General features: G+C 59.0%; 52 protein-coding genes, 1 tRNA gene, 1 other RNA gene and 2 pseudogenes (1 of these 56 only partly in view). 37 read left to right on the top strand and 19 right to left on the bottom strand.

Features of this window, described 5'->3' with window-relative positions:
• From CHU71_RS09630 to CHU71_RS09620, 3 genes are all read left to right on the top strand, one after another.
• On the top strand, window positions 1-213 hold the 3' portion of the coding sequence (locus CHU71_RS09630) for a hypothetical protein (RefSeq protein ID WP_141740914.1). The gene continues 138 nt to the left of window position 1, outside the view; only the last 213 of its 351 coding nucleotides appear in the window; its start codon lies beyond the left edge, outside the window; it ends in the stop codon at window positions 211-213.
• Between the two features lie 586 nt (window positions 214-799).
• Window positions 800-1,210: an HAD-IA family hydrolase gene (locus tag CHU71_RS09625; protein ID WP_005528174.1), complete on the top strand. Its 411-nt coding sequence runs from the start codon at window positions 800-802 to the stop codon at window positions 1,208-1,210.
• A gap of 39 nt (window positions 1,211-1,249) precedes the next feature.
• Window positions 1,250-1,726 carry a hypothetical protein gene (locus CHU71_RS09620; protein ID WP_187272079.1) on the top strand — a complete coding sequence of 159 codons (477 nt, stop codon included), beginning with the start codon at window positions 1,250-1,252 and terminating at the stop codon, window positions 1,724-1,726.
• Window positions 1,727-1,817: 91 nt separating this feature from the next.
• Here the strand turns inward: CHU71_RS09620 and rsgA are convergent, their stop codons facing one another.
• Together rsgA and aroA are read right to left on the bottom strand one after the other, a co-directional pair.
• The gene (gene rsgA / locus CHU71_RS09615) at window positions 1,818-2,837 is read right to left on the bottom strand and encodes a ribosome small subunit-dependent GTPase A (RefSeq protein ID WP_005528176.1); all 1,020 of its coding nucleotides are present in this window, start codon (window positions 2,835-2,837) and stop codon (window positions 1,818-1,820) included.
• The gene (gene aroA, locus CHU71_RS09610; protein WP_147760923.1) at window positions 2,830-4,119 is read right to left on the bottom strand and encodes a 3-phosphoshikimate 1-carboxyvinyltransferase; all 1,290 of its coding nucleotides are present in this window, start codon (window positions 4,117-4,119) and stop codon (window positions 2,830-2,832) included. Before aroA ends, rsgA begins: the two co-directional genes overlap by 8 nt.
• On the opposite strand from aroA, the gene CHU71_RS09605 reads away from it, so the two are divergent.
• The gene (locus CHU71_RS09605; RefSeq protein ID WP_147760922.1) at window positions 4,118-4,801 is read left to right on the top strand and encodes an SOS response-associated peptidase; all 684 of its coding nucleotides are present in this window, start codon (window positions 4,118-4,120) and stop codon (window positions 4,799-4,801) included. The two genes, aroA and CHU71_RS09605, sit on opposite strands and share 2 nt — an antisense overlap.
• Here the strand turns inward: CHU71_RS09605 and ybaK are convergent.
• Complete coding sequence (ybaK, locus tag CHU71_RS09600; RefSeq protein WP_187272066.1) at window positions 4,798-5,319, bottom strand: Cys-tRNA(Pro) deacylase; 522 nt, start codon at window positions 5,317-5,319, stop codon at window positions 4,798-4,800. The genes CHU71_RS09605 and ybaK overlap by 4 nt on opposite strands.
• Before the next feature lie 31 nt (window positions 5,320-5,350).
• On the opposite strand from ybaK, the gene CHU71_RS09595 reads away from it, so the two are divergent.
• Window positions 5,351-5,962: a sigma-70 family RNA polymerase sigma factor gene (locus CHU71_RS09595; RefSeq protein WP_147760920.1), complete on the top strand. Its 612-nt coding sequence runs from the start codon at window positions 5,351-5,353 to the stop codon at window positions 5,960-5,962.
• Window positions 5,962-6,234, top strand: a complete 273-nt coding sequence (gene rsrA, locus CHU71_RS09590; protein ID WP_147760919.1) for a mycothiol system anti-sigma-R factor — start codon at window positions 5,962-5,964, stop codon at window positions 6,232-6,234. Before CHU71_RS09595 ends, rsrA begins: the two co-directional genes overlap by 1 nt.
• 98 nt (window positions 6,235-6,332) lie before the next feature.
• Here rsrA and CHU71_RS13200 read toward each other — a convergent pair whose 3' ends face one another.
• Window positions 6,333-6,407, bottom strand: a complete 75-nt coding sequence (locus tag CHU71_RS13200; protein WP_096030696.1) for a 50S ribosomal protein bL37 — start codon at window positions 6,405-6,407, stop codon at window positions 6,333-6,335.
• 110 nt (window positions 6,408-6,517) lie between these two features.
• Window positions 6,518-6,778, bottom strand: coding sequence for a WhiB family transcriptional regulator (locus tag CHU71_RS09585; RefSeq protein WP_005528182.1), 261 nt, complete (start codon window positions 6,776-6,778; stop codon window positions 6,518-6,520).
• A gap of 572 nt (window positions 6,779-7,350) precedes the next feature.
• Between CHU71_RS09585 and CHU71_RS09580 the strand changes: the two genes are divergently transcribed.
• Complete coding sequence (locus CHU71_RS09580) at window positions 7,351-7,827, top strand: hypothetical protein (protein ID WP_005528183.1); 477 nt, start codon at window positions 7,351-7,353, stop codon at window positions 7,825-7,827.
• A 14-nt stretch (window positions 7,828-7,841) separates the two neighbouring features.
• Here the strand turns inward: CHU71_RS09580 and CHU71_RS09575 are convergent, their stop codons facing one another.
• A complete protein-coding gene (locus CHU71_RS09575) occupies window positions 7,842-9,080 on the bottom strand; it encodes a hypothetical protein (protein ID WP_147760918.1) in 1,239 nt (412 codons plus the stop codon).
• The gene (locus CHU71_RS09570; RefSeq protein ID WP_147760917.1) at window positions 9,077-10,405 is read right to left on the bottom strand and encodes a DEAD/DEAH box helicase; all 1,329 of its coding nucleotides are present in this window, start codon (window positions 10,403-10,405) and stop codon (window positions 9,077-9,079) included. The genes CHU71_RS09575 and CHU71_RS09570 overlap by 4 nt, the downstream gene beginning before the upstream one ends.
• Window positions 10,406-10,491: 86 nt before the next feature.
• On the opposite strand from CHU71_RS09570, the gene CHU71_RS09565 reads away from it, so the two are divergent.
• The 8 genes from CHU71_RS09565 to CHU71_RS09530 all read left to right on the top strand — a co-directional run bounded on the left by CHU71_RS09565 (window position 10,492) and on the right by CHU71_RS09530 (window position 23,026).
• Window positions 10,492-10,716, top strand: coding sequence for a DUF3107 domain-containing protein (locus tag CHU71_RS09565; RefSeq protein WP_049062983.1), 225 nt, complete (start codon window positions 10,492-10,494; stop codon window positions 10,714-10,716).
• Window positions 10,717-10,851: 135 nt separating this feature from the next.
• Window positions 10,852-11,829, top strand: a complete 978-nt coding sequence (locus tag CHU71_RS09560; protein WP_187272065.1) for a DUF3152 domain-containing protein — start codon at window positions 10,852-10,854, stop codon at window positions 11,827-11,829.
• Window positions 11,830-11,838: 9 nt separating this feature from the next.
• Window positions 11,839-12,618, top strand: a complete 780-nt coding sequence (locus CHU71_RS09555) for a hypothetical protein (RefSeq protein ID WP_005528190.1) — start codon at window positions 11,839-11,841, stop codon at window positions 12,616-12,618.
• Window positions 12,615-15,818 (top strand): ATP-dependent DNA helicase, encoded by a 3,204-nt coding sequence (locus CHU71_RS09550; RefSeq protein WP_255456431.1) that lies wholly within the window; start codon window positions 12,615-12,617, stop codon window positions 15,816-15,818. Before CHU71_RS09555 ends, CHU71_RS09550 begins: the two co-directional genes overlap by 4 nt.
• Entirely contained in the window at window positions 15,802-19,011 is a 3,210-nt protein-coding gene (locus tag CHU71_RS09545; protein WP_187272064.1) for an ATP-dependent helicase, read from the top strand. Before CHU71_RS09550 ends, CHU71_RS09545 begins: the two co-directional genes overlap by 17 nt.
• Window positions 19,012-19,198: 187 nt before the next feature.
• Window positions 19,199-20,260 carry a TrkA family potassium uptake protein gene (locus CHU71_RS09540; protein WP_086892461.1) on the top strand — a complete coding sequence of 354 codons (1,062 nt, stop codon included), beginning with the start codon at window positions 19,199-19,201 and terminating at the stop codon, window positions 20,258-20,260.
• The gene (locus tag CHU71_RS09535; protein WP_147760916.1) at window positions 20,260-20,979 is read left to right on the top strand and encodes an NAD(+) diphosphatase; all 720 of its coding nucleotides are present in this window, start codon (window positions 20,260-20,262) and stop codon (window positions 20,977-20,979) included. Before CHU71_RS09540 ends, CHU71_RS09535 begins: the two co-directional genes overlap by 1 nt.
• A complete protein-coding gene (locus CHU71_RS09530; RefSeq protein WP_147760915.1) occupies window positions 20,972-23,026 on the top strand; it encodes an ATP-dependent DNA helicase UvrD2 in 2,055 nt (684 codons plus the stop codon). The genes CHU71_RS09535 and CHU71_RS09530 overlap by 8 nt, the downstream gene beginning before the upstream one ends.
• Before the next feature lie 160 nt (window positions 23,027-23,186).
• Here CHU71_RS09530 and CHU71_RS09525 read toward each other — a convergent pair whose 3' ends face one another.
• The gene (locus CHU71_RS09525; protein WP_049158706.1) at window positions 23,187-24,053 is read right to left on the bottom strand and encodes a hypothetical protein; all 867 of its coding nucleotides are present in this window, start codon (window positions 24,051-24,053) and stop codon (window positions 23,187-23,189) included.
• A gap of 58 nt (window positions 24,054-24,111) precedes the next feature.
• On the opposite strand from CHU71_RS09525, the gene CHU71_RS09520 reads away from it, so the two are divergent.
• Complete coding sequence (locus tag CHU71_RS09520) at window positions 24,112-24,630, top strand: M48 family metallopeptidase (RefSeq protein ID WP_005528207.1); 519 nt, start codon at window positions 24,112-24,114, stop codon at window positions 24,628-24,630.
• Between the two features lie 32 nt (window positions 24,631-24,662).
• Here the strand turns inward: CHU71_RS09520 and CHU71_RS09515 are convergent, their stop codons facing one another.
• Entirely contained in the window at window positions 24,663-26,063 is a 1,401-nt protein-coding gene (locus CHU71_RS09515) for a zinc-dependent metalloprotease (protein ID WP_147760914.1), read from the bottom strand.
• A 67-nt stretch (window positions 26,064-26,130) separates the two neighbouring features.
• On the opposite strand from CHU71_RS09515, the gene CHU71_RS09510 reads away from it, so the two are divergent.
• Entirely contained in the window at window positions 26,131-27,234 is a 1,104-nt protein-coding gene (locus tag CHU71_RS09510; RefSeq protein WP_255456430.1) for a PDZ domain-containing protein, read from the top strand.
• Between the two features lie 18 nt (window positions 27,235-27,252).
• On the opposite strand, the gene CHU71_RS09505 is transcribed toward CHU71_RS09510, so the two are convergent.
• Window positions 27,253-27,933: a hypothetical protein gene (locus CHU71_RS09505; RefSeq protein WP_049158711.1), complete on the bottom strand. Its 681-nt coding sequence runs from the start codon at window positions 27,931-27,933 to the stop codon at window positions 27,253-27,255.
• A gap of 42 nt (window positions 27,934-27,975) precedes the next feature.
• Window positions 27,976-28,521, bottom strand: coding sequence for a PPA1309 family protein (locus tag CHU71_RS09500; RefSeq protein ID WP_005528215.1), 546 nt, complete (start codon window positions 28,519-28,521; stop codon window positions 27,976-27,978).
• Window positions 28,522-28,642: 121 nt separating this feature from the next.
• Here CHU71_RS09500 and CHU71_RS09495 point away from each other — a divergent pair, with 121 nt between their 5' ends.
• Both CHU71_RS09495 and CHU71_RS09490 read left to right on the top strand, forming a co-directional pair.
• On the top strand, window positions 28,643-31,609 hold the full coding sequence (locus tag CHU71_RS09495) for a UPF0182 family protein (RefSeq protein WP_147760912.1): 2,967 nt from the start codon (window positions 28,643-28,645) through the stop codon (window positions 31,607-31,609).
• A 155-nt stretch (window positions 31,610-31,764) separates the two neighbouring features.
• Window positions 31,765-31,841: transfer RNA gene (locus CHU71_RS09490), tRNA-Met, on the top strand.
• 93 nt (window positions 31,842-31,934) lie between these two features.
• Here CHU71_RS09490 and CHU71_RS09485 read toward each other — a convergent pair.
• The gene (locus CHU71_RS09485; RefSeq protein ID WP_255456440.1) at window positions 31,935-32,318 is read right to left on the bottom strand and encodes a tyrosine-type recombinase/integrase; all 384 of its coding nucleotides are present in this window, start codon (window positions 32,316-32,318) and stop codon (window positions 31,935-31,937) included.
• Here CHU71_RS09485 and CHU71_RS13195 point away from each other — a divergent pair.
• From CHU71_RS13195 to CHU71_RS09470, 3 genes and pseudogenes are all read left to right on the top strand, one after another.
• A pseudogene (locus tag CHU71_RS13195) lies at window positions 32,309-32,489 on the top strand (hypothetical protein); the annotation flags it as partial. The gene CHU71_RS09485 and the pseudogene CHU71_RS13195 overlap by 10 nt on opposite strands.
• 158 nt (window positions 32,490-32,647) lie before the next feature.
• Entirely contained in the window at window positions 32,648-33,055 is a 408-nt protein-coding gene (locus CHU71_RS09475) for an IS3 family transposase (protein ID WP_147760910.1), read from the top strand.
• 39 nt (window positions 33,056-33,094) lie between these two features.
• Window positions 33,095-33,568 (top strand): IS3 family transposase, encoded by a 474-nt coding sequence (locus tag CHU71_RS09470; RefSeq protein WP_187272063.1) that lies wholly within the window; start codon window positions 33,095-33,097, stop codon window positions 33,566-33,568.
• Between the two features lie 39 nt (window positions 33,569-33,607).
• Here the strand turns inward: CHU71_RS09470 and CHU71_RS09465 are convergent, their stop codons facing one another.
• The 3 genes from CHU71_RS09465 to CHU71_RS09450 form a co-directional block, all read right to left on the bottom strand.
• Window positions 33,608-34,408: a type IIL restriction-modification enzyme MmeI gene (locus CHU71_RS09465; RefSeq protein WP_187272062.1), complete on the bottom strand. Its 801-nt coding sequence runs from the start codon at window positions 34,406-34,408 to the stop codon at window positions 33,608-33,610.
• A 274-nt stretch (window positions 34,409-34,682) separates the two neighbouring features.
• Window positions 34,683-35,870, bottom strand: a complete 1,188-nt coding sequence (locus CHU71_RS09455) for an alpha-amylase family protein (RefSeq protein WP_147760907.1) — start codon at window positions 35,868-35,870, stop codon at window positions 34,683-34,685.
• Between the two features lie 76 nt (window positions 35,871-35,946).
• The gene (locus CHU71_RS09450; RefSeq protein ID WP_147760906.1) at window positions 35,947-37,551 is read right to left on the bottom strand and encodes an aspartate:alanine exchanger family transporter; all 1,605 of its coding nucleotides are present in this window, start codon (window positions 37,549-37,551) and stop codon (window positions 35,947-35,949) included.
• A 236-nt stretch (window positions 37,552-37,787) separates the two neighbouring features.
• On the opposite strand from CHU71_RS09450, the gene CHU71_RS09445 reads away from it, so the two are divergent.
• Entirely contained in the window at window positions 37,788-38,930 is a 1,143-nt protein-coding gene (locus CHU71_RS09445) for a S1 family peptidase (RefSeq protein ID WP_147760905.1), read from the top strand.
• A gap of 94 nt (window positions 38,931-39,024) precedes the next feature.
• Here CHU71_RS09445 and hisN read toward each other — a convergent pair whose 3' ends face one another.
• Window positions 39,025-39,804, bottom strand: coding sequence for a histidinol-phosphatase (gene hisN / locus CHU71_RS09440; protein ID WP_046645087.1), 780 nt, complete (start codon window positions 39,802-39,804; stop codon window positions 39,025-39,027).
• Complete coding sequence (locus tag CHU71_RS09435) at window positions 39,797-40,624, bottom strand: inositol monophosphatase family protein (RefSeq protein ID WP_147760904.1); 828 nt, start codon at window positions 40,622-40,624, stop codon at window positions 39,797-39,799. The genes hisN and CHU71_RS09435 overlap by 8 nt, the downstream gene beginning before the upstream one ends.
• 68 nt (window positions 40,625-40,692) lie before the next feature.
• On the opposite strand from CHU71_RS09435, the gene prfB reads away from it, so the two are divergent.
• Genes prfB through CHU71_RS09410 form a run of 5 tightly spaced genes read left to right on the top strand, consistent with a single transcriptional unit; the run spans window position 40,693 to window position 44,375 of the window.
• Complete coding sequence (gene prfB, locus CHU71_RS09430; protein ID WP_046645168.1) at window positions 40,693-41,805, top strand: peptide chain release factor 2; 1,113 nt, start codon at window positions 40,693-40,695, stop codon at window positions 41,803-41,805.
• A 45-nt stretch (window positions 41,806-41,850) separates the two neighbouring features.
• The gene (gene ftsE / locus CHU71_RS09425) at window positions 41,851-42,540 is read left to right on the top strand and encodes a cell division ATP-binding protein FtsE (RefSeq protein ID WP_005528255.1); all 690 of its coding nucleotides are present in this window, start codon (window positions 41,851-41,853) and stop codon (window positions 42,538-42,540) included.
• Window positions 42,541-43,443 carry a permease-like cell division protein FtsX gene (gene ftsX, locus CHU71_RS09420; RefSeq protein WP_147760903.1) on the top strand — a complete coding sequence of 301 codons (903 nt, stop codon included), beginning with the start codon at window positions 42,541-42,543 and terminating at the stop codon, window positions 43,441-43,443. It abuts the gene before it with no gap.
• A 24-nt stretch (window positions 43,444-43,467) separates the two neighbouring features.
• Entirely contained in the window at window positions 43,468-43,968 is a 501-nt protein-coding gene (smpB, locus tag CHU71_RS09415; RefSeq protein WP_005528259.1) for an SsrA-binding protein SmpB, read from the top strand.
• A gap of 35 nt (window positions 43,969-44,003) precedes the next feature.
• Complete coding sequence (locus CHU71_RS09410; protein WP_147760902.1) at window positions 44,004-44,375, top strand: DUF488 domain-containing protein; 372 nt, start codon at window positions 44,004-44,006, stop codon at window positions 44,373-44,375.
• Between the two features lie 51 nt (window positions 44,376-44,426).
• Here CHU71_RS09410 and CHU71_RS09405 read toward each other — a convergent pair whose 3' ends face one another.
• On the bottom strand, window positions 44,427-45,743 hold the full coding sequence (locus tag CHU71_RS09405; RefSeq protein WP_147760901.1) for a septum formation initiator: 1,317 nt from the start codon (window positions 45,741-45,743) through the stop codon (window positions 44,427-44,429).
• Between the two features lie 198 nt (window positions 45,744-45,941).
• Here CHU71_RS09405 and ssrA point away from each other — a divergent pair.
• The 3 genes and pseudogenes from ssrA to CHU71_RS09390 all read left to right on the top strand — a co-directional run.
• Window positions 45,942-46,320: a transfer-messenger RNA gene (gene ssrA, locus CHU71_RS09400) on the top strand.
• A gap of 184 nt (window positions 46,321-46,504) precedes the next feature.
• Entirely contained in the window at window positions 46,505-47,647 is a 1,143-nt protein-coding gene (locus CHU71_RS09395) for a YihY/virulence factor BrkB family protein (RefSeq protein WP_147760900.1), read from the top strand.
• 97 nt (window positions 47,648-47,744) lie between these two features.
• Window positions 47,745-47,828, top strand: a pseudogene (locus CHU71_RS09390) (organic hydroperoxide resistance protein); the annotation flags it as partial.
• Between the two features lie 26 nt (window positions 47,829-47,854).
• On the opposite strand, the gene CHU71_RS09385 reads toward CHU71_RS09390, so the two are convergent.
• Window positions 47,855-49,192: a M20/M25/M40 family metallo-hydrolase gene (locus CHU71_RS09385; protein ID WP_114976051.1), complete on the bottom strand. Its 1,338-nt coding sequence runs from the start codon at window positions 49,190-49,192 to the stop codon at window positions 47,855-47,857.
• A gap of 215 nt (window positions 49,193-49,407) precedes the next feature.
• On the opposite strand from CHU71_RS09385, the gene CHU71_RS09380 reads away from it, so the two are divergent.
• The 6 genes from CHU71_RS09380 to CHU71_RS09355 all read left to right on the top strand — a co-directional run bounded on the left by CHU71_RS09380 (window position 49,408) and on the right by CHU71_RS09355 (window position 56,500).
• Window positions 49,408-51,057 (top strand): AbgT family transporter, encoded by a 1,650-nt coding sequence (locus CHU71_RS09380; RefSeq protein WP_187272061.1) that lies wholly within the window; start codon window positions 49,408-49,410, stop codon window positions 51,055-51,057.
• A gap of 1 nt (window position 51,058) precedes the next feature.
• Window positions 51,059-52,444, top strand: coding sequence for a M20 family metallopeptidase (locus CHU71_RS09375; RefSeq protein WP_147760899.1), 1,386 nt, complete (start codon window positions 51,059-51,061; stop codon window positions 52,442-52,444).
• Between the two features lie 183 nt (window positions 52,445-52,627).
• Entirely contained in the window at window positions 52,628-53,641 is a 1,014-nt protein-coding gene (locus tag CHU71_RS09370) for a siderophore ABC transporter substrate-binding protein (RefSeq protein ID WP_147760898.1), read from the top strand.
• Window positions 53,642-53,710: 69 nt separating this feature from the next.
• Window positions 53,711-54,715, top strand: coding sequence for an ABC transporter permease (locus tag CHU71_RS09365; protein WP_129721046.1), 1,005 nt, complete (start codon window positions 53,711-53,713; stop codon window positions 54,713-54,715).
• Window positions 54,705-55,748, top strand: a complete 1,044-nt coding sequence (locus CHU71_RS09360; RefSeq protein WP_147760897.1) for an iron chelate uptake ABC transporter family permease subunit — start codon at window positions 54,705-54,707, stop codon at window positions 55,746-55,748. Before CHU71_RS09365 ends, CHU71_RS09360 begins: the two co-directional genes overlap by 11 nt.
• Complete coding sequence (locus CHU71_RS09355) at window positions 55,745-56,500, top strand: ABC transporter ATP-binding protein (protein WP_005528278.1); 756 nt, start codon at window positions 55,745-55,747, stop codon at window positions 56,498-56,500. Before CHU71_RS09360 ends, CHU71_RS09355 begins: the two co-directional genes overlap by 4 nt.
• Window positions 56,501-56,838 lie beyond the last annotated feature (338 nt).

The raw sequence follows: 56,838 nt of genomic DNA, 5'->3' as shown, positions 1-56,838 counted from the left end.
GAGCTCTTCCCCTCTGAGGAGCATGAAAAGCTCACTGTTGAAGATTGTCTGAAACGCATCGAAGAGGGACAGCCAGAAGAAGGGTCAAAAATTCCTTCGGTTGGTCGAATTGGCGTGCTTTTTAGTGGTATCGCTTCGATACTGACGGCGGGCATCGGCGTTTGGACCTCATTGGATTGGACCGACATCCTAATTCAGCTGGGGTCCTTGTAATTACCCTCGGAAATTGTGTCCGAGAGTAAGCATTCTGAAAGCCGTTAGCCGGTTGTGCTGGTATGAGCCAGTGAAACCATGGCGGTTTTCTCCAAAGTCGACGGACCCAAAGAATTCACCATTGGCTCGTGCATGCAGGCTGCGCATACGCACGGGTACAACTTGATCCTGTGGGCGATGGTTGAGCGCCCAAGCACGTAGGTGAACTTTGATGTCACGGTTGTACTTCGTACCCTCGAGCTGGTGCAAAGGGCGAAGGCCGCCTGTAGCTTCTAGGGCGATGGCTACAAGTTCCAGAATCTCTTCACGTTTGGAGAGAGCCTCCGCGCTTGGCTGATGTGCGTAGCGTATCCGGTCAGGCGCAGTGTAGAGCTTCAGGTAGCTGAAGCCGGGAATTGGGGCGTACATTCAAAAAGCCTTCCTGCAAGGGGGACAGGAGGCGAACGCACCATCATTGTGCCATGAGAAGCGGCCGAGCGCCTAGCTGTGAGTTTTCTGTGAGGGGTGGGCGCGATATTTTTGTGTTTTAGATATACTTTTGGGCGTTAAAAACTAACTCCTACTCAACAGCAAAAGGACTTTCTAGATGCGCGGTCTAATCGTAGATTTCGTTGGTGTGCTTGATGGCACCGAGGAAGACGTCAAAAGGTGGCGTTCTCTATTTGCGGCAGCGAAGGCCAACGGCGTAGCAACCGCAATTTTGTCTAATGATCCAGGCGGCCCAGGTGCAGAGCATATCCGCGAGTGGGAGTACCGCGGAATCGTCGATGCCGTGGTTCTTTCTGGTGAGGTCGGCGCTGAAAAGCCAGAGCTCGCAGCCTTCCAAGCGGCGGCGGATGCCATTGAGCTGCCGATCAATGACTGCGTCATGGTGGATGATTCCATTTTGAATGTTCGCGCAGCCGTCGATTTTGGGATGGTGGGCATGCTCTACACCGTTTTTGAGCGCACCAGCGTTGAGGTACAAGCCGTGTTCGATATTGAAGGTGAGTTCTAAGTGTCCAAAGTTCGCGTCTACTTGCCCGCAACTTTTGCGATGCTAAGTGAGCTGAAAGAGACCGGTCAGCTCGCTGCGCGATCTGGTTGGGGATTCACCGTTACTCCGGCTTTGCGTGAGTTCTACACGGAGGGCGACGAAGAAGAGATTGCATACTCCGCTTTTCTGGAAGCCTCTATGGCCTCGTTGCGTCTATTGGCCATCGGTGATGAGGAAAGCTTCCCGCATCGCCGTGTAGTTATTTCTGTCGATGTTGATGATTCCGTGGTCACCCCGCATCCAGACATGGGAGACCCAGTTGTGAAGCTCGACCCGGCAGTCATTACTGAATCCCATGTGCAGGCGATCCATGTGGACGTCGAGGAATCGGAAGAGGCCACCGCAAAGGCGATCGAGGTCATCGACAGCGCTGACTTGGGCTTCGAAGACGCGGAGCTAGCAGTAGGGGACGCGCTGGACAACTTCATGGCTTTCTATGATCCCTCAGAGCTTCCATTCCTTGTAGAGCTGCTCTAACAGAGGACTACATATTTTTCAGCTCGGTCGAAGGATCCCAGCGGAAAAGCCGGGCAAAAGGCTCTGGCTTAAAAGTTGGCTTAAAAGTTGGCTAGTTCTCCCACTCCACGTTGGTGCGCAGGGCCGCTAGGAGCTTGCGGACCGCGTCACGTCGACGAGCCGACGCTGAATCCTCGTTGATGTTGAGGTCCAAGCCGCACTCGGGGTCGGCTGGTGGGCCAACGTGTGTGCAGCCACGGGGGCAATCTTCAATTGCGGCTGCTAGGTCGTCGAAGACACCGAGGATGGTGTCGGCGTCGACGTGCGCTAAGCCGAAGGAACGAATGCCCGGTGTATCGATGATCCATCCGCCGTGCGGACACGTCTCCTTGGGTAACGGCAGGGCAACAGACTGCGTTGAGGTGTGACGGCCCTTGCCCACAGCTGAGACCTCACCGGTCTCGCGCTGGGCGTCTGGCACAAGACGGTTAACAAGGGTTGACTTGCCCACGCCGGAATGGCCGATCAGCGCGGTGACGTGTCCATCGATGACGTTGTGGACGGCATCCAGGCAGTCATTGACGCCGGCTTCCACCACCGTGACGTCTAGGTCCGCGAATTCAGCCGCAAACGGGGAAGGATCGGTGAGATCCGTTTTGGTCAGGCACAGGACCGGGTGCACGTTGCCGACGAAGGCGGCGATGAGTGCTCGTTCGACAAAGCCCGACCGCGGTGGGGGATCGGCAACTGCGGTAACGATGAGCATGCGGTCCGCATTGGCTACGACGATGCGCTCATAAGGGTCGGTGTCATCCGCGGTGCGGCGCAGCACCGACGTGCGATCTTCTAGCTTTACGATGCGGGCCAGCGTGTCCTTGCGGCCGGTGGTATCGCCGACGACGCCTACACGGTCACCCACCTCGACAGCGGTGCGGCCTAGCTCGCGGGCGCGCATAGCGGTGACTAGCGGGCCGTCGTCAAGCGCTACGCCCCACCGTCCGCGATCCTTGGTTACCACCATGCCGAACCTGGCGTCCTTGTGCTTGGGGCGGTCCTTCGTACGCGGGCGGGAGCCTTTGCCAGGACGGATTCGGACATCGGACTCGTCATAGGAGCGAGCGTTCCTAGCCACGGTTGCCCTCCAGCATCTGCTCCCACATGCCGCTAAAGCCTGGCAAGGTCTTGGACGTGGTCTCGATGTCCTCGACCTCCACGTCTGGCACGCGCAGACCGATGATGGCGCCAGCGGTAGCCATGCGGTGGTCGGCGTAGGAATGCCACTTTCCGCCGTGGAGGGGTGCGGGTTCGATAAGCAGGCCGTCGTTAAGCTCAGTGACGTTGCCGCCTAAGCCGTTGATTTCCGCAGCGAGTGCAGCAAGCCTATCGGTCTCATGCCCGCGCAGGTGTGCAATACCAGTAAGCCGGGAAGGAGTGTCCGCCAGAGCGCATAGGGCGGCGACAGTAGGCGTGAGTTCGCCGACGTTGCTCATGTTGAGCTCAACGCCATGGATCTGGCCATCAGATGCGCCAATCACCGTCACTGCGTCCGCGGTTTGCTCGATGTGCGCGCCCATGGCGGTGAGGATGTCGCGGATGGCATCGCCCGGTTGCGTGGTTTCCTCTGGCCATTGGGGGATGGTGATGCGGCCACCAGCGACTGCTGCCGCGGCCATAAATGGGGTGGCGTTAGATAGGTCAGGCTCGATGCGCCAGTCTCGCCCCGTGATTGGCCCTGGGTGGACCGTCCAGGTGTTCTGGCCTTCTTCGACTTGGACGCCGGCCTCGCGCAGCATCGCGCACGTCATCTCGATGTGCGGCAGGGACGGAAGGGGACCGCCCTCGTGCTTTACGGTGATGCCCTTTTCAAAGCGCGCACCGGAAAGTAGGAGTCCGGAGACGAACTGGGAGGAGCCGGAGGCGTCGACAGTAACTACGCCGCCTTCAGGGACGGCCAAGGACGTGATGGTAAATGGCAAGCTATCGCCCTCTACCTCGACGCCGAGATCGCGCAGCGCATCCAAAATGGTGGACATGGGGCGCTGGCGGGCCTGTGGGTCACCGTCGACATGAACGGGTCCGTTCGCAAGTGCCGCTACAGGCGGCAGGAAACGCATGACTGTGCCGGCTAGGCCGCAATCGATGCTTGCACCATGCAGTGGCCCAGGGGTGACGTGAACATCGTTGCCTACGTGTTCAAAGGCGACGCCCATGTTGGTCAATGCCGCCTCCATGAGGCGGGTATCGCGTGATTGCAGAGGATAGCGCAGGATGGATGGCCCGTCTGCCAACGCCGCCAGAATGTAGGCGCGGTTGGTAATTGACTTAGAACCCGGCACGGGCTGTTTCCAGTCCAGGGGAGCGGATGCGAGTGGGGCGGACCAATACAAAGACATGTAGTCCATAATAAAGGGCATGTGCGGAAGATTTGTTTTGTTTACCGAGTCTCTGCTCGATGAAGTAGGCAAGTGGGAGGGAATCGAGGAAGTTCACGCTCCCGAAGGGCTGCCCCCTGCGCGCTATAACATAGCGCCCACCCAGCCGGTAGCCATCGTGCGCGTCCAAGAGCGCGCCGCGCGTGTGGAGCCTGCACGCTGGGGCCTGCTTCCGCATTGGAAGAAGGACTTGGATGGCTCACCCCTGTTTAACGCGCGCGCTGAGACCGTGGCTACCAAGCCTTCCTTCCGCGAGGCTTTCAAGCGCAATCGCTGCATCATTCCTCTCGACGGTTATTACGAGTGGAAGGCTGAGAAGCCAAGCCCCAGCGGAGGGGTAAAGGCGAAGGGGAAGAAGACTCCGTACTACGTGACTGGGCCGGAAGGCATGTTGTTTGCCGCTGGGCTGTGGGCGACTGGCATGGAGCGGCTTTCGGCCACGATGATCACCACGGAAGCCACCGAAGAGATGGCGTGGCTGCATGGGCGCCTGCCTAAGTTCCTGACTGCGGAGGAGATCGGCGCGTGGCTGGTCGGTGAGCCGCTGCTAGAGCCATCCAACGTGACTGGATTTAAAGTGCGTCACGCAGACCCTGCGGTGGGTAACGTGCGCAACGATTGCGCGGAACTCATCGCTGAGCAGCCGCCGACGTCGTTGTTCTAGGAGTCGGCCACGAGGTCGGCAAAGGTGACGTCGAGGACTTGGGGGAGAGCCTCGGCGTTCATTTCAATATCGAGGCCACGGCGCCCGCCGGAGAAGAAGATGGTGTCGAAGAGGACGGCCGTCTCATCCATTGCAGTGGGGAGCACGTTCTTTTGGCCCAACGGGGAGATGCCGCCGGGGATGTAGCCGGAAGACTTGGAAGCGTCCTTGGGATCGGCCATGGTGGCCTTTGAAGCCCCAAACGCCGCTGCGGCCTTCTTGAGACTCAGCTGATGGGAGACGGGCAGGACACAGACTGCGAGTTTCCGCTTTGGTCCCTTGCCGGCGGTGAGATCGATGACCAAGGTCTTGAAGATGCGTTCGGGATCAATTCCTAGTGCTTCTGCCGCGTGATCACCGAAGTGATCGGAGCCGCCTTCAAAAGTCGACACCTCGTGCGGGATCCCAGCTTCTTCCAGAAGCTTGAGAGCTGGGGTAGCAGAGTGCGGTGTTTTCTTCGACTTGGACATAAACGGCATTTTAGTAGGTGGCTTAAACCAAGCAGTTAGGATGGTAGGCGTGGCTACAGAAACGATAAGTGCCAAGGAGCGCCAGCGCCTCTTTGAGGAGCAGGCGCTACCTTTGCTCGACCAGCTCTACGGTGGCGCCATGCGGCTGACCCGTAATCCGCAGGATGCCGAGGATCTCATCCAAGAGACCTACCTTAAGGCCTATAACAATTTTGGTTCCTTTAAACAGGGCACCAATTTAAAGGCATGGCTTTACCGCATCATGACCAATACCTACATCAACTCCTATCGCAAGGCTAAGCGCCGTCCGGCGGAGTTTTCTGCAGATGAGCTCAGCGATTTTCAGCTTTACACGACCTCAGGACATGATTCCACGGGCCTTGAGTCAGCAGAAGTTGAGGCGCTCAAACTCATGCCGGACTCTACGATTTCTGAGGCAATGAATGACTTGCCTGAGGACTATCGCATGGTGGTTTACTACGCCGATGTTGTGGGATTGGCGTACAAAGAGATCGCCGAAATCATGGATACGCCCCTCGGAACGGTGATGAGTCGACTCCACCGTGGAAGAAAATTGCTACGAGTTGCGTTGAAGGACGTAGCAAGAGAAGTAGGCATCGGTCTCAATCACCCAGACATGGAGGAGAAGTAATGAGCAACGCGACAGGAAACAACTGCGGTGCGTGTAATTCTCCCGAGGTCCAGGCACTATTCTGCGAGCTCTTGGATGAGCGCACGAGCTATGCGCGAGCCCTCGAGATTCGCGAGCACATTGCTAGGTGTGACGAGTGCCAGTCCCGTCTAGAAAGCGAAGAAGTGGTGCGCGCCCTGGTGCGGAAATGTTGCTCTGGTACTAAAGCGCCGCAATCGCTGCGCCGACGCATCACCGTGGAAATTACTCACGCTGAGGTGACCTGGGGCTAGAAGCCTCAACTCCGGGCGCAGTCCAAGCCGCGGAAGACCGGGGCGTAAAGCAAAAGGCTCGCTCCCACGAGGGGAGCGAGCCTTTATGTGCTGCTTATTTATGCGCTAGGACGCTTGCCGTGGTTTGCACTCTTCTTACGGCGATCCTTGCGCTTACGACCACGCTTAGACATGGGCGGCCTCCTTGCTAATAGGTGAGCGGATAATTTACTTACCCACTGACTTTAGTGTTTGGATACACCGGTGGGGAAATCGGGCTAGGTTTATTGAATTTTCTTGAGTCTTAGACGGTGACTCGTGCGCGGCCGCGACCGCGGTTGCGACGACGCTTGAGAGCGCGGCGCTCCTCTTCGGACATACCGCCCCAGACACCAGCGTCCTGGCCGGACTCAAGTGCCCACTTCAGGCAGGAAGTGGCAACTGGGCAGCGATTGCAGACCAGCTTGGCCTTTGCGATTTGGGTAAGTGCAGGGCCGGAGTTGCCGACTGGGAAAAACAGCTCTGGGTCTTCGTCGCGGCAAACGGCTTCGTGGCGCCAATCCATGATTGAAATCTCCTAACAAAATTTAGACAGCATGACATATCCCTGCAGCCCATGGGAATGGGGCACAGCAAATGTCGGGGAAGAAAGTAAATCGGTCTGCGTTCAGTGGGGCTCTGTCTCGAGGTAGAGCCAGCGTCGACGCCGCCATGATTTACTTGGTGTTTACTCGAAGTTTTCTCCAAGTTACGGACCGCTTAAACGGCTCGTTGTTTTGCTACTTGAAAATCATGACATGTTTACCTCGATCCCGCTAGGGTTCGGGGGTAAATTGTGGCAAAGCTCACTATGCTTAGGGCGAGTGAGACGCAAAAAGGGGCGATAGTTTTCCTGTAAGAAATCTGTCAGAACTTCGATAAGCAGGATCTTTAGCATGTTTTTGGTGAGTGTGGTGACTTGGATCGCGTCAAATCCGGGTAGGTGGGTTTGCCCCCGAGGCGAAGCGGGGATGAGTTTTAGCCTTAATTAAGTGTTTCCTGAGCGTCGGTGGGCGAAGGTCTGGTGTTGGGTTTCGGTATTCAAATTAGAACGAGCCAAAGCCTTAGGAATCGTTCGGCTTAGGTAAACTGTGGCCCGTGAGTGAAGAGAATAAGAAGAAGTCATCTGCACGCGCGCAAGCCCAAACGGCAGCAAAGAACAATCCGGTAGGCGCTCCGCTTTCCGTCCTTGTGGCCGCCGGAATCGCAATTGTGCAGTCTGTAGCTGTAATGGCTTTTGGCATTTTTCTTATCGTGCGCGAACTCAGCGGCGCCGAGAATGCTTCGATGGTTTCTGAGGCGGGCGCGCTGAAGTTCGTTGGGCTCGGCACAGCTATCTTTATCTTCATCGTTTTCGGCTTCGTTATCATCGGTTCTCTCGCCTTTGTCAAGGGAAAGCGATGGGGAAGGGGAGCCGTAGTCCTCGTTGAATTTATCCTGGCGGCCAGCGCATTTCAGATGTTTAGTGGCGGCTCGTCAGTGCTTGGCACAATAACGCTGTTGAGCGCTATTGCTGCCTTGTACTTCCTGATGTTCGTCCCGGCTTCGTCCCAGTGGGCAGAAGCCAACTTCTGATTTAGCAGACGCTACTAGAGTGCGGTGAGCCCAACAGCGGTTTCGCCCCGTTGTTCAACGATGGTGGTTCCTGCGATCGTCAAAAAGACAGGGCCGGTGTAGCCGCCACGATCAATCTTGATGGTCCGCTCGGTCTTACCTGTGGACCAATCAACTACAGCGATGCCCTTTTCAGTAGGCATGAGCAAGCGCTCGCCGAGAGCAACACCGGTGCCGATGGCATCCTCTAGAACATGGTCAACCTTCAATTCCGAAGGAGTAAACAGGTACAAACGCTCTCCATCGAACCAAGACATGTGGTGTGGCAGGTCAGCTGTCGCTGGAGCATAAGGCGTGGAAGCGTTAGTCACATCTGGTGATGCGGCGACTTCAGTAGAGGCGATTGTATTGCCGGACTTGTCATAAGACTCAATACGCGGCTTTTCGCCTGGCTGATAAACCGCGGCGGACTCCTGGCCTACTGCGACCAATCGGGATCCCTCGTTGGCCATTCCAATGTTGGCGGTGACCTCAGGTTTGCGCGAATCCTCTGGGGTGGCGCCTACCAGGCGCAGCCACGTAACTGAGGCGTCATCGGGGCAGGTTTCAGTTAAGGCGAGGTTTTCGGTTCGAGTGAGGGCCGAATTGATGCTGCAGTCCTCATGCTCCTGCATGTCGGGCTCCTGCTTTGCCTGCACGTCACCGTATTCGATGGTGCGCACCATGTCTGAGCGCCACAGATCAATGCGATCTGTAGACACCGTGCCCACACGGTCGTTGGAGGAGATCGGAATGACCTCTTCAGAGTTAATCGCGCTGCGGGTATCGGAGTATTGGCCCGTTGCGGCATTGATAGCTACGGTGTCACCGCATCCAGCATTGTTACGGTACGTTGCTACAACCTTGTCCCACGCGCTACCCAATGAACACAGCTCTGTGTTTTTGCGGGTGTAGTGCCATTTCTCCTTGCCGTTTACATCAGAAGCAATGATCGTATCGCCTTCGTGGGTGATCAGAAGCCCCTGGGAGGCGAGTGCACGATGCTGTCCGGGAACCGTCTGGTTGGGAAGCTCGAAGGCAATTTTGAAATTTTTAGGAGCTTGCGCAAGGACTTCTACCTGGTCAGGCGCAGCGGTAGCCGCGGGAGCGAGTTCGGAGTCGCGAATATCGGCGGTGAAATATGCACCTCCCACAGCGATAGCGCAAACGGCGGCGATAGCGCCGGTTATCTTCCAGTCAGTCGCGGTGGCGCGAAGGATGGGGGTCTTGCTCATCGGCGGTGGCTCCTTGAACGGCGAGTTCGGGTTGTTGTGGCGTGGGTCTTTGGGGTATCCCGCAACTTAGCTGTCCCGATAACCTTTGTCGCAGGGCCAACTGATTCTTTAACTCCCTCCGGGAAGCCTAAAGCTGCGGAGAGTTCCGGGGAGGTGCTAAACCACTGAGGTGGCTCAGGTTCGCCGAGGCCAAGCTCGTCATTGATTACTTGCCACTTGCCGAGCTCGTCATAGCCTACGAGCGTAACAGCGGTGCCGGTGTGCCCTGCGCGGCCAGTGCGTCCGATTCGGTGCACGAAGGTCATAGGATCATCTGGAACCTGGTAGTTGATGACGTGAGTGACGTCGTCGACGTCGATACCGCGCGCTGCCACGTCGGTCGCGACTAGGATTTCCACCTTGCCCTCGCGGAAAGCATTGAGGGACTTTTCGCGGGCGGCCTGACCCAGGTCACCGTGCACTGCGCCGACCCGGAAACCACGGCGTGCGAGCTCATCCGCTACCTCGGCAGCGGAGCGCTTGGTGCGGGCGAAGATGATGGTCTTGCCGCGGCCTTTAGCTTGTAGCGCGCGGGAGATGATGGCGAGCTTGTCCATGCGGTGTGCCTGGAACGTGACTTTGCGGGTGGACTCGTGCGTTTGGTTCTCGTCACCAGATTCCGCCCGGATGTGAATAGGCCGGTTCATGAAAGTGCGTGCGAGCGTCAGGATAGGGCCGGGCATCGTGGCGGAGAAGAGCATGGTTTGGTGTTTGTTGCCATGCAGCAGTTCGAGGATTTTCTCGATGTCCGGCAAGAAGCCTAGATCGAGCATCTCGTCGGCTTCATCCAAAACCAAGATGGCCACGTGGTCGAGCTGGAGATGGCCCTGCTGTGCCAAGTCCAAAAGACGGCCGGGAGTGCCGACGATGACGTCGACGCCCTTTTCCAAGAGCTTGATTTGCTCCTCATACGGCCGGCCGCCATAAATGGTAGCCAGGCGCAGCGGGAGGTTCTGAGAGGCCAGGGTGAGGTCTTCGCCGACCTGGACGGCTAGCTCACGAGTAGGGACCACAATGAGGGCGCGCGGGGTGCCGTCGAGTTCTTCAATATCAGCGTCATCAAAAACGCGATCGAGCACAGGGACGCCGAATCCCAGGGTCTTACCCATGCCGGTGCGTGCTTGGCCAATGAGGTCTTGTCCGCCCAGCGCGATCGGAAGAGTGAGCTCTTGAATCGCAAACGTGCGCACAATACCGCGGCTGGCCAGGGCATCTACGATCTCTGCTGCCACTCCAAGGGCGGCGAAAGTAGGTGGTTGCGTGGTCTTAGACTGTTGAAATGACACACCTCGATAGTAGCGGGTGGGGCTATAGTGGGGCCATTAGAACCAATTCGAGCACAACTACCTCTCGCAAGGAGAATACAAGAAACATGGATATTAAGATCGGATTCGCAGACACCGCTCGTGAGCTCGTCATCCGCGCGGATGGTACTCAGGAAGAACTGGCCGCAAAGATTAATGGTGCACTTGCTGACAACTCCACCCTGGAGCTGGAAGATTCCAAGGGACGCAAGTTCATCGTCCGCACTGACCGTGTGGTTTACGCAGAGATCGGCGTCGCCAAGGCACACGCCGTCGGTTTTGCAGGTGCCTAAACATCGATACTCATGATGCGTTCGCGTTCATAGTGCCGCATCGACTTCACTAAGACTTCTGGCTTCTAGCCGCGTGAGTTAGAGCATGAATTAGAGAAGGCGCATCCCACAGCAGAGTAATTCCGCTCGAGTGGGATGCAGAAGGTAATCTATTTCCTTATGGAATTACCTGTGGATAACTCGCAACGCGCCCCACGTCATCCGCATCGCAAACCCGAACAAAGCAATTGGTTAGTAAGGTTTGCTCACGAATACGGCTGGTGGCGCGTTGTTGCGATCCCCGTGATGATAGTGCTGACTATCTGGGTTATCGCAGACGTGATTGACGCGACCACAGGCACGGACGGCACTCAGGTCGCGCAGACCAGTCAGTCGCCGCAGCCCGAGCCTTCCGAGAAGCTGGGCCCCGACCCAGCAGATGCCGGTGACATAAAGGCAGCCAAGGACCAACTTCCCGCAGGCGGTGACTTCACCGAAGCTGGCGATGACACCTACCGTGATGCGGGTCCAGCCGGCGCACACGCAGGCAAACGCGGCAAAACCGTAGTTCGCTACTCCGTGGAGATCGAAAACGGCGTTAACACTATTGCCTATGGCGGCGACTCCGCCTTTGCGGCTATGGTCGATGCCACCCTCGGTGATCCACGCGGTTGGACCTCAACCGGGGATTTCGAATTCATTCACGTTGCGGCCGACGATAAGCCTGACACGCGGATTCGGCTGACTTCTTTGGCCACGACTGCGAAGCTGTGTGGCGCGCAGCTCAACACCGAAACGTCGTGTCATACCGGCATCACTGGAGAGTCCACGGTGAACCTCAACGAGTCCCGCTGGGTACGCGGCGCCGTTCCTTTTGAAGGCGACCTTGGCAATTACCGCCAGTACCTCATTAACCACGAATTTGGCCATGCAATCGGTTACGCTTCCCACCAGGCCTGCGGCGGCGAAGGCAAGCTCGCTCCCGTCATGATGCAGCAGACGCTGAGCTTGAATAACGCCGAGTTGTACAGAAAGGACTCCAAAGAGATCTACCCTGATGAGGATGTGACCTGCGAGCCCAACCCGTGGCCTTATCCGAATCCACGCATCAAGGATCCGCACAATCCGGAATAGGAGAACCCAATGTTGCTTCCCCCAGAACACGTGTTGTCCGCCTTCCACGCGGAGGCGAATTTCCGCCAGATCCGCGGCGAGGTCTTGGGTCCGGAATGGGACCACGGTATCAAGGTAGGCGACGTCGTCTATGCCCGTGCCAATGAATGGTCGGGGTGGTCCGCCAAGGTCCGGGAGAAGATGTCCTTAGCGGGTGCACGAGTCGTGCGTCCGGTGCTTACGACTGACGCGCGCTATACCGCTGCTGGGTGGAAGGCCAATCAGTACGTTCCTGGCCAGCTGCGCGGACGCGTTGATGAGACTGCGCAAATGGCGTTGCGTTTGGACGAAGCGATGTCAACCGTGCCTCTGCCCAACGTGGGGCAGCGCGACGACGTATTCGCACGTGCTGAGCGTGCCGCGTGGGATGAGACGGGGGAGGCCTATTCTGATGTTGACCTCGCAGGAATTCCGGTAGGTATTGCGCACGTCGATGTTCTCGGAACCACCATCTTTGCGGATACAAATCCGCCTGCGCTTGTCGACGTCGTGCCATCCGCGGCGCCCCGTCCAGTTGGCTGGAGCGCCGCGCTCGTCATCGTCGATGGCCTCATCGCGGACGTTGTGGATGACGGCATCTGCAACCGCTTTGGGCACGTTCCAGGAATGTCCCAGCTTCTGCTGCGTGCCTCGGCTTATCGCCGTTACGTCAATAACCTGCACCCGCAGTCGAAGACGACCACGCGTTCGAACATTGAAAGGGTTGAAGCTCTGCTCGTGTCCAGGTCATCTGAAATACTGAACGGGTGAGTTACGATCCCCGTTCTACCGCCCGCGCAGGCGTCGTCTTGCCGCCTTCCCCTCAAGTCCGTCTAGTCCCGCGTACTTCCCAGCGCAGCTCGCGTTCCTGGGATTTTCCGCTGCCTGAAACAGGCAGATGGCGCGTGACGGGTACGGCGGGTTCCGGTGTCTCGAGCCTGCTTGTCGACGTTGTCTTGAACAAGCTGCGTTCCGGCGCTGACCCCTCGGGGATCTTGGTGGTCTCCACGTCGAAGGAATCTGGTTCGATCCTGCGGCGCGAGCTGGCGCAGCACTTGGAAGATTACGCGGCGCAGGCATCGATGGTGCGCTCGGTGCACTCCTTGGCCTTCGCACTGCTGCGGACAATCTCAGAAGAAGAGATTCGTCTCATCACCGGCGCTGAGCAGGATGCGGTCATCCGTGAACTGCTGGAAGGCCAAGCAGAAGAAAATCGTGGTAGCTGGCCCGCGGAGGTCCGCCCAGCCATGACCTTCGTGGGGTTTGCCCGGCAGTTGCGTGACTTGCTGCTGCGTGCCATCGAGCGTGGCAAGGGCCCGCATGAGCTCATGGAGTTGGGGCAAAAGTACCAGCAGCCTATGTGGACCGCGGCAGGCGAGTTCCTACTCGAGTACGAACGCACGCAGCAGCTGGCTGGTCTGCATTCTTACTCTGCAGCAGAGCTCGTCAACGAGGTCTTGTTGCACTCGGAGTTGGTGGAGAAGCATCCGTGGCACACCATCATCGTGGATGATGCGCAGCTGCTGGACCCGACCTCGGGCAAGCTCATCGAGGGGCTCTCTTGCAGCACAGAGCTGACTGTGGTGGCGGGTGACCCTGACCAAGCCGTCTTTGCTTTCCGAGGCGCCAACTCGGAGTTCTTGACCTCCTTCCCAGCGGAACATGAGCTGGTGTTGGAGGAACCTCGGCGTCGTCCAGCGCCTGCATGCATCAGCATCGTGGATTCGCGCTCGACCCTGCGCGACGTTGTTGCGGATGCTGTCCGGCGCCGCCATTTGGAAGATGAGGTGCCGTGGCGGGAAATCGCGGTGATTGTGCGTTCTACTGGTGACATTGGCCAGGTGCGCAGGACCCTCCTGGCGGCCGGCGTGCCGGTGCACATCAACCCCACGGACGTTATTTTGGCGGAGCAGCGCCTAGTCAAGTCTATTTTGCTGGCGCTGCGCGCATTGGACCATGAGTTGAGCAACACCGAGTTGGAGGAGCTTGTCACGGGACCTGTCGGTGGTGCGGACCCGGTGACGTTGCGGCGCCTCATTCGTGGACTGCGTAGGTGGGCGCCGCAGTCCCGCGGCATCGATTCCTTGCGGGCGCTGTTGGAAGGCGAACTGCCGGACTTTAGCGGTCTGCTTACCGAACGCGAACAGACCATCCTGGAGCGTATCCGCTCGATCCTGGATGCAGGCCGTGCAGCACTGCGCGCGCAGGCCTCTATCGAGGAAACCCTGTGGGAAGTGTGGAACGCCACTGGCCTCGACGCGCGTTTGCAGGCCGCGGCCTTGCGTGGTGGTGCCACGGGCTCGCAGGCAGACCGCGACTTGGACGCGATGATGTCGCTCTTCGACGCGGCCGGTGACTATTCGGAGCGTCGTCCTGGTGCGTCCCTGGAGGCTTTCCTGCGGCATATCGAGGAACAGGAGCTACCTACGGGCGTGCGTGATCGCCGAACCGCAATTCCGCAGGCGGTAGAGGTAATTACCGCGCACGGTGCAGTGGGGCGCGAGTGGGACACCGTGGTTATTGCAGGTGCGCAGGAAGGCACCTGGCCTTCGTTGGGCGAGACCGGTTCCGTCTTTGGGCAGGAGGATCTCATCGACTTGCTGGATAAAGGCATCGCGCCGGGCACACCGGTGAGTCATGTGGCCAGCCGCTTGAGGGAGGAGCGCCGCTTGTTCCACGTCGCTACCACCCGTCACCGCAGGCGCCTGCTCATCGCAGCTGTCGACGCCCCCGAGGCCGCTGTGCCTGAGGAACCATCTCGCTTTGTGGGGGAGTTTGCGCTGAGCGGCTCTGTCGACGTTCCTGGTGCGCAGACGCGCCGGGAGGCAACCAAGCGCCTGCGTGCGGCACAGTTGCCGCGGGAGCTCGGCCTTGCAGTCCCCGAACCTGCGCCGGTGTCGGTGCGTGCGGAACGCGAGATCGACCCACTCGATGTGGCTGTGCTTTCGGTGCCGTCCTTTGTGGCGCAGTTGCGTCGGGTTGTGGTGAGCGCTTCCAGCGGTGAGGCAGAGCGCAGTCAGGCAGCCCGCCAGTTGGCGCGCTTGGCTAAGGCAGGAGTACCCGGTGCCCATCCAGAGAGCTGGTGGGCTGCGCGTTCGGTGGCCACGGATGTCCTTGCAGACATGGAAGAGGCCGTGGCGGCGGGGCGCGTTTCGCCGTCTCGTGTCGAGGCCTTGCTGAATTGTCCGCTCAGCGCCATCTTGGGCAACCTCGCGGAAGAGGAGTCCACGCCGATGCACCTCATTCGCGGCACCATGGCTCATGCCTACCTAGAAGCGTTGGGCAGGGGAATCGAACCTGAACAGGGCAAGAAGATGGTTATGGAGGCTTTTGCTTCCATCGTGGATGGGCCTGGATGGAAGACGCGCAGCGATATGGCCGCCTTCGAGCGGCTTATCGACCGCACCCACCAGTGGGCTATGAACTCCGAGTCCTCCTTCGAGCTCATTGGTGTTGAGGTTCCCGTCTCCGTGGAAGTCCTGCCTGGCATTACCGTTGCTGGTTACATGGATCGCCTAGTCAAGGCCGGGGATGACTACATGGTGGTTGACCTCAAGACGGGCAACAGCGCTGTGACCGCAAAGCAGGCCAAGGAAAACCCACAGCTGATGACGTATCAGTTGGCTTTGGAACGCGGTGAACTTGTCGGTGTTGTGGACACAGCCGACACGGAACCAGGGGAGAACCCCGGCTCTTCGCCGGTCATCCGTACTGGTGAAGGCCTGCCGTGTGGTGGCGGTGTATTGGTCTATCCCGCCCATGACAGCGTCAAGATCACAACGCGCGACCAAGCAGCGGTGCCGCCGGAAGAGCTTGCGGCCTTCGCCGAAAAGCTGCCGGCGCTCGTTGCTGAATTACATAGTGAGCGCTTGACCGCGCGCGAGAATGATTCTTGTGATCGCTGCGCTATTCGCTCTATTTGCCCAGTACAAGCCGAGGGAAAGCAGGTCTCTGATGAATTCGCAGTCTAATCTTCTCAGCCCGGCAGAGCTTGCCACGGCCCTGGGCAAGGCGTTTCCGCCGACGCCGGAGCAAGCCAAGGTAATCGAGGGCGAGCTCGGACCAAAGCTCGTGGTGGCGGGTGCCGGTGCGGGCAAGACCGAGACGATGGCTTCGCGCGTGGTCTATTTGGTGGCCAACGGCATGGTGGCGCCGGAAAAGGTCTTGGGTCTGACGTTTACCCGCAAGGCCGCGCAGCAACTCGAGCAACGTATTCGCAAGCAGCTCATCAAGTTGCGTGACTCGGGAATCGTGCAGCCTGGTACGGCCGCGGCCGAGGCTTTGGAAAATATCGCGCCAAAGGTTGCCACCTATGACTCCTACGCGGGTGACTTGGTGCGTGAATACGGTTTGCTCATGCCTGTGGAGCCGACAGCGCGCATCATTACCGATGCTGAGCGCTACGCCATCGCACACGACGTGGTGGTCAATTACGGCGGCAAGCTGTCGGCCTCGCAATCGTTGGGCCACGTGACGGATACCTTGCTCAAACTGGCGCAGGCCATGGACAACGGCTTGTTGGACCCAGACGAGATCCGCGAACATGCACGGATTTTCACAGCCACCGCTTATGACCTAGAAAAGACTAGGAGGAATGGTCCGGAGTTTACCAAAGAAGTCCAAAATTTCCTCAATAAGCAGCAGTTGCGCGTGGAGTATCTGCCACTGGTGGAGGCCCTCAAGGAAGAGCAGGCCGCTCGCGGCGTGATTACCTTCGGTGAGCAAATGGCTATTGCCGCGGCCTTGGCGGAGAGCCATCCGCAGGTGGGCGAGCAGCAGAGCCAGCGATTCAACGTCGTCATGCTGGACGAGTACCAGGACACTTCCCATGCCCAGCGCGTGTTGCTGCGCTCCTTGTTCGGCGGGGTCCGCGCCGGTGTTTCGGTGACCGCAGTGGGCGACCCTATGCAGTCCATTTATGGCTGGCGCGGTGCCACGGCAGAAAACCTTGCTGCCTTCGTTGAGGACTTCCCTCAAGCAGACGGTTCGCCGGCGCCGAAGGACCAGCTCACCATTTCGTGGCGTAACCCACAGCAAACGCTGACGCTGGCTAACGACGTTGCCGGGCACCTGTTTGCGGAAACCGGCGGGCCGCGCCCAGTTGATGAATTGTCGCCGCGCGATAACGCCCCAGAAGGCGAGGTGAAGTTGGCCTACTTCGCCAGCGAAAACGAGGAACGCGAGTTCGTAGCGAATCACCTCAAGGCGCAGCTGGATGCGTGCGAGGATCCGAGCCGCTTTAGCGCGGCGGTTCTGGTGCGCACCAACAAACAGTCGCCGCTCATTTCGCAGGCCTTGGACGCAATCGGCGTGCCCAATGAAATCGTTGGTTTGGGCGGACTGCTTTGGCAGCCTGAGATCCAAGACCTCATTGCTGTAGCGACCATTCTCCTGCGCCCGCAGGACACCAATGCTGCCTTACGCGTTCTCACCGGCCCGATGTGTGGGTTGGGTGTGAAGGACCTCAAGGAGCTGCTGGCTCGCCAACGCAATCTGGCGGGGGCAAGTGTTGAATCCGCAGGCCGTCTTCGCTGGGAAGGCGGCGATCCTGTCGAGCACCTTGCCGCGCAGCTGGCCGAACTCACCAAGGAGGACACGAGCCAGGTCTTGGGCCTTGCCGACGCCCTCGCAGATTTGGGCGAGCGGGAGCGCTACAGCGCGGCTGGCCTTGCTCGCATGGAAGAGCTTTCAGCGAAACTGCGTCATCTGCGTACCTACTCGCTGAGCAAGTCACTGAGCGATCTCTTTGCGGACATCGAGGCGATGTTCAACATTCGCACCGAGGTGCTGGCAAACGGACAGCTGGGCGGGACGACGCACCTTGATACATTCGCCGACATTGTTGCCGGATTCCATGGGGACTCCTTGGGAGCACTTCTGGACTACCTCTCCATGGCGCGTGAGCACGAAGACGGCCTGACCCCGGGCGAGGTTCCAGCTGTTGAAGGTCGCGTGCAAATCATGACCGTGCACAAGTCCAAGGGCTTGGAGTGGAAGCACGTGTGCGTGCTACACGCTGACTCCAGTAGTTACAAGGCCCAGGCGGAGACCTTCCTCACGCTCGTGGAAAAGGCGCCCACTGATGAGGACGTCATTGAGCTCGAGCCCGATGCTGTCAAGCGCTCGGCATTTGAAAAGGCCTGCGATGCCTATAAAGCATCGGTCCGCCAGAACCAGCGGGAAGAGGCTGCTCGCCTGTTCTATGTTGCGATGACGCGTACCGAGTCCACCCTGACCGTTACTGGTTCAGGCACCAACCGCAAAGGTGGCAAGGCACAAAAAGGACCTTATGAATACCTGGAGCTGTTGCGCGAGAAACACTCGGACCTGGTCAGTCACTGGGACGTTCCAGCGACTCCTGAGGAGGCCGAGGCGCTCATCACCCTTCGTGAGGGCACGTTCCCGTCGCTGCACGCTAACCCGGATGCGCTGCGCGGTGCTGATCTCGTGCTGGACGCAATGGAAGAGCTGCCGGCATTGCGGGCGGGGGAGACCTTCGAGTTGTGGGAGCAAGAAGCCGGAGCCCTCATCGAGGAATACGCCGCGCTTAAGGCCCCTGTGGTTGATGTGGAGCTGCCGACTGAGCTGACCGCCTCCGACATGGTGTCTTTGAGCTCCGATCCCATTCAGTTCGCGCGCCGCCAACGCCGACCAGTGCCCTTCAAGCCGAACGCCTACGCGAAGCGCGGTACCGCCTTCCACGCGTGGCTGGAGGAGAGGTTCGGTTCACCAGCCTTGCTGTCTGAATACGAGCTGCCTGGTTCTGATGAGCAGCCAGAGCAAGACCTGGAATCACTAAAGGATGCATTCTTGAACTCGCCGTGGGCGCAGTGCACACCAGAATATGTCGAAGCACCCTTTGAAATCACCATCGGTGAGTCGGTCGTCCGCGGCCGAATGGATGCCGTATTCCGTGAAGCCGACGGAACCTGGCTCATCGTGGACTGGAAGACTGGCCGTCCGCCTGCCGGTGCAGCGATGCGTGCCGCCGAGATCCAGCTCGCCGTCTATGCAGAGGCTTGGCGGCGAGTGCATAAGGCGGAGAATGTACGCGCTGCTTTCTTCTATGTCCGCGATGGTTATCTCTTCGAACCGCGTAATTTGCCCACTGGAAAGGAGCTAGTAGAACTCCTTGAATCGTCAGTTTCAGGTCAGGCGGGCTAAGGTATTGAGCCGGTCCGGAAAACGAGTCATCGGGTCATCGCGGTCTATGCATTCTGTCCGCTGTGCAAAATCGTTTAGACTCGGAGAACCCCGGATCGCTCAACGAGGTAAGTAATAAAAGGAAGACAGAACTTCAGTGCCGAAACAAAGTGCGAAGCGCATTGGACGCCGCTTCAAAGCGCGCTTTATGCCGCAGATTGAGCTGACTTCACAGCCCGACCACGCACTCATTGACGTGATCACTGTTCCGCGTGCGGTCAGCGACAGCCCGTGGAAACAGCTGGGCAGCCGCGTGCTGTGGGCTCTAGCGCTTCTGGTTTTTGTCACCGTCGTGGTCTACTTCGATGGCGGCGGATATAGCGAGGAACTGTCGCTGCTCGATGCTTCCTATTACGCAGCGGTCTCACTGACCACAGTGGGCTATGGTGACATCGTCCCGGTCACGCCGCAAGCTCGCTTCATTAATCTTCTGATTGTCACGCCAGCCCGCCTGGTCTTCCTTGTGTTGTTGGTCGGTGCAACGTTGTCAGTGCTGACAGATAAAGCACGCCGTACATTTGAAATCCAGAATTGGAGAAAGCAATTGCGCAACCACACAGTTGTCATCGGTTACGGCACCAAGGGTGCGGGAGCGGTCGCTGCTTTGCTGGCTGATGATGTCCCGGCTTCCCAGATCGTGGTCATCGATACCAATCGAGCCTCCCTGGCCAACGCAGAGCACCACGGCTTGGTCACCATCTATGGCTCCGGTACCAAGCAGGACGTCCTCCGCATCGCGGGCGTAGAAAATGCCTCCTCTGTGGTGGTCACACCGTCCACAGACGATACCGCTGTGCTGTGTACTCTGTCGGTCCGCGAGCTGAACCCCAAGGCGAAGATCGTGGCCTCCGTGCGTGAGTCCGAGAACCGCCACCTGCTGCGCCAGTCCGGTGCCGATTCCGTGGTTACCTCCGCCGAGACCGCCGGCCGCCTGCTTGGTCTAGCCACCGTGACGCCGACCGTGGTGGAGATGATGGAGGACCTGCTCTCCCCGAACGAGGGCTTCTCCGTTGCCGAGCGCCCCGTGCGCGAATTTGAGGTTGGCTCCAACCCGCGCCACCTCGCTGACATCGTGCTCGCTGTGCTGCGAAACAACGAGCTACACCGCGTCGATACGGCCGATGCTTACTCGCTTAAGCCTGGCGACCGCCTGCTCTACATCAAGCACGAGATGGAGCAAGCCAACGAAGAAGAGGACGAAGAAGAATAGTGTTTCTGCCTGTCACCGAGACCAACCGCGTACCAGTTGATTCCCAAGGCGCCCCGGTCTTGGTCGCAGAACCAACCGGCCCCATCCTCGTTGAGGTAGGGGCCTTTCAAGCTTTTTCGATGCCCGAGGAACAGGCCAAGGTGTTAGGAACGCTGCGTGACGCCACGTTCTTCGCCGACCACCCTGAGCTCCTCAAAGCCATCCACTTGGTGCGCAATCGTCGAGAGCTGCGCTTCGACCCGCGAACTGGACGGGAACTGGAGTATCCTGCCCCGGGCGTCGTCGGGCGCGATGCCCACAACGAGCACCGAATTGTGTTTCCCCGCCTTGACCCCGCAGTGATTGGAATCATCCACCTAGCCGGCACGGACAAGATTCTGTTGGCCAAGAATCGGATGCGTAATAGCTTTTATTCGCTCATCGCCGGCTACGTCGATGCTGGAGAGAACCTCGAGGAGGCTTTCACCCGGGAGGCCCTTGAGGAGACCGGAATGCGCGTGCGCGAGGTGCGCTACTGGGGCTCACAACCCTGGCCCCCAAGCGGCTCGCTTATGGTGGGCTTTTCCGCGGTCACGGACGATGTCCGGGCCGTTTGCGATACTGATGGGGAATTGGTAGAGACCCGTTGGGTTAGCCGGACTGAGTTGCCTGAGCTGACCATTGCCCGGAAGGGCTCGATTGCACACACGATGATTATGGAGTGGTACCACGGTGAATAGGCCGGATTTGTCCCTGTTGGATGAGGACCAACGCGCTGCCGCGACCGCCCCACGCGGACCGGTATGCATCTTGGCGGGTGCCGGTACAGGTAAGACGCGTACCGTGACCTACCGCATCGCCAACATGGTGGACCAGGGCTTCGTTAGTCCGCAGCGCATCCTCGCCGTCACTTTCACCACGCGTGCGGCGGGGGAGATGCGCGATCGCCTCAACCAGATGGGCGTCGGTGGCGTGCAAGCCCAGACCTTTCACGCGGCGGCGCGTCGCCAGCTGCGCTACTTCTGGCCACAGGTCGCAGGCGACCTTCCATGGGAGCTGTTGGATAACAAGTTTTCCGTGGTCGCGCGGGCTGTGCGCTCACTGAACTTGGACAATTCCAAGGACTCGATTCGTGACTACTTGAGCGAGATCGAGTGGGCCAAGTCTTCTCTCATTGGTGCCGATTCTTATCCGGAGGTCATCGCCACCACCGACCGTGAAGCACCCACAGATCCTGCGAAAGTGGCGGAGGTCTTTCGGCGTTACGAGCAGCTCAAGTCCACACAGGACCGCATGTTCTTGGACTTCGACGACCTCCTCATGCATATCGCCGGGGCAATCGAGAACGTGCCCTCGGTAGCCGAGGTCTTCCGCGAGCAGTACCGCACCTTCGTCGTTGACGAGTACCAGGACGTCACGCCCTTGCAGCAGCGGGTCCTTAATGCGTGGTTGGGAGACCGAGACGATCTCACGGTAGTCGGCGATGCTAACCAGACGATTTACTCCTTCAACGGCGCTTCGCCGGACTATCTGCTCAACTTCTCTCGCACGTATCCCAATGCGACCATCGTGAAGCTCCAGCGAGACTACCGTTCCACGCCGCAGGTCACGGATTTGGCTAACTGCGTCATCGCTAAAGCTACGGGTCGCGCGGCGGGAACCCGCCTGGAGCTGCAGGGTATGCGCGATCCCGGTCCTGAACCCACGTTCAAGGCCTATGAGTCGGAAGAGATCGAGGCGAAGGAAGTAGCAGGCCAGATCCTGACGCTCCTCAACAAAGGTGTGAAAGCATCAGAGATCGCCGTGCTCTACCGCATTAACGCGCAGTCGGAGCAGTTTGAGCAAGCGCTTGCCGACGCCGGCATTGTCTACCAGGTCCGCGGTGGTGAAGGGTTCTTCCGTAGGCCGGAGATCCTCGAAGCCATTCGCGTCCTCATCGCGGCTACTCGCCGTGATGACCTGCCAGCAGACCCGGTGGCGATCGCGCGCGCCGCGTTCGTCGAGTTGGGACTTACTCCTACCGAGCCGCAGGGTGCGCAGGCGCGTGAGCGCTGGCAGTCTCTCAATGCGTTGGTGGATCTCATTGCGCAGATCGTGAACGACCACGAAGGAATCGATCTCAACGGGGTCCTCGGCGAGCTGCATCGTCGCTCCGAAAACAAACAGAATCCCACGATGGAAGGTGTCACCCTCGCCACCATCCACGCAGCTAAGGGCCTGGAATGGGATGCGGTCTTTCTGGTTGGGCTCACTGAGAAGCTCATGCCCATCAACTACGCCATCAAGGCGGGCGACGAGCAGGTGGAAGAAGAACGCCGCCTGTTCTACGTGGGCATTACCCGTGCACGTGAGCACCTTGCATTGTCGTGGGCCTTGGCTAAGACGACGGGCTCGCGTGCCTCGCGCGAGCGCACCCGCTTCTTGGATGGATTGGTGCCGGGGATCGAGGAAACGCCGGGCAGCGGGCGCCGGTACCGCCAGCGCAAGTGCCGAATTTGCTCGGCTGAGTTGACGAGCCCTGCTGAGAAAGTTCTGGGCCGACACGAGTATTGCGAGTATGAGGGCGATGAAGAGGTCTTCTCCGCGCTGCGCGCCTGGCGCGCGAAGACCGCTCGCGAAGCGAAGGTTCCGGCCTACGTGATTTTCTCCGACGCCACGCTGCAGGCGATTTCAGAAGTCCTGCCAGCAAGTGAGGCCGAGCTGCTCGACATCTCGGGCGTGGGGCCTTCGAAGCTGGAGCGCTATGGCGCGGAGGTCCTGCAAATCATCGCTGCGTTGCGTTCCTAATCGCGGCCGCACGGGAGCCTGTGCTGCCGTCCACCGCAAATACCCAGACCTGGGAACCCAGAACCCAAGGTCGCGGAAAAGCGTGCCAAGCGCCCAAGCGATCGCGACCAGCAGGACTGGGTGCCCAGGCCTGGGGATTTAGGAAGGCCCACACATAGCGCTACCGATTGCGTTTCGTTTCGAAGCAATAGGGGCACTTCGGGTGCTCGATAACTAGCCGGTATTGGTTATGCCCGTAGAGGTCCACCTCAAGCTGCTCGCCCGGCATCACTCGCGAGCTTTTCGCACCAGGCGGCGACGGCCAGCCAGCAAGACGCCTGACCAACACCGCGGACTGTACCGCCACTGCCTGCGCCACAAGGTCATCGGTGTTTCTGTCTGCATCAGCCAGCTGGCTGACCACTTGGTGCCATTGCCCATCCACGTCGATGCGGTGTAGATGCGTGCACATGGGGCAGGGGCCGCGGCCGTCGACGTGCACAGGCCCAATGACTCCGCGCGAATCGACCAGCGAGACCGGCAGGAATGTGCCCTTGCACTTGCTGAGTGCAGCAGCGAGGTTCACGGGTTCATGCAGCATGTCAGCCGCGACAACAGGGAAGTGCTCACTGACGCTTGCGATGTAGGAATACATATTCTCTGATTCCAGCGGATTGCGCAGGATGAATCCAGCATTATGAAATACCGTGCGCAGAGTTTGCGCCAGTGCACTGGAACCCAACACCACCACGCTTTGACACGGTTGCTCCGGCCAGAGGATGTTGTAACAGATGAGGTCTTCAATGAGCGTGCGCGCAGCCGCATCGTCCATACCCGCGCGGACCAGAAGCCGCTCAACGCTCTCTCGAGTCATCGGCTTACTTAGGAGGTTTAAGGCCTTAACAATCTGCATTTCTACCTCGACGACTCCCACTCGCGTGGCATCCATCCCGAACTGGATCACCCCAGGCTCGCGTTCCACCACGGCAACTCCCGGCGCGAGTGAATAAGTTGTCATCGTTGAGACAGCGTGCGATTTCCCTGCCATGCTTTCCCCCTAAAGCTGTGCGCGTGAGAATATTCCAACACAAGTACAATCACCTGTCATGTCGAATCAACAGCCCGCCCGCGAGTCCGCCCCAGAAGTGCGCGTGATTCGCTCCGCCAAGCGCAAGCGCACAATCCAAGCACGCATGGTAGACGGGGTATTGGAAGTTCGCATTCCGGCCTGGATGTCTGCCAAGGAAGAACAGAAAGCGGTCACGGATATGCTCGCCCGTGTTGAACGCAAGCACACCTCGTCGCGGCGTTCCGATGCAGATCTGGAAGAACGCGCCGCGGAACTCAACAAGCTTTACCTAGGTGGCCAGGCCAAGGTGGGTTCCATCCGGTGGGTCAGCAATCAGAACTCGCGCTGGGGCAGCTGTACGACGTCCACTGGAGACATCCGGATCACGGATCGGCTCAAGGACGTGCCGGAGTATGTCCTCGATTCCGTCATCATCCATGAGCTCACGCACACATTTATCCCCGGGCACGGGCCGCGCTTTTGGGAGTGGGCAGATCGCGCGCCAAAGGCGGAACGGGCCAAGGGATACTTAGAGGCCTACCAGCGCTTTGGCTGATAGGCCTCTAAAAGAGCAGCGGTGCGGCGAGATTACTTCTCGGATTCGGGGCCGTTAGGACCGTCGGTCTCGTCGCTTCCGTCCTGCGTATCCTTGCCGTCTTGCTCGCGAAGCATTTCTTCCAGCTTGGCAAACTCTTCTTCGAAGCCGGAATCGGGGGCGTCGTCAAGCAGGCTATCGATGAACGACGCAGGGTTCTCGATTTGCTCTGCGGTAGGCAGGAAGTCTGGGTGGTCCCAGGCCTTGTCGCGCTTTTCGGCGCCAACCGCGACGGTGGTGCGGCGCCACAGCTCCGCAGCGGCGTCGACCTTTGGGGCGGAGAGCTCAATGCCCACGACCTTGGAGATGGCCTGCTCCGCGGAACCGCCCGTAGCGCGGCGGTGTGCCCATGCCTCATTCATGGTAGAGGTGGACGGGATACGCTCGCCCAGCGCTTCATTGACCACGTGGTCAACCCAGCCCTCGACCAGAGCAAGCAGCGTTTCTAGGCGGGAGACCGCACCTGCGTTGCGGGAGGTGATGCGCGGGGTGAGGTCCATGCCCTGCAGCTTGCTCATCGCGTCCTGGATAGCTTGTGGGTCGCCGGACTCTAGGTTGAGCTCGCGGGTGGCTTCCTCGATGTGGGAAGTGTCAATGACCAGGCCAATGGCGTATTCCTCAACCGAGGAGACTAGGCGCTCCACCAGCCACGGAACGTGCTTAAACAGGCGCTGGCGGGCGGCCTCACGCGCGCCGATGTAGACCAGAATCTCCTGGCCTGGAACGTTGAGATCGCGGGCGATCCTCTGGATGTTGTGCGGCAGCAGAGCCGTGGTGCCGGCAGGGGAGACTGGCAGACCGAAGTCAGAGCCCGTTAGTGCCTGAGTGGCAAGGTCACCAAGCGCGCGGCCTAGCTGCATGCCGAAGTTCATGCCTGACATCTGGTTCATCATGTTTGCCATCGGGCCCATCATCTCGCGGGCTTCTTCAGGCATGGACTCCAGCTGCGCGTTGTTCATGTGCTGCGCCACCGGGGTGACCAGGCGCTGCCACATTGGAATGGTTGCCTCCAGCCACTCGGTGGAGTTCCATGCCTTCACTGCACCGGAGGCGGTGGGGAGATCGGTGGCGTCGTCAAGCCATAGCTCCGCCAAGCGGACGGCCTCTGTGACCGCGTTGATGTCAGCGTCGCTTACTTCTTTGTCAGTCGAAATCTGCTGCAGTGCGATGCGCTTTGCCATCTCGTAGTTGACTGGGCCGGCACCTTCCGCGGAGTTCATTGAGGAACCCATGCCGGAGAGCATCTGGCCAAATTGGTTCAGGAGATCTCCTAAACCACCGCCCGCTGCGCTTCCACCGAAGCCGAAGGCGCCAAACGGGTTCTGGTCGCGGCGTGAGTTTTCATCATCGCCGTCGTCGTTATTGGGGAAAGAAAAGCCGAATCCGTTGCTCATGGGCTCTAATCTACCGGCACGCGGCGGCTGGATTCCATGAACAACGCAACGCTGACAGCGAACACGAATGAAAACCATAACGAAAAACGTTGTAGGCTGTTTCATCGTGAATTCACCTGAAAATCGTCGACTTCGCACCCTTGCCTGGGGCGCCATCCCCGTCGTAGTGCTCGGTGCTGCATTGAGCATCGACCACATCCCCGGCACGGATGTTGCTCTGACCGTTCCTTATGCCGCGGAAGGGCCCGGACCCACCGTGGACACTTTGAGCGAGGTCGACGGTACTAAGGTCGTGGATGTGACTGCTCCCAAGACTTATGAGACCGCGGGACAGCTCAACATGACCACGGTCTCGGTGCGTACCAACATGACGCTGGCGCAGGCCCTGGGTCGGTGGATCATGACCGATGACACCCTCGTGCCCATTGATACCGTCATCCCCCAAGGAAAAACGGATGAAGAAGTCAACGAGTCCAACAAGCAGGCTTTTACCCAGTCGGAGGCCGCGGCAACGGTCGCTGCGATGAACTACCTCAAGGTCCCGGTCAAGATCGTCGTGGCGCAGGTGCTCAAGGACGCGCCGGCCACCGGGGTGGTTAAAGCCGAAGACATCATTACCTCCGTCGATGGCAAGGACGTCAGCGAGCCGGGCCAGGTCCAAGAGCTCGTGCGTTCCAAGAAACCTGGCGACAGGATGGAGCTCGGCATCGAGCGCAAGGGCAAAAAGCTCACCGAGGAAATCACCCTTGGTTCCCATCCGGATGATGACAGCGTCGCTTTGCTCGGCATATCCATGACATCGCAACCGAAGGAGGACATCAAGGTCCAGTACAACCTCCAGGACATAGGTGGTCCTTCCGCTGGCATGATGTTCACGCTCGCCGTAATCGACAAGCTTTCCGAAGGCGAGCTCAACGGCGGAAAGTTCGTGGCTGGTACCGGAATGATCAACGAGGACGGCACGGTGGGCCCCATTGGCGGCATCGTTCACAAAGTAGAAGCTTCCAAACAAGCCGGTGCGGAGCTCTTCCTAGCCCCGGCGGATAACTGCGCGGAGGCCACGAGCCGCGACACTGGCGACATGGTGGTGGCCAAGGTCGAATCCATCGACGACGCCATCGCGGCCATGGACAACTTTGCCCACGGCAAAAAGGTCGAAACCTGCGGCTAGATTAAGCCAGGCCGCAGACTAGATAAGGCCAAGCTCCTTGAGGCGGTCCTCAGGATCATCTTGATCGGTGGAGATCATCTGCTGCATCACTAGGCCCTCTTTGTTGTCCACCACGGTCAAGATAGCGGTGTTGCCCAGCATGGACCAGCCGACGACGCGGTCGCCCTCATCCTTGATGACGCGGGAAGAGCGCAGCTCAGTGAGTACCTGTGTGGTTTGCGCGGCCTTCGACTTGTTCTTGAAGAACTGGAACTGGCCCACCTTGGAACCCGAGCAGTTATAGGAGTCCTCCACACCGTTGGGGTCGCAGCGGTCAAACTGCTGGAAGATCTCCACTGGGATGAGCTCACCGAAAGTCTTGTAGGCCTCTTCCACTGGCTTTGCCAGCTTCTTGTCCGTCTTTGCGCTTCCGCTCTCGTTGGCGGATTCGCTCGCGGTTGCGCTGGCGGAAGAATCAGCAGATTCTGATTCTGCGGCTTTGCTGGTGGCGGATTCGGTGCTGGACTCCGCGCTTTCTTCGGTGGTGGGAGCTGCGCTTGACGACGTCTCCTTCGCCGGGGTTACCTTCGCCGGGGCGGTGGTCTCGGGGGCCTGCGGAGCAGGCGCCTCCTCTTTGTCGCCGCAGGCCGTTAACACGCACGTCACAGCCACACAGGCTGCCGCGACTCGGGCTGAGCGGGTTAGCGAGGCAAATCGCACGAGGAGACTCCTTTAGTTTTTCGAAATACTTAAAAGAACAGTTTAGTCCAGTTCATCCGGATCTTGTTCCAGTCCGTAGCGCAAAGCAGCGATGACGCCTGGGGCAACCTCAGGGCCGCCCCGCAGCTGGATGTCATCTTCCGCAAATGGGCCAGCTGCCTCCAGCTCTTCCTCGGTGGGACGCAGCTGCAGCAGGGTAAGCTCCACGCCTTCCTCGCGAAGAACGCCGGAGAAGAGGCGAGCGGGACGAGGAGCGGCGTCGCCAAGCACAGATGCGGAGGTATCGCGGAACTTGATCTCCTGTGCCAAGACGACCCCCGCGACCTCGTGCGGCCACGCTAGGCGCGCCACGTAGTCGGCGAGTTGCTCGGAGCCTGGTTCGATGTTGTCTGGAATGTTGTCCTGGACAATGAGCGTTAGGGGAGAGGCATCTTCTTCGTTGAGTTCGGCTAGTTGGTCAGCAACCAGTGAGGTGGGAACCAAAGCAAACAAAGTTGGGGGTGCATCCCAGCCTTCGGCGTGCACGAATTCGACCGCCTCACGCATGGCTTTGTTTAATGCTGGCTGAGAAACCTCGGGGGAACTCATAGGACTCCTTATTCGTTAACTGTGTATTGCTTCCCTAAGCTGGAAGACTATACCGCTTATATTCGCACGACTTTGATTGGAGCTGGCGTTGGCCTCTGGACTTTCCCAACCCGCTGCCCCAATGAAGCGTCCGCCCCGGCTTCTCTCTTGGGCTGTCGCTATCATTGCTGTTCTTCTATTTGTAGGCCCCATGTTGGTGGGCTTCTATACCGATTGGAAGTGGTTCGGCGCAATTGATTACCGTGGTGTTTTCACCACGACCCTCGTCGCGCGCATTGTTCTGTTTATTCTCTTTGCGGTGGTTGCCGGGGGCGTGGTTTTCGCCGCCGGCTTCGTGGCGTGGCGTGGCCGTCCAGACAGCATTGACTTCAGCGACCTGAACTCGCCGGTGTACCAATACCGCCGCTCGATTGAAAAGACCATGGGCCTATTCCTCAAGGTCATCCCGATCTTGGTGGGTGCGGTCGCCGGCCTGCTGGGCCAGGCTTCCTGGCGCGAGTTCATGCTCTTCCTCAACGGCCAGGACTTTGGCGTCAAGGACCCACAGTTCCAGCGTGACTTGGGCTTCTACGCGTTCCAGCTGCCGGTGTGGAACATCGTGGTCAGCGCGTTCTCCATGCTGCTCATGGTGTGCTTCCTGTTGGCGCTGTTTAGCCACTACATTCTCGGCGGCATCCGCATTGGCAATCGCGCTGCTGGTGTGCGCGGTTCTATCTCTCGCCCGGCTCGCTTGCAGCTTGCTGTCACCGCCGGCCTGTGGATGCTCCTGCAGGTTGTAGGCTACTGGCTCGACCGCTACCAGCTGCTGTATAACCAGCACTCGCTCTTTACCGGTGGCTCCTACACCGACATCAACGCGTACCTGCCGGCCAAGATCATCTTGATGGTCATCGGCGTGTTCGTGGCCGTGGCTATCTTTGCGGCAGTGGTTATTAAGGACCTGCGCATCCCTGCGCTTGCTGTGGTCCTCATGCTGCTGTCCTCGCTTACCATTGGCCAGGCTTGGCCGTTGATGATGGAGCGTTTCTCCGTCACGCCAAACCGCCAGGCCAAGGAAGCGGAGTACATTTCTCGCAACATCGAGTCCACCCGTTACGCCTATGGGCTCACCGACGAGAACGTGACTTATGAGGAGAACTGGGGCGCAGGCGATGTCTCCGACTCCAAGGTCGCGGCGGACACCTCGACGATTTCTAACCTGCGCCTTCTGGATCCGGACATCATTGCCCCGACCTTTACCCAGATGCAGCAGCTGAAGAACTTCTACGGCTTCCCAGAGACGCTGGCCATGGACCGTTACACCATTGACGGCCAGGTCCGTGACTTTGTGGTCGCAGCCCGCGAACTCGACCCGAACGAGTTGCAGGACAACCAGCAGAACTGGTTGAACCGCCACACCGTGTACACGCACGGCAACGGCTTCGTGGCTGCGCAGGCGAACACCGTGGATGAGGTTGCCCGCGACGCAGGTTCCGCGCGTGGTGGTTTCCCCATCTTCACGGTCTCCGATCTACAGACCCAGCAGGGCAAGGAGAACGAGGGTGAGGGCGAGACCCAGGACGCAGAGAAGTCCTTGGGCATCAAGGTTGACCAGCCGCGAATCTACTTCGGCCCGGTCATCGCTAGCGCACAGGATGGCCGCGATTACGCCATCGTGGGCAAGACCGGCAACGACTCGGTTGAGTATGACACCGATTCCACGACCTACACCTATGACGGTAAGGGCGGCGTGAACATTGGTAACTTCTTCGACCGCACCGCATATGCGTTGAAGTACCAGGAGATGAACCTGCTGCTTTCTGACCGCGTTGGTTCCGAGTCGAAGATTCTCTATGACCGTGACCCGCGCGAGCGCGTGGAGAAGGTTGCTCCATGGCTGACTACTGACTCCGCTACCTACCCGGCTGTTATCGACGGCCGCATCAAGTGGATTGTCGACGGTTACACCACCCTGGATTCCCTGCCTTATTCTCAGCGCACCTCGCTGACTGAGACCACCCAGGACACCCAGAACCCGAATGGCACCAACCAGCGTCTTATCAACGAGCAGGTGGGCTACATCCGCAACTCGGTCAAGGCCACTGTCGACGCCTACGACGGCACCGTTGATCTCTACGAGTTCGACACTGAGGACCCGGTCTTGAAGGCATGGGAGGGTGTGTTCCCGAACGTGGTGAAGCCGGAGGCTGAAATCTCCGACGAGCTGCGCAACCACTTCCGCTACCCGGAGGACATGTTCAAGGTGCAGCGCAACCTGCTGGCTAAGTACCACGTTTCTGACCCAGGCGTGTTCTTCAACAACGACGCATTCTGGTCCGTGCCGGAAGACCCGACCGCTGGCGAATCCCGCGGTCTGAACCAGCCGCCGTACTACGTCATGGCCTCTGACCCGAAGACCGGTAAGCCAAGCTTCCAGCTCATCACGTCTTACCGTGGCCTGAACCGTCAGTTCCTGTCCGCGCACATGGCTGTGTCCTCGGATCCGGAGAACTACGGCAAGATCACCGTCAGGGTGCTGCCGACGGACACGCAAACCCAGGGTCCGAAGCAGGCACAGGACGCCATGATGTCTTCTGACCAGGTCGCTCGTGACCGCACGCTGTGGGAGGGCTCGAACGACCTGACCAACGGCAACCTGCTGGCACTGCCGGTGGGCGATGGCGAGATTCTCTATCTAGAACCGATCTACTCGCAGCGCAAGGACCAAGAGTCTGCGTTCCCGAAGCTGCTGCGTGTACTTGTCTCCTACAAGGGCCGCGTGGGCTATGCGCCGACCATTGGTGAGGCTCTCGACCAAGTGGGCATTGATCCGAAGGCAGCCCAGGACATCACTGAGATCGACGGCGACGGCACTGTGAAGAACACGCCGAGCGACTCGAAGGATGACAAGAAGTCTGGCGAGGATGGCAAGGCTTCGGCACCTGCATCTGCACCTGCTGCATCCAACGAGGCTGAAGCAATCGACGAAATCAACACCGCACTCGACAACGTGGAGAAGGCCCGCAACGGCTCCTTCGAGGAGTACGGTAAGGCCCTCGACGAGCTCGACAAGGCCGTTGAATCCTACAAGCAGTTGCAGTCCAAGTAGCGTGCCATAGCGAAAAACATACTAAAGGCCACCTGCCCAGCGGATTTGGGTGTGTGGCCTTTGGTATGTATAGTTACATGAGTCGCCAACGAAAGCGGTTAGCAAAAGCTTTAGCCGTAAACGTTAAGCGCAAGATGTTTAGAAGTACATCTCGACGCGGGGTGGAGCAGCTCGGTAGCTCGCTGGGCTCATAACCCAGAGGTCGTAGGTTCGAATCCTGCCCCCGCTACCAACTTCAAAAGACCCGGTCATAGCTGGTATAAGCTAAGGCCGGGTCTTTTTGCGACACAAAAACGACACAATAAAATTTCTCAAACCCTCATTATCACCATGAAAGTGGATCGATAACCTTTTCGGAAACAACTTTGCGCCCCATATAAACATCGGTCGTCATGCTAGGTTGCTCGTGTCCTAACTGGTCTGCAATTTCGCGCGCGGTAAGCCCTGCTTCATCCAAGCGTGTAGCAACTGTCTTTCGGAACGTGTGGAACGTCACCCATGAAAGCCCCGCGGGGTCTAGGACTCGTCGCAACTCTTTCGTGGCATAGCCTCGCTGCCAGATGTGCCCTAGTGAATTTGGGAAAACAAGTCCCTGGGAATTATCGGGCCAGTTCATTTGAGAGCGCCTGACAAGCATGTCCATAACTTGTTGATTGAGTGCTAGGACGCGGTAGTGAAGTGCCCCAGGTTTTGTTCCGTTTGAGTAGATGGGAAAATTTGGAACATGCCGAAGAAGTTTGATCAGGCGGCGAAGGACCGAGTCGTCCGCTTGGTAGAAGATCGCATTTTGGCGGAGAGTATTTCGACGCAGGAAGCATGCAAGATCGTGGCACCCAAACTGGGCGTCTCGTGGCACACAGCGAGGCAATGGACGCAGGCCGCCCGTCGCGAGGGACGTGTTGTGGAATCAATGCCCGAGGACCTTGCTGCAGAAACGCACGGTTACGTCGAGAAAATCACCAGCTGCGCGACACCAACGAGTTGTTAAAGGCCGCTTCGGCTTTTTCGCATCCGAACTCGACTGAGAAACGTTAAGAAATGATCCGGTTCATTGATGAGTATCGGAATCGTTTCTGCGTCGAGTTCATCTGCCAGACGTTAAACACCCTTCGTGAAGGCGGTTTTCTTAGCTCGCGTGGACACCGCCAATCCAAGGCCCGGGGCTTAAGCGCCCGCGCTCTTCGCGACGCTGCCCTTGTAGAGCATATTCGCGACGTTCACGCTGAGAATTACAGCGTCTACGGCGTGCGGAAGATGTGGCGCGTGCTGCAACGCCAGGGCGTTGACATTGGCCGCGAGCACACAGCCCGGCTGATGCGCAGCGCTGGTCTGTCCGGCAAGGGAAAAGGTGGGGCACCAATTACGACGCGTAAGCCCACAGGCCCGGGTCTTCGCCCAGACTTGGTAAATCGTGAGTTTAAGGCTCCTGGCCCTCATCGGCTGTAGGTGGCGGATATTACGTATGTGCGCACCAGGAAAGGATTTGTGTACACAGCTTTTGTCACTGATGTGTACTCCCGGAGGATCCTCAGGTGGGCGCTGTCTGATTCGATGCGTACTGAGGCGTTGCCGCTGCAGGCGCTCAACCAGGCGATCGTGTGCGGCAAGGAAACGGCGGGCCTAATTCATCACTCGGACCACGGGTCGCAGTATGTGAGCATCGTCTACAACGAGCGCCTGGCTGAGCATGGAATTACGGCGTCGACCGGCACTGTTGGTGATTCCTACGACAATGCTCTGGCGGAGAATGTCAACGGCTCCTACAAGAATGAGCTGATTCATAGGCGAACGTGGGCCGATGTCGTCGACGTAGAAATCGCCACGTTCGAGTGGGTCAACTGGTGGAACGAATCACGGCTCCACCAGAGCCTGGGCTACCGCACGCCGGCTGAAGTCGAAGCCGAATTGTGGGAACACGACCCCAGTCGAGAAATAATGGAAATCAAGGCACATGCCTAGGAACAAAACCCGGGGCACTTCAACCTGGATTTGAACCACTCACGTCGCGAGCGCGAGTGCGCCGCCATTTTGTACCCAAGTCGGGTTGAAAGCTTCGAAGAAGGTCAGACCGGCCAACTTGTCGTGGTAGCGCTTCAAGTTGTTGCGCCGCTTGACTGCACCAACGCCCGGTTTGTTGATGATGCTTGTCAGCTCGTCAGTCAGCGCGTTCAGGAATAATGGGTCGATGACCTTATGGATGTTTTCGGGACTCGTGTAGTGCATACCGCCCGCGTGACGAGTCTCGGGATTCAGCGTGGGCTCGAAGACACCGCCGAAGATGGTCGGGCTTATCTGTGACCAGTCAGTATCCGCCGACAACTCGGTGATCAGTAGCTCACGAATTTCATCTGCGAAGTTGGGAATCTCGACATCTGCATCAGTGAACAGGCCACCGTTGACGTAGGGTATTACCGCAAGTGCCTGTTCATCATACGGGTCACGCAGATCCATGGGAGTATCTAGCTGTTTGAACAGGCGCTTGAGCGCGAGACGCATTGCGGGCGCGTTGACCGGGGCTAAGTAGTTCAGTACTGCGTTCTTCGGGAAGATACCTGTATCCTCGGCAAACAGACAGAACATCAGGCGCACACAGAGGACATTGAGCGCGTGCTGCGACGCGGCAGAGTCCGGGTCAACGTTCTGTTCGTGCAGTAGCTTGTACAGCTTGCCGATAAGTTCGCCAGCCTGCAACGATGCCTTCTGCTCGAGGAACGTCTTCGCATCGGGGACAACAACGTCAATCCAGCCAGCGCCGGTGGTGCGAGATTCGAAGTGCAGCGCTGTGGTCTGGTCTTCCATGCCAAGCACGTTGGAGCACAGTCAATCCAGAACTGTTGGGTATCTGATTTTTCAGCGCCTCGGTCTTTCCAGCGCGCAGCGAAGTCTCTAGCAGCACTTACGCGCTGCACGTGTGTCATCTCAGCCATGAGGGTAATTGTCTCATGTGCCGGACATACGCAGGGCCGAAACGCCGGATAGGGTACCGGGCAGTAAAGCCCCGCCCGCCCAGCTGAATCAACCCCCGAGTCGCTGGAACTGTAGGCGGGCCTTTCGCCGTCACTGCCCTGTTGTTTTAACCTCGCCACTCAAATTCGATGTGGCCATCAATAGTCACCGTGGCTGCATGGTGATCGCCGGCGTGTAAGGACACCAAGCACTCGTGCTCAGGTGTTGTGACTGCATAGGTGATGGATTCGTTGGCCTTGTCGCGGACCTCAAGTAAGGCGTGCGTGAGCCAGTGGTTGCGGCGTCGCAAAGCAATGAGTTCTTGGTAGAGGTGATAGAGCCACCAGCCCAACTCAGCGAGTTCAGCGGGGTTCTCTGGCAGGGGAGGGCGGATAGGATCGTCGGCGGCGAATCCCTCGGCCTTCTCGCCGCGGAATGCTTGCTCGTCGCCGTAGTAGACGCTTGGCATGCCGGGGACGGTGAACAAGACTGTGGCGGCCAGTACCGCGCCGGCGTCGCCCACCTGGCTGGCGATGCGGTTGACGTCGTGATTGCCCACAAAGGTTTGCAGCGTCATCGAGGAGGAGAACCCGGCATGGCGCTCCAGTGCGTGGGCGAGCTCCCAGAAGTTCACGTCATGAATGGAGCTCCACGTTCCTTTCCACAACTCATATGCCGTGACCGCATCGAGGTGACCCGCGCGCCCAATCGCCGCGAAGTCACCGTGGAGGACCTCACCCAGAAAAGCAACGTTGGGGAAGCGCTCACGTACGCGCTCAGTGACCGTGGCCCAGAACTCCGAGGGCACGGCATAGGCCACATCAAGACGCCAAGCGTCAGCGCCCTTGCCCAGCCAGTGGCACATGATGTCCACGACCATGTCAGCTACACGCGGGTCCGCATGGTTGAGCTCACGCAGCTGCTCGTGGCCCTCCCAGCCGGACTCCTGCACCATTCCCGCGTTGTCTTCAGTCGGGTGTGCGGCCAACGGATGCTGCGCGCCCACATGGTTGAACACACCGTCCAGCATGATGCGCAGGCCGCGGGAATGGGCGGCGTCGACAAACGCGTCCCACTCGGCATCCGTGCCTAGGCGCGGGTCCAAACGGTAGTAGTCCACGGTGTCATACCCATGACTCATGGAGGCAAAAATCGGACCCAACAACAAGCCGTTGCAGCCCAACTCCACCACGTAGTCCATCCATGCCTCCAAGCGCTTAAGGCGTGGGGCTGAGGTGTGTTCCTCGCGGATGGGTGCCCCGCAAGCAGTCAGCGGGTAAACGTGCCACCACACGGCGTGGTCAAAAGCAGACATCGTTAAAACGCTCCTTAAAGGCAAAACCGGGGCCGAATAGTCGTGGCCCCCACGATACCCGCTGCCAGCGGCCGAGTTAGCCCAAAAGCGCAAGGCCGTGGGTGATAAGGATCTTCGAAATCATTGCCGCCGGATAGACCAGTGTGTAGCCCAACGTTACGCGGGTATCGGCGGCGGTGCGGTTGTTCACAAAAGCGAGGATTGCCGGTTGCGTCTGCGCACCGGCCAAGATGCCCGCAGTCTTCGTGGCGCCGTTGCCCAACATCCTGTGCATCACGAGCGCGATGCCCACCGCGACGATGGTGGTGACGATCATTCCGAGCAACAGGATCTTCCACCATGCGCCGCTGGAGAACGCACCGGCAATCTGTCCGCCGGCGTTGGTGCCGGCTTGCGCAAGGAAAAGCAGGAGGCCTAAATCCGCCAAGACGGTGTTTGCCGAATGCGGCAAAGCGGTGATCATCTTGCCGATTCGACCGATTCGGCCCATAACGAGCGCCACCAAGAGAACACCCGCGGCAGCGCCGAGGTTGAGTGTGGCCTCTCCCGGCAACGGAATGTCGATATGGCCTAGGAGGATACCCAAAGCTAAGCCCAGACCCAGCGCGACCGGGTTGATGTCCGTCAGGCCCTGCGAGGAATCACCCAGGTACTTGGAGATGGCCTTCAAGTGGCCAGCGGGTCCGACCACGCGGACACGGTCACCCAACTCCACGAGGAACTCGGGGTTGGCCACTTGGTCCTCGTCGCCACGGCGGATGCGGGAGATGCGTGCTCCCCACCGGTCATTGAGCGCGTTGTTGACCTGGGCTATGGTCTTGCCCGCTAGCTGGTGCTGAGAAATGGTAATGCGACGGAAGTCTAGGTCGTGGCGGTCATCGTCCAAAATCTGGGGCGATTCGCGTCCACCGGCCAATAACACGGCGTCGAGGTCCTTCGGTGTTCCAACCACCGTCACCACGTCACCGGGCTTGAGCTCGTCAAGATAGCCCGGAATGATGATGAGGTTGCTTCCCACCCGGCGCAAACGGGTGACCTGAACTTCGTTGTTCCCGGCCGCGAGGAGGTCTGCGATGCTGATGCCTTCTTTGCGCGTAATCTGCATGTGCAGGCGAGTGACGGGCGCAGCCTTGTCGGTGTCATTGGGGGCGTCGCGAAGCAAGAGCGTTGCCACGATCATCATGCCGATTACGCCGAACAGGTAGGACACCGCGTAGCCCACCGTAGCGGAGGCACCGTCCCCGGTGGCTTCCGCCGCCGCGGCAAGCGAGGGCGTGTTGGTGATGGCCCCAGCGAAGGTTCCGGCGATCACTGAGATGTCTAGTTCAAATACGTATGTGCCCACAGTGTGCGCCGCGATGGCCGCTCTGATGAACACCGCAATCATGGATAATACGGGCGCGGTGGCGGTGCGCAAAGACTGGAAGAAGACGATACCGGAGTTATTGCCGATGCCGAAGGCGAAGATAACTAGGCCGAACGTGCCAATGACGGGCGGCACACTCACGGCGCTGCCTGTGCTTGCCGACGCCGCGGCAAAAGCAATGCCGAGAAATAGTACAGCCGCAGCCCCCAGGCTGATGCCTTTTAGCTTGATATTGCCGAGCGCCATTCCGACGCCGATGAGGGCAAAGACAAGGAGGATAGGCTGATCAGCCAGGAAGGCGAGAAGCTGAGTCACGTCGAATTCCTTGATAGCGGTTGGGGCAATGAACGAGGCCAAGATTGGGCCTCAACATCATAGCGAGGAAACTGATTTGTGGCGCGAGATTCGGGTCTGAAGATGCGGGTGCACCCGCTGGCTGTGTAAAAGGTAACGGCTTGGACACAGAACGCTCAGAGCGCGTCACGTAGGGGCGGTGCGTGACAGTATGTGGGTGGTTAGACCAATAGCAAGATAGATTGAGGGAATTGTTCATGATTCGTATTCCGCATCTTAAGAAAGTCATCGTGGGCTCGGCTTTCGTAGGTGCGTTTTTCTTTGCGAGCCCCACGGCCGGCGCCGAAGAGCTTCCAGCTTCTGTTCCAACGGGTTCCGACGCCGTCACCACTGCCGTTTTAAACCAGTTCAACAGCGAAATCGCACGTTTTGGTGAGGCCTCTGGCGTGACCGCCGCAGTCAACCAAGCGGTCAGTGACGCGAACACTGCGATCGTGCAGGCGCAGTCAGAAATTGCGAAGTGGCAACCCGCCACAGAGCAGTTTGCTGCGCGTGAGCACAACACGCAGCAGTATGCGCAGCCGTTGACTAATCCAAATCCCATCGGGATGATCGAGAATGCAACACAGCCGGAGTTTAAGCCACAAGGCACTGACCCAAACTACGTGTGGAAAAATGACGCTTTTTCCAAAGTAGCGGCCGCTAAGCCTTTCGACGACTACGTGTTGCACCGCGTGCCAGCATCCTACTTCGATGCCCCACGCATTCCGGAGGAATCCAACGCTGCCATGACTCGCGGCAAGTCCTTGTATGGCCCGGGCACGCCGCTCTACGTCAACCAGGACACCATGTGCACCCTGACCGCAGCCGGCACTGACGCGGCTGGCCGCAAGGTGGGCCTGACCGCTGGCCACTGTGGCAATGTGGGCGACTCGGTCTCTTCTGCCGATTCCTGGCAGGTAGGAACCACGGGCACCGTCGCTGCAAGGAATGAGTACCTTGACTACACCGTGATCGAGTTCGGTTCCAAGGCAGAAATCTCTCGTTCCTACAATGGCGTTACCGCAACGCAGCTGGGTGGCACTGCCAAGCCGGGCGAGGTGACCTGCAAGACTGGTGTTGCCACCGGTACCACCTGTGGCATGACCTACCAGCAATCACGCGAGGTGCAAATCAATCAGATCTGCGCCATGGTGGGCGATTCGGGTGCACCGGTCATGAGCAACGGTCGCATAATCGGCACGGTCTCCCGCGGACTTATCCCAGGCCTGCCGGAGTGCCGCAGCCCATTGCAGGGCCCGTTGCACAACCCGACCGTGGCTATGAACATGGATGCAATCCTCGCAGACATGAACCGTCGCGGCGGAGTTGGCGCAGGTTTTGTGCTGCCACAGCACTAAAAGCAAAGGCGAATTGCTTTTCTAAAAGCGAAACACCAAAAGCGGCGGTGGGGGAAGTTTATGAGACTTCCCCCACCGCCGCTTTCTCTTTGGCCTAGTTCAGGATGCCGAGGACGGAGTCGTGAAGCAGCCCGTTGCTGGCCACTGCCGAGCCGTTGTGTGGGCCTTCCTCGCCGGTGAGGCAGGTGAATTTGCCGCCGGCCTCGGTGACCAGCAGGGAAGGGGCCGCGAGGTCCCACAGGGACACCTCTGGCTCAGCGGCGATGTCCACGGCACCTTCGGCAACGAGGCAGTAGTTCCAGAAATCACCGTAGCCGCGCAGGCGCCAGGTCTTTTCCGTGAGCTCGATGAAGCGATCCTGTAGGCCGCGCTCAGCCCAGCCTGCCAGGGAGCTCATGGCCACCGAAGCATGCTCGAGTTTTTCGACCTGGGAGACGTGCAGGCGCTTGGGCTCTCCGCCGAAGACGCGGTAGGCGCCGCCGCCCTTGGCGGCGTACCAGCGACGTCGCAAAGCAGGTGCGGAGATCACAGAGACCACAGGCTCGCCGTCCTCCAGCAAAGCGATGAGCGTTGCCCACACCGGGACGCCGCGCACGAAGTTCTTGGTGCCGTCGATGGGGTCGATGACCCACTGGCGTCCCTTAAACGTCGGGGTGCCGCCGAACTCCTCGCCCAGGACCTCGTCGCGTGGGCGCGAGCGCTTGAGGGCCTCGCGAATCTGCTTTTCACAAGCCAAGTCGGCGTCGGAAACCGGGGTCATGTCCGGCTTGTCCTTAACCGAAAGATCGGAAGCCTCAAAGCGATTCATCGTGATGACATCCGCGTGGCCCGCGAGTTCCAACGCGAGTCCGAGGTCTTCTTTGCACTTACCCACGGAGCCATTCCTCCATCTCGTCAACTACTTGTTTATTACCGGCGATGCACCATTCCACACCGCCTGCTTCTACCTTGCGGGCAGCGCCGCCGGCTGCTTCAACCAAGGCCTTGCCGGGGAACCAGTCCCAGTCGGCCACACTGTGCTGCATCCAGGCACCCCAGGTGCCGTCAGCCACAGAAGAGAGATCAACTGAGCCCGCGCCAAGCATTCGGACTGTAGCAAACTTTTCGCCGACTCTCTGCCAAGCGGCGCGGATATCTGCGTCTTGGATGGAGGTGGGGTGGAGGTAGGTGGCCATGCTGATCTCTTTGGCAGATTGATTCTGCAGCTTCGCCACGTCCTTTCCGTCCCGGGAGGTAGGGAAGTCACGGCCGCCGAACCAGGTGTATCCCATGGCAGGGCGGTGGACTGCGCCGAAGATGACGCCCTCGGCGTCGGTTAGCGCGAGCGCGGAGCACCAGTAGTCAGAGCCGGAGCTGAAGTTGTAGGTGCCGTCTACTGGGTCGATGACCCACGTGCGGCCGGAGGTGGAGGGGCGTGTGGCGCCTTCCTCACCGAGGATTCCGTCCTCGGGGCGGACGACCTCGAGGACGCCGGCGACGAAGCGCTCGGCGGCGCGGTCCGCATCCGTGACGACGTCAGAAATAGAGGTCTTCTGGTCAATGTCGACGCCCTGCTCACGCATGCGCCAGGCGAGGCGTCCTGCGTTGTAGACGAGCGCCTGCGCAAGGTGCGCATCGGTGTCGTCGACGTGAGCTACCAGAAAGGTCTTGCTGATCGCATCGATCATCTCATTCAAGCTCGGCTGTTGAGTCATGCGGATATTGTCGCGCTAAATGCGGCCGATGGCTAATTGTGGTTGCTGCGCAGGTAGACTTGGGCCCTATGCGCCCCGAACAATCAGCCCGCCTTGCAGAACTGGATTCCACCCTCGCCACCATTGAAAAGGTGATGGATCCTGCGGCTTTAGCCGAGCGAGTTCGCGAGCTGGAGGCACAGGCCGGGGACCCCTCTTTGTGGGATGATCCTGCTCACGCTCAGCAGGTAACTTCCGCTCTTTCAGCCGCGCAGGCCAAGATTCGCAAGCTGGAGAGCCTGCGTTCGCGTGTGGACGATATGCCCGTCATGTTCGAGTTGGCGGAGGAAGAGGGGGACACCGCGCTTGCCGACGACGAGCTGGAGGACCTGGGTGCTGCCATCGAGGCGTTGGAGGTGACCACGATGCTCTCTGGCGAGTATGACCCGCGTGAGGCTGTCATCAACATTCGCTCGGGCGCCGGCGGCGTCGATGCCGCGGACTGGGCGGAGATGCTCATGCGCATGTACACCCGCTGGGCCGAAAAGCACGGCCACAAGGTGGACGTCTATGACATCTCTTATGCGGAAGAGGCCGGCATTAAATCCGCGACCTTCGTGGTGCACGGCGAGTACATGTATGGCCAGCTTTCCGTGGAGCAGGGCGCACATCGCTTGGTGCGCATCTCGCCCTTTGATAACCAAGGCCGCCGCCAGACCTCCTTTGCTGAAGTGGAGGTGTTGCCGGTGGTTGAGCAGACTGACCATATCGACGTCCCTGATGGGGATGTGCGCGTGGACGTCTACCGTTCCTCGGGTCCTGGCGGACAGTCCGTCAACACCACCGACTCCGCGGTGCGTCTGACTCACATCCCAACCGGCATCGTGGTGACGTGTCAGAACGAGAAGTCCCAGATTCAGAATAAGGCGTCAGCAATGCGCGTCCTGCAGGCCAAGCTTTTGGAGCGCAAGCGTCAAGAGGAGCGCGCCGAGCTTGATGCGCTGGGTGCGGGCGGAAACGCCTCGTGGGGTAATCAGATGCGTTCCTATGTTTTGCACCCGTATCAGATGGTCAAGGACCTGCGCACTAACTATGAGGTAGGCGATCCCTCGAAGGTTCTGGACGGTGACTTGGACGGATTCCTGGAGGCCGGCATTCGGTGGCGAATGGCCGAGGCACAGAAGGAAGAGAAAGAAAGTTAGTTTTTATACTTTCTGTTGTTAACTCGTGTTGCTAATGTGGCTTGAGTGATCACCTTTGAAAATGTGTCCAAGGTCTATAAGACGTCGACCAGGCCAGCGCTTGACGATGTCTCCTTTGAAATCGAAGACGGCGAGTTCGTGTTCCTTATCGGCCCTTCTGGCTCCGGTAAGTCCACGTTCCTTCAGCTGATGGTGCGTGAAACGAACGTCAGCTCTGGCGACATTCACTTTGACAACTTCCACGTCAATGCCTTGAAGGGGCGCCAGATCAATCAGCTGCGCCAGTCCATCGGTTACGTCTTCCAAGACTTCCGCCTGCTGCCGAAGCTCAACGTCTATCAAAACGTAGCCTTTGCGCTCGAGGTAATTGGCAAGAAGAAGTCGAAGATCGACAAGGCCGTGCCGGAGGTCCTCGAGATGGTGGGGCTGGGTTCGAAGCAGCACCGCATGCCGCACGAGCTGTCCGGTGGTGAGCAACAGCGCGTGGCTGTGGCCCGTGCGTTCGTCAACCGTCCGAAGCTGGTGCTGGCCGACGAGCCCACCGGCAACCTGGATCCGGGTACAGCCACTGAAATTTTGAGCCTGCTCACTCAGATCAATCGCCGTGGTACCACCGTGGTTATGTCGACGCACAACGCCCGCGCGGTTAACGACGCCCGCCAAAGGGTCCTCGAGCTTCACAACGGAAAGCTCGTGCGCGACGAAGCCAACGCACTGTACGGGGAGGCGCTCTAAATGCAACTGGGACTAGTAACGCGCGAGGCCTTCAAAGGACTGGGCCGAAACCTGACTATGACCATCGCTATGGTCATCACCACCGCCATTTCTGTAGCCCTCGTGGTGGCCGGCGTGCTGGTGACTAACATGACCAACGACACCAAGGACCTCTACTTGGAGCGCGTTGAGGTAATGATCCAGCTCAACGAGGACATCTCCGCTAATGACCCGAGCTGTACCTCGCCAGCCTGTGCCGACCTGAAAAAGCAGCTCGAGGAAGATGATGGCATTGAGTCGGTGACCTACCGCGACCGTCAGGCTTCCTACGACCGCTTCGTGGAGCTTTTCCAGGAAACCGATCCGGTCATGGTGGAGGAGACCTCTCCAGACGCGCTGCCGGCGGCCTTCCACGTCCGCCTCGTTGATCCGACGAACACCGCGCCTATCGACGCAATTAAGGACAGCTCTGCGGTCAGTGAGGTCATCGACCAGCAGGAGGAGGTGCGCGGTGCTGCGAACAACCTCGACTCCATCCGTAACGCCACCTTCCTGTTGGCAGCGGTGATGGCCATTGCAGCGATCTTCCTTATCGCCAACATGGTCCAGATCGCCGCCTTTAACCGCTCCCGCGAGATGTCTATCATGCGTATGGTGGGCGCCTCCCGCTGGATTACCCAGGCGCCGTTCGTGTTGGAGGCACTCCTTGGCACGTTCATCGGCGTGGTCCTCGCCGGTATTGGTGTGGTCGTGGGCAAGTCTGCCGTGCTGGATCCTTCGCTGAAAAACCTCTACGAGTCCCAGCTCTTAGCCCCAATCAAGACCAGTGACATCTGGGTGGCTTTACCGATCGTGGGCGTATTCGCACTGATCTTTGCTGCACTGACGGCGCAGATTACCCTGCGCGCTTATGTACGCAAGTAAGCACCGCGTATAGTTGTAAAAATTATGGCGAAGAAGGCAAAGAAGAAAGCAGCGGTCGACAACAACACGACCCTGGCCACCAATCGCCGTGCCCGTCACGATTACAAGATTCTCGACACCCTCGAATGCGGCATGGTCCTGGTGGGAACCGAAATCAAATCGATGCGTGAGGGCAAGATTTCCCTCGTCGATGCGTTCGCAACCATCGACGACGGTGAGGTCTACATCCGCAATCTCCACATCCCCGAGTACTCGCAGGGAACGTGGACGAACCACTCCCCAAAGCGCACCCGCAAGCTGCTTTTGCACCGCCGCGAAATCGACAAGCTCATGGGCCAGGTGCGCGACGGAAATAAGACCTTGATTCCGCTCAAGGTCTACCTCAAGGATGGCCGTGCCAAGTGCGAGCTGGGGCTTGCGCAAGGTAAGCAGGATTACGACAAGCGTGAGGCTATCAAGCGCCGCGATCAGGATCGCGAAATCACTCGCGAGCTGGGACGCCGCGTGAAAGGCATCAACGCTTAAGTGCTTGGCGACGCCCGGGGGCGTAGCCTGGGTGCATGATTCATACGGCGAAGGCGCATGATATGGCCAAGGGGAAGACCTCAACCAAGGGCACCACGGTGTTGGTGGACAGGCTCTGGCCCCGCGGCATCAGCAAAGAGGACCTGCGCGCGGACGAGTGGCTCAAGGACGTGGCACCCACGCCGCAGCTGCGCAAGTGGTGGAACCACGATCCGGATTCCTTTGATGAGTTCGCGAAGCGCTATCGCGCGGAGCTTGAGGAAAACGACAGCGACGACATGGAGACCTTGCGATCCCTTGCGGACATAGGAGCTGTCACGCTGCTCTTTTCCGCTAAGGACCGGGAGGTCAACCATGCCGTCGTGCTAAAAGACTGGCTGGAATCCCAGTTAAACAAGAAGAACTAAGCCCTCTGGGCTGGGGTGGTTGAGCTGGGGTGGGTGAGGCCAGCTCAGCTGTTAGTTAAAGATGCCCCAGATTGCCGCGCCCACGGCCACCAGGCCGGTGATGACAACGAAGTAGTTGCTGAAGCGGTTGCGGAAGCGGGCCAGGCCCGGAATCTTGTGGATGGCGTACATCGGCAGTAGGTAGAGGATTGCTGCGATGAAGGGGCCGCCGATGGCCTCGATGAGCCCGAGGATGGACGGGTCGATGATGGCGACAATCCACGCGCACACGAAGATGAAGAAATGCATGATTCCGTTGAGCTTGGCCTGCGAGAAATTCTGCGTGGCACCTGGTGCGATACGGCGCAGCAGGTAGTTGCCGCCTTCGGTGGCACCGAGGACGTGGCCGAAGTAGGAAGAAACGATGGCCACGATCGCGATGAATGGGGACACGAAAGCAAGCACTGGAACGCCCGTCACGTTAGCGAGGTAGGACAGGACTGGCAGGTTTTGCTCGCGTGCCTCCGCGAGGCCATCTGCACCCAGCGCGAGGGTGCACGACCACACGAAGAACATTGTGAATACAGTCAGCAAGATCGCGGTAAGCGCGAGTGCACGGGAGGCGTTCCCAGAGCTCTTCTCCTTGCCGTGCGCTGCGACCATAGCCAAGGAGAACTGGGAAATGGCGGGGGAGTGGTTGAAAGCGAAGACAAGGACGGGGATGATGAGCGCGACGCTGCCGACGATGCTCCAGTCAGCATTTCCTGTGCTTGCGAAAGAGTCGAAGTCCCAACGGGGAATGAGGTAGAGGGAGAGCGCGCCGAGACAGAAGATTAGCGGGTAAACCAAGAACTGGGTGACCTTCAGGACCATCTTTTGGCCGAAGCCGAAGACTACGGTCATGATTCCGACGAGCAGGAATGATAGGAGCGGACGGGGGATTTCCGGGCCGTTGAGCTGGTTGACGATGAAGCTATTAACCGTGTTGGTGATGGAGACACCGTAGATCAAGACGATCGGGAAGATGGCCAGGAAGTACAGGATAGAGATGACAAAACCTGCGGTCTTACCGAAGTAGTCGGTCACGACTTCGGTGATGTCATCGCCTTGACGTGGGGATGCACAGATCATGCGCGCGAGGCCGCGGTGTGAGAAGTACGTCATGGGGCCAATGAGGAGGGTGGCGATGACGAGCGGCCAGAAGCCGAAGCTGCCGGCGTTGATGGGCAGGAACAAGATTCCTGCACCGACTGCGGTGCCGAAGAGTGAGATGGCCCATTCCGAGTTGGTTGCGTGGTGGGCGTTATCTGATGCGGGGTGGGCATCCGAAAGTGCGGCAGCTTCGCTGGCGCTGGTACTGTTCACGTTCTCTGCTGATGATGAAGTCACTGTTTGCCTTTGGTTATCGGTTTACATTTTTGAGAGCAGTGTGAAAACAGGCTAGCAGCTGTAGTGCACGTCACGAATGCGTTCCAGCTAATTAATAGTCTCCCGTATGTCTGGAATTTGAGACTTGAGGGAATAGTCTTGGGTGGAGTAGTGTTGTACGAACTGTAGAGAAAGCACATGCCCGCTCTACGGATGTAAGGGGTCGACTTGGTTTCGACTTCGTACATTGAGCCAGGGGAAGCGTGCCGGTGCAGGCTGGAGACCACCGTAAGCGTCGCAGCAACCAATAAACGCAGAGAAGAACTCTCAGCGTGACTACGCCCTCGCTGCCTAATTTCAGCGACGCGTGTCTGTCAGCCCAGGTTTAGTTCCTGACCTGGTTCCTGGCATCGACTAAGGAACTTGCTCCACCGGCTTGTCGTTCGGTCGGTGGGGGACTTTCAGAGCGACTGGGCCCATCATCCGGAACGTGTTTGCCCGTGCCGGAGGGCCGAGTAGAGATCCTGTGCAGACTGCGCACGGAGAAGCCCTGGCGAGGTGACGAAGGACCCGGGTTCAATTCCCGGCGGCTCCACCGCAAAGTCCCAGCTAGACTACGTTCTAGCTGGGGCTTTTCAAGTTTTAGCTAAATCACGTGAGCCTGTTGGGTAAGAACAAAACAAAGGGACTGCAATTACCGCGGTCGTTCTTTCCATTATTGGCACGATCCTTGCCGTCGTAGTTTCTGCGTTGGAAACGGCAAGGCCCGGTAAGCTGCAGGTATGACACGCAACACCACGCCGGACGAAGGTGAGAAGAAGGGGGCATCGGCAAGCCCTGCCGTCGCTGCGCCCAATAGTGGGGAGCTCGTGCACACGTCGGTGCCCTGGGCGTATGGCTCGGCGGGGGAGAGCGCGTGGCATTTGTCGCGCCGGGCGTGGGGGTTAGTTGTGCGCCGGGTGCGCTATGAGTTCTTCATGAACGCGATGATGGACCGCGCGGCGACGCTCACGTTCTTTACGGTGCTCACGGCGCTGCCCATGGTGTTGGGCGTGTACTCCATTGCGACGCTGGTGCTCGCGCGCAATGAGGAACAGGTGCAGAAACTCACGGCTGATTTCATCGGAACGTACCTGCCGCCGGAATGGGCGGATGCCGCACAGCGGATCGTGGATGCGGTGGTGGGGTCGACGCAACAGTCGACGCTCATGCTGGTGCTATCGGTGGTCCTTGCACTGTCTTCATCCTCGGCGTATGTGCGGGCGTTCGCGCGCAGTGCCAATGCGATGTATGGGCGAGTGGAAGGCCGCGGGCTCGTGCGCACGTGGACAGTGATGTGGCTTCTTACCATCGCAATGGTGCTGGGCGCCGTGGTGATCTTTGTGGCGCTCATGCTGCAGCGCGACATCGTAGTGGGGCTGTTGCGGCCTTTTGGTGGGGTCGCGGGTGTTTCTTCGGTGCGTTCTTTCCTCGTCGATTCCTTCCTGCCGGTGTGGCAATGGCTGCGCTGGCCGGTCGTGGCGGTGATGAGCGTGACACTGTTGGCGTTGTTGTATCGCTTCGCGCCGAATGTGCGGACGCGGAAATTCCAGTGGCTCACGGTGGGCTCAACTATCGCGTTACTGGGCGCTGTCTTGGCGTGGGGACTGGTGCGGGTCTATCTCACGGTGGTGGGTGCGCGCAGCGCGTACGGCGCGCTGGGTACGGTCATCATCGCGCTGTTTGTGTTGTGGATCATGAACACACTGTTTATCCTCGGCGTGAAGATCGACGCGGAGATTACGCGCGCGATGGAGTTGGAGCGGGGGCTCGAGTCGGAGCGCGTTATCCAGGCGCCGCCGCGCGCGACGGGCTCGGCGGTGGCGCAGTCCGCCGCTGTGAGAGAACTGGAGGGGTTGGGCAAGGAGATCCGACTTGAAGATTGAGCATGAATGAGAGTGTGGCATATCGGTACACCCGGATGGCATGCGGAAACGACAACTGCCCCGTCACTTTCTCTCGGGCCCCGATTCCGCAGGCCCCGCCGACAAGGCGCATGAGGTCTGCCTTTATAGCAACGCCACCCGCGGCAACATTGACGTCAAGGTTTCTGTCGTCGAGGATTAATCGGCGCGGTGCTGGAGCACCGTTTCTTAACCACAAAAGCGCTGAACCAGCGCATCGTATGCCTTCACCGTGAGATCTAGGTCTTCCAGGTGGAGGCATTCGTCATGGGAATGTAGCTCGTTGTTGGCGCTCGCTAAGTCCCGTGCGCGAGCATGCAGGGCGAAACCATAGCCCACACCACCCATGCGGCGGGCGAATCGCAGATCTGAGCCGCCCGAGGCGTAGATGGGCACAACTGATGCCTCTGGGAAGAACTCGCCAAATGTCGCAGCCATCGCATCCCAGAGCGGACCCTCTGCAGGCGATGCCGAGGGGGTCTCATTGTTGAGATGCTCGATCCTTATCTCATCAGCCATGTCACCCAGCGCCGCAATGAGGGCGGCGTCGACAGAATCCGCGGTATCCGTCGGATGCGCCCGGATGTCGAGGTTGAGATAAGCCTTCGAAGGGATGACATTGATGGCGCTACCGCCATGAATCCCCGTGAAAGCGATGTTGGTGTGACTAAACGAGTGTGCGAACGCCGCTAGCTCACCGAAAGTCTCATAAGTAGCGTCCCCTGCGGATCCGTCGACAAGCGCGGCGGTGGTATCCGGATCGAAGTGGAACGCCTCCACGAACCAAGACCACACGTGGTCATAGGCGGGCGGCATCGCCAACGCGCCCACGCGCCGGGCGGCCTCCGCCAGTGTGAGGATGGATGAAGACTTTCCATAGGGAAGGGAGCCGTGCCCCGTATCCCCCGTGGCATGGAGGCGACGCTGGAAGATGCCCTTCTCGCCGACGTTGATAACCAGAGCATCGCTGCCATCACGCACCGGCAGATGCGAGCCGCCAGTCTCGGAGAGGCAGTTCTTCCAGGAAAATGCGTCGGGGCGGTTCTCAGAAATCCAGCGCGCGCCCAACCTCCCGCCGGATTCTTCGTCGGCGAGCCCCACGAAGGTCACTGTTCCCTGTGGCGGGTTGCCTGCCTGTGCGCGCCGGGCTGTTTCGCGCGTGGCTGCGGCTTGCGACGCCGTGATGAAGAGCATGTCGAATACTCCGCGGCCGTACAAAACGCCGTCTACCACCTCGGCGCCGAAGGGATCGTGAGTCCATTTGTCTTCGTCAACGGGGACTACGTCAAGGTGGCCGAGCATCGTCAGTGGTTCCGCTGTGGGGTTGCTGCCGGGCACTGTAAACGCGATCGACACGCGGCCGGGTTCTGGCTCGAAGCGCTCCACCTGGGCTCCCGAGCCCTCGAAGAACTCCTCCAACAGGTCCGCGTTGCGGTACTCGTGGCCACTTCCCGGGGTGCCGTCGTTGATGCAACGATTGCGAATTAACCCCTGCAAGAGTTCAAGAGTGTCGTTGAATAAACCCATTCTGAGGAAGTCGCCTTTCTGGTTTTGCCGTTGAGTGTCCCACGTTCCAAGGTTTCTATATCTCAACCGATAAATAAAAACTTGAGATGTGCATCACTGTTGCATGTAATGTAAGTTACATTGTCTAGAAAGTATTGCGGGGATAACCCCTCGGCAAATGGGCAAGATGACCAAAAATAAAAGACCAATCCCCTTAAAACACGAGGAGAACCACCATGGCCATCACAAAAGAGACCACGAGTGACCCGCAGGGGAGCGCAGGTCCTGCAAAGGATGCGAAAACTCAGCCAGCCAGTAACGGTTGGCTCGATAAGTTTCTCAACGGCATTGAATACGTGGGCAACAAGCTGCCAGAGCCGTTCACCATCTTCCTGATCCTGTTCCTCATCACCGGCGTTGCTTCTTCCATCATGGCGTGGATGGACATCAAGGTGCAGGTACCTGGATCTGATGAAATCCAGCCCGTCAAAGGCTTATTCACCGGCGAGGGCATGTCGTGGTTTACCACCACGATGGGCGAGAATTACATCAACTTCCCGCCGCTGGTTACGGTGCTGCCCATCATGCTGGCAGTCGGCGTGGCCGAGCGCTCCGGACTGCTCTCCGCCCTCATTCGCAAGCTCTTCGGCTCTGCGAAGCCATGGCTTTTGCCTTACGCAGTCGGCGTCATTGGCGTGACCGCATCGGTCATGGCTGACGCTGCCTTCGTTATCGTTCCGCCACTGGCGGCGATGGTGTTCAAGGCAGCCGGCCGTCACCCTGTCGCAGGCCTCATCGGTGGCTTCGCTGCCGTTGGCGCTGGCTACTCCACCGCGCTGGTCCCGACCTCCCTGGATGCGCTGTTCGCAGGTATTACCACCGCGGTTATGGAGACCCTCCCGGGCATGGAGTTCTCTGACGTGAACGCAATGTCCAACTACTTCTTCAATGTGGCATCTTCCATTGTTCTCGGTGTCTTGGCTGGTTTCATCACTGATCGCGTCATCGAGCCGCGCATGTGGAAGCAGGAAGTGCCTACGGAAGAGGACATTGATCCGGAAGAGGCCGCGCACCGCGGCGACCGCGACGAGAACGGCGAGGAGCTCTCCGCAGAGCTTTCCCCGACTGAAAGCAAAGGCCTGGTGTGGTCTGCAGTTGCCACCGTCATCGTTACCGCGGCACTGTTGTTCGCCATTCTTCTGCCAGAATCCCCGTGGCGTAACGAGACCGGCGGCTTCCTGCCGAAGTCGCCGCTGATGAGCTCCATCGTCTTCATCGTCTTCCTGTACTTCCTTGTGCTCGGTGTGGTCTATGGCAAGGTCGTGGGCACCGCCAACGGCATCAAGGACGTCGTCGACATGATGATTGGCTCGCTGAAAGACATGTTGAGCTTCCTCATCTTGGCCTTCATCTTGGGCCAGTTCGTGGCGCTGTTTGCGTGGACCGGCATCGGTACTTTTACTGCGGTCAAGGGCGCGGCGTTCCTGGAATCCATCGGTCTCACCGGCTTCGGCGCGGTCCTCGCGTTCATCGTCCTGGCCTCGTGCCTGAACCTGCTCATCATCTCCGGTTCTTCGATGTGGACCCTGATGGCGGCAGTGTTCGTTCCGATGTTCGCACTGCTGGGCTATGAGCCGGCCTTCATTCAGGGCGCCTTCCGCGTGGGTGACTCTGCAACTCAGATCATCACTCCGCTGAACCCGTACATGATTGTGATGCTGGGATTCCTGCAGCGCTACGAGCCGAAGGCAGGCCTGGGCACCCTGATGTCGCGCCTGATGCCATACGTGGTTCCGTTCTTCACCGCGTGGGCAATTCTGCTGGCCATCTGGTTCTACGCAGACCTGCCGCTGGGTCCGGGCAACAACATTTTCATCGAGGGATAACGTGTGCGATAGCGACAATCACGCAAGAAACAATCCATCAACGGCATATCTGGAGGCCACGGAGCAGCTCATTGCGCAGCGCGTGGCGGCCGTCCAAACGGCCAACGCGGGAGCGCAAGCATCCTTGGCGGAGGCTTATGCGGGGCAGGACGTGCTGTGGAAGGCGGCGTCGGAAAGTGCTGACGCCCACCGCGAGCTTGCCGCCCACATCGTGCAGGATTTGCATGCTCACCCAGAGACGGCCTTCGAGGAACACCGCTCGATGGGCATGCTTGCCGACGCCGTGGAGCAACGCGGTTTCCCCGTCCGACGCGGTGTTTACGGGGTGGAAACCGCTTTCGAGGCGGAGTGGAGGAGCCCGAATTTCGATGCGTCATCTCATCCCACCGTGGCAATCATGGCCGAGTATGACGCGCTGCCCGGCATCGGACACGGCTGTGGTCATAACGTCATCGCTGCCGCGGGCGTGGGCGGATTCCTATCCGCGGTCGAGGCGCTGCGTAAGAACGGCGGCGTCGAGGGGCGCCTGCTGCTGCAGGGTACCCCGGCCGAGGAGGGGCATTCGGGCAAGGAGTACATGATCCGTGGCGGCAGCCTTGACTCTGTGGATGCAGCGATGATGATCCACGGCTTTGGCTATGACATTGGCTCGCACGCGTGGGTCGGGCGCCGCAGCGTCAACGTGAGCTTCCGCGGCGTGGCGGCGCACGCGAGTTCGCAACCTTTCATGGGACGCAACGCCCTCGACGCAGCATCCTTGGCCTACCAGGGCATTGGCCTGATGCGTCAGCAGATGCCTCCGAGCGATCGCGTCCACGCCATCATGGGCGGGGGAGCGCGACCTTCGGTGATTCCGCGTGAAGCCTCGATGCACATCTATGTGCGTTCCTTGGGCAACCAGACCCTCATGGATTTGTCCCAACGCGTTAACGAAATCGTTGAGGGGGCTGCGCTAATGGCCGGCGTCCAGGTCGATGTCGAATGGGACGAGCACCCGATGACGCTGCCGGTACGCAACAACGAGGCGCTGGTGGAGCGGTGGACGCGCACGCAAACGCTGCGCGGAAGGACGGCGCTTCCCGCGGGAACCGTGCCGGAGACCCTTGCCGCGTCCACGGACTTCGGTAACGTCTCGCACCTTGTGCCGGGCATTCACCCGATGGTCAAGGTCTCTCCGTCCGACGTTGCCTTGCATACCGAGGACTTCGCTCGCTGGGCCGCAACGGATGCGGCTGTCGACGCCGCAGTGGACTCGGCAGCAGGCTTGGCCCAAGTAGCGATCGACTACTTGGCGGACATGAAAATGCGCGCGGCAGCGAACGCGGAGTTTGCTGAACAGGGCGCTGTTTCGGTGGCGGATCTCTTGGCCAAGTCGGCCACGGACTAGGTGCCGGGTAGGTGAGAAGTAGGTTTTCTTGCACTGTGCAAGGGTGGGGGTAACCACCTCTTTGTGCAGTGCAACCTACAATTTATTGCATTTGTAGGCGTGCCTAGCAAAAAGTTGGTTGAAAGGTAAGGCTTACATCAGTTAGGTTAGGCGAGTATTCGAAAATCTCTCGAAAAGGACATCATGACCGCCAAGATTCGTCGTTCTCTCGTCGCGTCCGTCGCAGCTCTGTCGATGGCTCTGACCGCTTGCTCTTCTGCAGAAGAGTCCACCTCCGGTTCTTCTGACACCTCCGCAGCGTCCTCCTCCGAGACCACGGAGATCACTCTCGAGGACAACTTCGGTGAGAAGAAGATTGCTGCCCCGGTTACCGCCCCAGCCGTTACGGACAACCGCGCTTTCGAAATTCTTGCTGACTGGGATGTCAAGATTGCCGCCGCGCCGCTGAAGCTGGTTCCTTCCACCGTGCGCGATGTCTACAACAAGGATACCGTCGCAGCTGACCTCGGTTCCCACCGCGAGCCAGACCTCGAGGCACTCGTTGCCGCTGAGCCAGACGTGATCTGGAACGGCCAGCGCTTCGAGCAGTACCAGGAAGACATTGAGAAGCTGGTCGAGGACGTTCCGGTCGTTGACTTTGAGCCGCGCGATGACAAGGACTTCTTTGAAGAACTCAAGCGCCACACCGAGGCACTGGGCAAGACCTTCGGACACGAAGAGGACGCAGCCAAGCTCATCAAGGACTTCGACGTAGCCGCAAAGCGTGCCAAGGAAGCTTATGATCCTTCCAAGAAAGTCATGGCAGTGAACACCTCCGGTGGCGAGATCGGCTACATCGCGCCGAAGATCGGCCGCACCTACGGCCCGGTTTTCGACCTCATCGGTATGACCCCGGCTCTGGAGGTTCCGGAAGGAACCGATGACCACGAGGGCGACGACATCTCCGTCGAGGCAATCGCTGAGTCCAACCCGGACTGGATCCTCGTCATGGACCGCGACGCAGCCATCAGCAAGGAAGGCAAAGAGCACGTTCCAGGCGACAAACTCGTTAACGAGAATGCTGCGCTGAAGAACGTGACCGCAGTCAAGGAAGGCAACGTCTACGTTGCCCCGGCTGATACCTACGTCAACGAGAGCATCATTACCTACACTGAGATTCTCAACGCTCTGGCCGATGCCTTTGAGAAACAGTCCTAACCTGCACCAATAGAACCGAAACCGGAACGCCGAAAGGCTTTCCGGTTTTTGGTGTGAAAGAGATAGATTTTGACTTCAGCAGAGAAAACCGCGGTTCAAGAAGCACCACCCGCGCGCCGTTCCCGCGGCAAGCTTTTCACTTGGAAGCTGTTGCTCGGCGTCGTGGCTGTAGCGGCGTTGCTCCTCCTTTCGCTCATGGTGGGGGAGTATTCGATCCTTGAGCACGACGACGGCCGCGACATGTTTATGACCACGCGCATTCCGCGCACCATCGCCCTGGTGCTCGCGGGCGCGGCGATGGCGATGAGTGGATTGGTGATGCAGCTGCTCACCCAGAATCGCTTCGTTGAACCCACGACCACGGGTACCACGGAATGGGCAGGTCTCGGCCTTCTCTTTTCGATGATCGTGCTCCCGCACGCGTCGGTGCTTGGCCGCATGGTCATCTCTGTTGTGTTTTCTTTCATCGGCACGATGGTCTTCTTCGCTTTCTTGCGCCGAGTCACGTTGCGCTCCTCGCTCATCGTGCCGATCATCGGCATCATGCTGGGCGCCGTCGTCAGCGCGGTGTCCTCTTTCGTGGCACTGACCACCGACAAACTGCAGCAGCTGGGTATCTGGTTCATGGGTTCGTTCACCTCCGTGTACGAGGGCCAGTACGAGGTGCTGTGGATCGTGTTGCTGGTGCTGCTCGCGGTGTTCTTCTACGCGGATAAACTCACGGTCGCAGGCTTGGGTGAAGAAATCGCCACCAACGTGGGCCTGAATTACAACCGAATGATCCTCATCGGCACCGGGCTCATCGCTGTGGCCACTGGCGTGGTCACCGTGGTCGTGGGCTCCCTGCCTTTCTTGGGACTTATCGTTCCCAACGTGGTGAGCATGTTCCGCGGCGATGACCTGCGCTCAAACCTTCCTTGGGTATGCCTTCTCGGTATTGCCACGGTCACCTTGTGTGACCTCATCGGCCGAACCGTCATTTCGCCGTTTGAGCTGCCCGTATCCGTCATCCTGGGCGTGATTGGCGCGGCCGTCTTCGTATTCCTGATTGTGAGGTCCACCCGTGAGCGTTAAGACAGAGCAGCGCACAGGCGACGTCGCCAAGCAACGCTATGTGGGCTCCTTCCAGTCGGCCAAAGCAGCGCGCAAGTATTGGATCATCTTGGTGGCGCTCATCGTGGCGGGCGCACTCTTCGCGTTTGGCCTGCTGGCGTATGGCAACCCCATGGACTTCGGAACGCGTAAGTGGTGGCTCATCGCGCAACGCCGTGCCGACGCCGTGACCGCCATGGCTATCGTGGCTGTGTGCCAAGCCGTTGCGACCGTGGCCTTTCATACGGTCACCAACAACCGCATCCTGACCCCGTCCATCATGGGCTTTGAATCGCTCTACGTGGCGATTAATACTGCGACCATCTTCTTCCTAGGCGCCACGGGCCTGACGGAAGCCCGCAATATGGGCACCTTCCTGTTCCAGATGGCAGTAATGATTGTGCTCTCGCTCATCCTGTACTCGTGGCTGCTGACCAACCGCAGCAACAACATGCATGCGATGCTATTGGTCGGCGTGGTCATTGGTGGCGGACTTGGATCGCTGTCCACTCTGATGCAGCGCATGCTGACACCCAGCGAGTTCGACGTGCTGACGGCACGACTGTTTGGCTCGGTCAACAATGCCGAGACTGAGTATTTTCCCATCGCAATTCCGCTGGTGATTGCGGCGACGGCGTTGCTCTTCTTTAATTCCCGCCGCCTCAACGTGCTCTCGCTTGGTCGCGACGCTGCCACCAACCTCGGCGTGAATCACAAGTTCAACGCGATCTTTACTCTGATCCTGGTATCAGTTCTCATGGCCACCACGACCTCGCTCGTAGGTCCCATGACCTTCCTCGGATTCTTGGTGGCAACCTTGGCCTACCAGTTCGCGGAAACCTACGATCACCGATACTTGTTCCCCATGGCCATCGCCACCGCCTTTGCTGTGCTGACGGGTGCGTACTTCCTCATGCAGCACGTCTTCTACGCACAGGGCGTTGTATCCATCATCATTGAGCTCGTCGGCGGCTCGGTATTCCTCATCGTCATTTTGCGAAAGGGCAGACTGTGATCACACTCAATAACGTTGCGAAGACCTATTCCCACGAGACGAACATTGGCCCAGTGTCCCTTGACATTCCGGCCGGCGGTATCACCGCGCTTGTGGGGCCCAACGGTGCCGGCAAGTCCACGCTGTTGACGATGGTGGGGCGTTTGCTCGATATCGACGAAGGCACCATTGAGGTCGCTGGATTAGACATCGCCTCTACCAAGTCCCAGGACTTGGCCAAGATTTTGTCCATCCTGCGGCAGGAGAACCACTTCATCACGAAGCTGACGGTGCGTCAGCTCGTGGGGTTTGGCCGCTTCCCGTACTCGCATGGCCGCCTGACGGCTAAGGACGAGGAGATCATCTCCAAGTACATTGACTTCCTTCACCTCAGCGATTTGGAGAACCGCTACCTGGATCAGCTCTCGGGCGGCCAGCGTCAGCGCGCGTATGTGGCGATGGTCCTGTGCCAGGAGACTGATTACGTTTTGCTGGACGAGCCTCTCAACAACCTTGATATCGCGCACTCCGTGGAAATGATGAAGCACCTCAAGGAGGCCGCGCAGAACTTCGGGCGCACGATCATCATTGTTTTGCATGACATCAACTTCGCTGCCCGCTACGCCGATCACATCTGTGCGGTGAAGAATGGGGAAGTGGTGGCCTTCGGTAATCCGGAGGAGGTCATGCGCGACGAGGTGCTGACCCCAATCTTCAATACGCCCATCACGGTTATCAACGGCCCCGACGGTCTGTTGGCGTGCTATCACTAGCTGCTTGACGACGTCGCGCCTTCTGGGCGCTTCTTGATACGCCAGGTTTGTCCCCGAAATGGGGATTTACCTGGCGATTTGTGCACTTACACTAGTGCGCGCTAAATTATTCCAAGTCGCAACGAGGTGGCCGCAAGGTTAACAAGTTGAGATGAGGATGAATTCTTCTTCACGGATTTGACACAAATCAAAGAAGTGAGTAAGTTAATCCGAGTCGCTTCAAGAGTTAGGAGCTGAAGTTCCGAGCTAGCGAAGTCGCGATGATGTCTGAGAACTCAATAGTGTGCCAATGTACTTTTTACTACTTTGTGGTGATCGTGATTGTGCTGACTAAGCTG

The organism is Corynebacterium sp. LK14, from assembly GCF_008042215.1.
GTDB lineage: Bacteria > Actinomycetota > Actinomycetes > Mycobacteriales > Mycobacteriaceae > Corynebacterium > Corynebacterium striatum.
Note: the sequence above shows the minus strand (reverse complement) of the source record. Positions and strands in the feature narration are given on the sequence as shown.

What these genes read in the sequence shown, in the direction of transcription:
- CHU71_RS09625 (WP_005528174.1), top strand. Translation starts at nt 800, where the DNA reads ATGCGCGGTCTAATCGTAGATTTCGTTGGTGTGCTTGATGGCACCGAG.
- CHU71_RS09620 (WP_187272079.1), top strand. Translation starts at nt 1,250, where the DNA reads ATGCTAAGTGAGCTGAAAGAGACCGGTCAGCTCGCTGCGCGATCTGGT.
- CHU71_RS09605 (WP_147760922.1), top strand. Translation starts at nt 4,118, where the DNA reads ATGTGCGGAAGATTTGTTTTGTTTACCGAGTCTCTGCTCGATGAAGTA.
- aroA (WP_147760923.1), bottom strand. Translation starts at nt 4,119, where the DNA reads ATGCCCTTTATTATGGACTACATGTCTTTGTATTGGTCCGCCCCACTC.
- ybaK (WP_187272066.1), bottom strand. Translation starts at nt 5,319, where the DNA reads ATGCCGTTTATGTCCAAGTCGAAGAAAACACCGCACTCTGCTACCCCA.
- CHU71_RS09595 (WP_147760920.1), top strand. Translation starts at nt 5,351, where the DNA reads ATGGTAGGCGTGGCTACAGAAACGATAAGTGCCAAGGAGCGCCAGCGC.
- rsrA (WP_147760919.1), top strand. Translation starts at nt 5,962, where the DNA reads ATGAGCAACGCGACAGGAAACAACTGCGGTGCGTGTAATTCTCCCGAG.
- CHU71_RS09585 (WP_005528182.1), bottom strand. Translation starts at nt 6,778, where the DNA reads ATGGATTGGCGCCACGAAGCCGTTTGCCGCGACGAAGACCCAGAGCTG.
- CHU71_RS09575 (WP_147760918.1), bottom strand. Translation starts at nt 9,080, where the DNA reads ATGAGCAAGACCCCCATCCTTCGCGCCACCGCGACTGACTGGAAGATA.
- CHU71_RS09565 (WP_049062983.1), top strand. Translation starts at nt 10,492, where the DNA reads ATGGATATTAAGATCGGATTCGCAGACACCGCTCGTGAGCTCGTCATC.
- CHU71_RS09560 (WP_187272065.1), top strand. Translation starts at nt 10,852, where the DNA reads ATGCAGAAGGTAATCTATTTCCTTATGGAATTACCTGTGGATAACTCG.
- CHU71_RS09555 (WP_005528190.1), top strand. Translation starts at nt 11,839, where the DNA reads ATGTTGCTTCCCCCAGAACACGTGTTGTCCGCCTTCCACGCGGAGGCG.
- CHU71_RS09545 (WP_187272064.1), top strand. Translation starts at nt 15,802, where the DNA reads ATGAATTCGCAGTCTAATCTTCTCAGCCCGGCAGAGCTTGCCACGGCC.
- CHU71_RS09540 (WP_086892461.1), top strand. Translation starts at nt 19,199, where the DNA reads ATGCCGCAGATTGAGCTGACTTCACAGCCCGACCACGCACTCATTGAC.
- CHU71_RS09525 (WP_049158706.1), bottom strand. Translation starts at nt 24,053, where the DNA reads ATGGCAGGGAAATCGCACGCTGTCTCAACGATGACAACTTATTCACTC.
- CHU71_RS09520 (WP_005528207.1), top strand. Translation starts at nt 24,112, where the DNA reads ATGTCGAATCAACAGCCCGCCCGCGAGTCCGCCCCAGAAGTGCGCGTG.
- CHU71_RS09515 (WP_147760914.1), bottom strand. Translation starts at nt 26,063, where the DNA reads ATGAGCAACGGATTCGGCTTTTCTTTCCCCAATAACGACGACGGCGAT.
- CHU71_RS09510 (WP_255456430.1), top strand. Translation starts at nt 26,131, where the DNA reads ATGAAAACCATAACGAAAAACGTTGTAGGCTGTTTCATCGTGAATTCA.
- CHU71_RS09500 (WP_005528215.1), bottom strand. Translation starts at nt 28,521, where the DNA reads ATGAGTTCCCCCGAGGTTTCTCAGCCAGCATTAAACAAAGCCATGCGT.
- CHU71_RS09495 (WP_147760912.1), top strand. Translation starts at nt 28,643, where the DNA reads ATGAAGCGTCCGCCCCGGCTTCTCTCTTGGGCTGTCGCTATCATTGCT.
- CHU71_RS09475 (WP_147760910.1), top strand. Translation starts at nt 32,648, where the DNA reads ATGATCCGGTTCATTGATGAGTATCGGAATCGTTTCTGCGTCGAGTTC.
- CHU71_RS09465 (WP_187272062.1), bottom strand. Translation starts at nt 34,408, where the DNA reads ATGGAAGACCAGACCACAGCGCTGCACTTCGAATCTCGCACCACCGGC.
- CHU71_RS09455 (WP_147760907.1), bottom strand. Translation starts at nt 35,870, where the DNA reads ATGTCTGCTTTTGACCACGCCGTGTGGTGGCACGTTTACCCGCTGACT.
- CHU71_RS09445 (WP_147760905.1), top strand. Translation starts at nt 37,788, where the DNA reads ATGATTCGTATTCCGCATCTTAAGAAAGTCATCGTGGGCTCGGCTTTC.
- CHU71_RS09435 (WP_147760904.1), bottom strand. Translation starts at nt 40,624, where the DNA reads ATGACTCAACAGCCGAGCTTGAATGAGATGATCGATGCGATCAGCAAG.
- prfB (WP_046645168.1), top strand. Translation starts at nt 40,693, where the DNA reads ATGCGCCCCGAACAATCAGCCCGCCTTGCAGAACTGGATTCCACCCTC.
- ftsX (WP_147760903.1), top strand. Translation starts at nt 42,541, where the DNA reads ATGCAACTGGGACTAGTAACGCGCGAGGCCTTCAAAGGACTGGGCCGA.
- smpB (WP_005528259.1), top strand. Translation starts at nt 43,468, where the DNA reads ATGGCGAAGAAGGCAAAGAAGAAAGCAGCGGTCGACAACAACACGACC.
- CHU71_RS09410 (WP_147760902.1), top strand. Translation starts at nt 44,004, where the DNA reads ATGATTCATACGGCGAAGGCGCATGATATGGCCAAGGGGAAGACCTCA.
- CHU71_RS09395 (WP_147760900.1), top strand. Translation starts at nt 46,505, where the DNA reads ATGACACGCAACACCACGCCGGACGAAGGTGAGAAGAAGGGGGCATCG.
- CHU71_RS09385 (WP_114976051.1), bottom strand. Translation starts at nt 49,192, where the DNA reads ATGGGTTTATTCAACGACACTCTTGAACTCTTGCAGGGGTTAATTCGC.
- CHU71_RS09380 (WP_187272061.1), top strand. Translation starts at nt 49,408, where the DNA reads ATGGCCATCACAAAAGAGACCACGAGTGACCCGCAGGGGAGCGCAGGT.
- CHU71_RS09370 (WP_147760898.1), top strand. Translation starts at nt 52,628, where the DNA reads ATGACCGCCAAGATTCGTCGTTCTCTCGTCGCGTCCGTCGCAGCTCTG.